Consider the following 57,671-nt stretch of genomic DNA (forward strand, 5'->3'; position numbering starts at 1 on the left):
AAGTACCAGCCGAACCCTCGTTGCAGCAAGAAAAGCCGATCGCGCCCATCGCTTCTGACTCAGCAACAGTAACTCCTCCCGCTGTCGCTGCGGAAGTTAACAGCGTGCGACCAAAAGTTGCTGTAAAAGTTGATAAAAAGCCTGTATCCCAAGGCAGGGAAGGGAGCTTTTTACAGAACGTCGGTGTACTTTGGCAAAGTATTTTGCGGCTAGTGCGATCGCTACTGCCACCATCTACGAACCAGAAGCTGTCCGATCCAATTTTAAACGCCGCCATAGCAGCAACTCTGATCGTTGTAGTCGGTTTAACTTTCAACAGTTTCTCAGCAAAACCGCCGGAGAAAGTAGCAAAAGTGCCTCTCCCAGCAGCGCAGCAGTCGCCGCCAACCTTTGATGATTTTCTGGCGTCGGGAACGCCGAAATCACCAGAGGCGATCGTACCGTCTGAGCCAATCTCTGCTAAATTCAAAAGCAAGTTGCCCGATTTAGTGGCGCCGGAAAAACCGCAACCAGTAGAAATTATCCCACCGCCACCCCTGACGCCCGAACAGTCACTGATTGCTGCGATTCAAAATCAAGTTACTGACATTAAGAATCGGCTGGGCGGCGGTTTAGTTGAGTCTGTTCAAGCTAATTTTTCCAGCAGCATTTTGACAGTAAAAGTCGCTGAAGATTGGTACAAACTCAGCGAAGTTGAGCAAAATCAACTAGCAACGAAGATGTGGAAGGAGGCTAACTCACTCGATTTCAGCAAGTTAGAAATTGCGAATATGGAAGGCAAGTTAATAGCTAGAAGTCCGGTTGTTGGTTCTGAAATGGTTATTTTAGACAGAGGGATTAATTAAATTTTAAATAGTCTGTATCTGTACAGCATCTTACCAGCCTTAAAGTCCAGGACGCATAACAACATAATTATGTAGCGTATTCCCTGCGTACCTTACGGCTGTTGATTTTTTTTGATAAATCTCGAACTTTTAAAAGTACCCACAGAATCCTACCATTAAATCATATCATGTCAGCGGTCACGACCACAATTAAATAGTTTTTTAGTCAGGACTTCAGTCCTCATAAAACTACTAGGAATGAAGTTCTCACTAGAAACCTTAGAACGCTTATTTACCCGGCATTAAATTAATAACTTTGAGGAAAATTGAAAAATGACAATTTTAACTCAAGCCGAACAACGAGAAATTGAATATCCCAGCAGCGACGGAGAGCCGATGGCTGAAAGCGACATCACGCGCGATTACATGACTTACAGCGTAGAAGCTGTCAAGCTTTACTTTCAAGAACGTTCTGATGTTTACGTGTCAGCTAATTCTTTCATTTATTATGAACAAGGGAATAACCAAGCCGTTGTTGCTCCCGATATTTATGTGGTGTTTGGAGTGGCCAACCGTAAAAGGGATAATCATAAAGTTTGGGAAGAAGGCGAAATTACTCCCGATTTTGTGTTAGAAATTACTTCGGAAACAACTCAGACAAAAGACCAAGAAACCAAACCAGAAATTTATCGGACTTTGGGAGTTAGGGAATATTTTCAGTATGATCCGTCGGGAGATTATCTGAATCCAATTTTACAGGGAGTACGTTTAATAAACAATCAGTATGAGCCGATTGCAGCCAATAATATCGCTTTCGATACGCTGTGGTTGTTCAGTGAAGTGCTGGGATTGGAATTGCATCTAATTTCAGGAGAATTGAGGTTTAGAGTTCCTGAAACGGGTTAGTTTTTGAAGACTCATAAGGAAGAAAACCTGGGACGACTCGCCGCGGAGTCAACATTGCGCCAGCTCGTAACTCAACTCTTAAATTCTGGAATGAGTCGGGAACAGGTAGCGCAAATGATGAATTTATCAACCGTGGAAGTGAGACGATTGGTAGGGGAAAACTTTTGATCGATCGCACTTTTCCCAGATATGCAGGATAGTGCGATCGAAGTATTGGACAAAATGTCAACAGTCAACAGTCAACAGTCAACAGTGAAGTCATGACTAGAGAGGCTTATTAGTAGGTTTAAAACCCTGCTTTTGAAAATAGGTTCGGAATACCTCTTGAGCAATTGGTGCCGCCGATACAGAACCAAATCCGCCGCCTTCAACTATAACTGCGATCGCAACTTCAGGTTTGTCAGCGGGAGCAAAACCCACATACATAGAATTGTCAGGATGACCGGGCATTTCCACAGTCCCAGTCTTACCAGCACTTAAAGGAATAGTACCGTCATTCATGGCGCGGGCGGTACCTTTTTTCACCACATCTATCAATCCTTGTTTAATGACGTTTAAAGTTGCAGGCTTAATACCTGTGGGAATTTTTTGAGTTATAGGAGTATTGGTTTGAGAAGCCAACAAATGGGGCTGCACTCGCCAACCGTTATTGGCAATAGTTGACACCATCACAGCCAATTCTAGGGGAGTACAAAGTACCAAACCCTGACCGATCGCCATTGTTACCGTATCGCCAACATACCAATCTTCCCCATACATTTTCTGTTTCTCTGCTGGTATCGGAACTTGACCGTGATTGGCGCCGTCTATCCCCAAAAGATCTAAATTAATAGTACCGCCAATGCCCATTTTTTTAGCCCATTTCGCCATTTCTTCCGGCCCTGCAGTCATACCTACTTGATAGAAAAACGTATTGCTGCTGTAGGCTAAAGCATCGCGGAAACCGATAACGCCGTAACCGGCGCCGTGTTCGTTAAAGGAAATTCCGCCGATGTTAATTGAAGCAGAACTTACCAAAGTCGAGTCAGGAGAAAACTTGCCAGACTCCATCCCAGCTACAGAAGTTACAATCTTAAAAGTGCTGCCGACTGGATAGCCTTGAACGGCCCGATTTAAAAATGGTTTGTCTGGCCCTTGCAGCCGATCCCATTCTTTTTGAGTTACCTTGCGGGTGAAAATATTGGGGTCAAATGTCGGCCAACTAGCCATTGTTAAAAGAGCGCCGGTTTTCACGTCGATCGCCACAACTGCACCCAGGCGATCGCCCAAAGCTTTTTCCGCAGTTTTCTGCATATCTAAATCTAAAGTTAGCTGTACCGGTTTGCCGGGGATAGGATCTTTTACACCTAAATCTTGGATTTCCTCGCCCTTAGCATTTACCTCGATTAAACGGTTTCCCCAAACACCCTCTAAAGTTGAATTGGCTAATTTTTCAACTCCCATTTGACCGACGATCATTCCCATCGGATATGCAGGATTAGCTTTTAATTGATCTAAACTAGCTTCGCCGACGTATCCCAAAAGGTGAGCTGCTAATTGCTGGTTCGGATTGTCTCGGCTCGATTCTACGCGAATTTCAACTCCCCGCAAAGTATTAGCTTGTTCTCCCAAAGCGACGAAAGTACCGACATCAATATCCTTACTAATTCGCACTGGCAGGGCTGATCTGTAGCCAACTCCATCGATTTTTTTGATAATTTCGGCCGCGGGAAGTTTGACGATCGGGCCCAGTGTAGCGGCGATCTCTTGCCACTCCTTGGCCGATCGCTCTTTTGGCCACACATAGACCGATCGAGATACGCGGTTGGCCGCAAATATTTTGCCGTTGCGGTCTAAAATTTGACCGCGATTCGCTGCGACTGACACAGGGCGAATGCGGTTATTTTCCGCCCGCTGTCGGTTGTAGGCTCCCTGTACCAGTTGCAATTCGGCTAGACGAAATATTGGTAGCGTCACCAAGGTAGTGACGAACAGCATAAAAATCATAACTTGGAGCGATCGGCTGCGTTGCCGTGAAGCATTGTCCAAGCCATTTTTGTCGAATCGGATTTTAGAGTTAAAAGAAAAATCGCCAGCCATATTAATTAATCTGCTCTTTTTATTCAACTAACAGGTTGATACGGTTCCCATCCGGATGATTTGGCAGATGATTACAGGGATTATAACTTCTAACTCTTTAGTAACAGGCATGAATTCTGTCGATTGGCAGACGAATCAGCGGGATTGTTTGATTAAGGTATATAAGCTGTATGTTAAATATCAGGTTTTTCTGACAATTCAACTGTTAAAGAGGTAGGGGCGCTGTGGAACCGATCGATTTTTTGATTGCTTGGCTGGTGACGGGTAGCAGCTTGCTACTCATTTCTCAACTGCCGATCGGCGTAGAAATTGACAGCACCCCGAAAGCAGTAATTTCTGCTGCGGCTTTGGGAATGTTGAATGTTTTAATTTTGCCAATTCTGAAAGCAGTTTTTTTCGTGCCGAACCTACTGACGCTGGGGTTGCTTTCGGGCCTGTTTGCTTTTGTAATGAACGTGATTATTTTTTCCTCGGGTGCGAAGTTAGTTGAAGGATTTAGTTTGCGGATGGGCCTCTGGAGCGCGGTACAGGGGGCGATCGCCTTGGCTGTAGTTAGCAGCTTTATCAACGGCGCACTGATTTAGCAACTTCCCCTGATAAAGGGCGATTGAAATCGCCCGATATTCCCCACTCTTACCTTGCGCGTTTCGTTTCTCTACAAGCGATTTCTCTCGCCGAATATTTCTTCTCCCTTCTTCCTTCTATCGGTTACATCCGTTACATCCGTCAAACAATCCGTTGCCGAACTTCCTTCTATCGGTTACATCCGTTACATCCGTCAAACAATCCGTTGCCGAACTTCCTTCAATCCGTTACATCCGTTACATCCGTTAAACAATCCGTTGCCGAACTTCCTTCAATCCGTTACATCCGTTACATCCGTTACATCCGTTGCCGAACTTACTTCCCCATCAGCGACTTATAGGCTGTCACCTTAAGATCAATCCCAGTAATATCTGTCCCCACAACAACAGCCGCCGCTCCTAAATCCAAGGCTTTTTTAGCCATTTCCGGCCCCGATATCCCGCCTTCGCAGATAACGGGAACCTTAAGCTTTTCTACCATTTCCGCAAGTAAATCAAATCCCGGCGGCGATAAATTTTCCGTCTGGGCAGTATAGCCAAAAAGAGTAGTTGCTACAGTATCTGCACCAGCTTCGGTTGCCGCGATCGCAGCTTCTATTGTATCTACATCCGCCATCACTAATTTGCCCAATTCGCTGTGAATTTGGGCGATTAAGGTCTTTAAGTCTTCGCCCCCAGCAGGACGGTTTCTCAGAGTAGCATCAACAGCGATAATATCGGCTCCTGAAGCGGCGATCGCCCGCGCGTCTTCAAACCGAGGAGTAATGTAAATCTCGCATCCCGGCAATTGCTGCTTCCAAATCCCAATTATCGGAGCGGATATCTGTTTTCGCACCGCTGCAATGTGAGCCGGAGTGTCAATCCGCACGCCCGCCGCTCCTCGATTGATGGCGGTTCGAGCCATTGCCGCAATTACGATCGGATCGTGCAGCGGCGAATCAGCAGGTGCTTGACAAGAAACAATTAATCCTGTAGGAATTTGACAATTAATCATGGGGAATTGCGGATTGGGAATTGGGCATTGGGCATCGGGCATGGGGCATCGGGCATGGGGCATGGAGCATGGGGCTTTTTTGTAATTTATTCCCTGTGCCCTATTGAACTCAAATAAGCGTTAAGTTTTGGTAGTAATTTATCGACAATTGGTTTAAATTTGCTTACTTCTTCGCTTGTGATAAGTTGTCTAGCGTAGGCTAATCTTAACCAGTTTACTGTTTCGTACAAAGAGCCTCTCGCAATTTTTACAAAACGCCGATTATCTTGGTCATTATAACGACCTCTTCCTTCAGCAATATTAGCACAGACACTATCAGCAGACCGAACGATCTGTTTACCCATCGTATCTTTTGTGAAATAATCCCCTTTTTTAACAATTTCCCAAATCTGATTCGCCAAACTTTCCGCCAACTTATAAACCTCTAATTCCTCAAAATCAGGTCTTCCCATAATTACCTAAAAAACTCAATTATATTAAATGCCCCATGCCCCATGCCCCATGCCCCATGCCCCATGCCCCATGCCCCATGCCCAATTCCCAATTACCCATGCCCCATGCCCAATTACCCATGCCCCATGCCCCATGCCCAATTCCCCATTCCCCATGCCCAATTCCCAATTACCCATTACCAATCCCAGCCATTAAAGAAATAATTTTGTCAAGCAATTGCTCAGGATGAATCGGTTTAGCCAAACAATCGTTAGCTCCCGCCGTCACGAAAGATATCTGATCAGCGGGAATTTCATTAGCGCTTAAAGCTAGAATCTTGATATTTTCAGTAGCGGGTTTTTCGCGCAGTTGGTGAATTATTTCGCAGCCATTCATACCGGGCAAACGCATATCGACGATCACAGCATTCGGCTGCAAAAGTTCAATTTGTTCCACCGCCGCCGAACCTTCAATCATCCACACCACTTGCATTCCTGCGACTGTCAGGATATCGCAAATCAGCATGGCAGTTTCTTCATCTTCTTCGACGAGCACGAGGCTGCCCCGCAAGGAGGAGGAATGCAGCGGTAAAGATGAATTCGATTTTTCATATTTAAATTTTGTGGATTCATCTTTGCTTTGAGTTTGGATGGGTATAAAAACGGTAAAAGTAGAGCCGACATCAACTGTAGAGTTAACTTCGATCGCGCCGCCGTGAAGCTCTACTAACTGTTTAGTTAAAGCCAATCCCAGACCGGTGCCACCGTATTCGCGGCGGTAGGGGGAATCCAACTGCTGAAATTTTTGAAACAAAAGCGATCGCTGATTTTCGGGAATTCCAATGCCGGTATCTTTGATTTGAAAAACAGCGGTACTGCCAGCAGGTGCAGTACCGGGCTGCCGCACTGCAGGCGTTTGATTTTTATCTTCTGTCACCCAAACTCGCAGGATGACTCGCCCGCCTTTGGGAGTAAACTTAATCGCATTTCCTAAAAGATTGAAAAGAATTTGTCTCAAGCGACGCGGGTCAGCGATGAAGCGATCGCACTCTTGTTTTATCCGCTGTTCTTGCAGCAGTTCCACGCCTTTAGCCGCCGCTTTTTCTTTGAGAGCGTGCAGGCTCTGAGAAGCTAATTTAGAAATTGAAAATTCACTAATTTTTAATATTGCTTTTCCCGCTTCTACTTGCGATAAATCTAAAATATCGTTAATTAATTCTAATAAGTGGTCGCCACTGTCTCGGATAGTTTGCAGGTACTGCCGCTGCTTTTGCACTGGCACTTCTTTACTGCCAACTTTGCCGTAAGACCACCGCAGCAGCGTGTCGGAAATGCCGATGACGCAGGTGAGAGGAGTCCGCAATTCGTGGCTCATAGCTGCCAAAAATTCGCTCTTGGCGAGGCTGGCAGACTGGGCGGCAACCAGTGCATCGCGCAGTTCTCGCGTGCGCTCTATTACGCGCTGTTCTGAGGTACGCTTTTGCTGCTGGACTTGTGCATAAAGTTCGGCTTGGTAAATGGCGATCGCCAAATGTTCTGCTATTTGCCGCAAAAATGTTTTTTTGCTTTCTTCCCACTCCCGAAAAGTACAATGGTGGGCAATTAGCAGCCCCCACAAGTCGTCTTGAACTACGATCGGCACTAGCAACTTCGCCCGCACCTTCGCCCGCCGCATCAACTCTAAAAAACAAGGGTGCGAAGAGTAAGTTGTTTCCACATCCGCGACGCACAAAGCCAAGCCTTTGCGATATTTCTCTCGGTCAATGACTCCATTGGTAAAACACTGCGCGCTTTCACTAAAATTGAGTACAGACGAGATAGTATCGTTGGCTAAAGCTTCGTAGGTGACGCGACCTAAATACAAGTAAGACCCGGAATTTTCTGGGATTTCGCCAGACCCAGAAACCGCTGCCGGTATTTCTTTAGCTAACTCGCCATTGTGGGGCGCTGGCACTTTTTCAAATTGATAAATTAACAGGCGATCGACCTCCAAAAACTCTCGCACTTGCTCAACTGCTTTTGACAAAATTACAGGCAATTCCAAACTCTGGCGGATTTGAGTTGTGACCTGATTCAAAAGTCGCTCTTGTTCAAGCTGCTGCTGCAAAGCATCTTCTACTGGCTGACAAAATGAAATGCAGGGACTGGCAATTTGTAATTGATTGACGGCTTCGGCAATCTGGCTCTGTAGCGTTTCTGGATCTATAACTTTGGGCGCTGATTTTTCCTCTATTTCTGTTTGGCTGTGTATGGGCAGGCGATTATTTTGGCTGGCATTAGTAGCGAGAATATCCAGCAAATTTAGGGTGAATTCGCTTTGAATAACTGCCGAGTTGGGCTGTATATTTGTAATTGCTTGTTTGAGGGCGCGAATGTCAATTTGCCACGAGGGTGCGGGCATTATTTCTGCGAGTTTGTCTGCGAGAGGAGACAGGAAATTGGCGATCGCCCCGGGGTCGAAAGTCAACTGCACATTCAATTGCGAATGGAGATTTTTTTCGCTGTGTTTGTGTCCGTTGGTTGCGAACTCATCTAATAGATTGCCCCGCAGCAGCGCGCTAAAATGCTCTGATACCACTGCTGCAAACCTTTCCGACGAATTTTCCACATTTTGAGAATCCGCGATCGCATCGTCGGTGAGCCAAATCGCCCCTGGGATTTCAGCCATTTGCTGTAACAACTGGTAAGCAGCCTCAAAGGTTGCTAGCGGCAAAGTCCGATTTAAGGTTTTTGGTTTCAATCTAGATATTTTCCCGGTTGTTTTAAAGAACAAAATATGAGTGCCCCTGTGGTGAGGACGGAACCTGGGGCAAAGCAGAGGCCGCTCATCCAACAGACTTGAGATGACAGTAGTCAGAAAGTAGGTAATAGAAGGCCTCGGGGTCAATCGATTTGAGATTTGAGATTTGAGATTTGAGATTGAAGCATTGAGCCGACAGATAAATTCGGGGGGAAAGTTTCATCGGATACAGGTTTTTTATTTCTGGGTCCTGAGTCTGCGAAGGAATGAATCCGGAGGCTTGTATCCTGGATGCTTTCGGTCAGAGAGCTAATTTCTTGTTATAGTTGTCATTTTTCTTCTGGGCGAGTGATCCCCGCTGCAGCGCTTTACGAGGGCGAAAGCGGTCAGAGGAAAGGGGGGGAAGGGATACGGCGGTATCATCGATCGCTTCTGGTTGTGTTTGTGAACCGGGTTGTTGAGGGAAACTAAGCAATTCTACTCCCATTGCTGGGGTGAAGTTAGCACGCGCCTTTGTTTTCTGAGCTGATTCGGCTAATGGCACGTCCTTAACCCAAATAAAAATGTTTAACCCTTAACGACAGAACAGGGGACTAGCTACGCATCCGCTTGGTGTAATTACTCAAAAAACCTAGACATCAAAGGTATCAGGCTGCTCAACTAAAAATGAAGTTTTAGGCCGGAAGCCCAGTCACTCCCGTGCTGGGTCGTTGACTACTTTCAACAATCTTATTCCAGTATAATATTAATATATAATTTGTTAACTTGTACTTAACACTATCCGGGTAAATGAGCAATCCAACTCAACTCACCCCCGATTTCACGATCGGACATCTGCCGTGTCACGACTTCCAAGTGAGCGCTGCAACTCTAGGACAGGTAGTGGCTGAAAGATTTGAGCAAGAACCCGACCTGCCGGGAGTCATTATTACTCATGAATCACAGGTATTGGGCATGATTTCTCGCGTCAAATTTCGAGAGCAAATGAGTTTTCCCGATCGCGTAGAACTTTACGGGTCACACCCGATTCGAGCCTTGTTAGATTTTATTAGAATTCCGCCTTTGCTGCTTTCGGAAAACTGGAAAATTGACGATGCCGTGCAAGCCTCTTTCAACAGGCACAAAGACTTGATTTATGAACCGATTATTGTGGTAATGGAAGACCAGAGCCACCGCCTTTTGGACGTTAAAGTTCTGGTAATTGCCCAGTCAAAGCTTTTAGGGCAAGCTAACAAACTTATTCAAAAATACCGAGTAGAAAGACACAAGTATTTGGCTCTACTTCAACAAGAACAGGCTAAGGTTCACGAATGTAATGAGCTTTTAAAAATCTACCAACGTCAAACAGAAAAGTTGCAGACAAATCCCAGTTCCCAGCAAGTGGCACTGGTCAAACAAGCTGAAGAAATTGCTCAAATGAATCAGCGATTTGTGAGAATTGCGAAACTGATTTCTTCGGAAGGTCGCCAAGCATTTCAAGCTACTTTTCAAGGTGCTAATTCTATTTGCAACAATACAGATAAAATTTTGGGCGTGGGCAAAGCAATAGCTAATGATTTAGAAACGGTTAATCGCACTTCCCGAACCATCCGGGAGGCGATCGAACAAGTCAGGCATTTAGCAGTACAGGTGGCTGTAGTTACCAATCAAATGGGAAGTCAGCCCAGCGGTCTGAGCAAAGTGAGTCTAGAAATTGGCAGACTGGCAAGTAAAACGTTTGAATTAGGGACTCAAATGGAGCAAATTGCCAGCCGATTTAAACTTCGAGTTCACGAACTCACGGAGGCAGCAAGAGCGGGTGCTAATGTGGCTAAATCCGTGACGATCAAGATCGATCGCGCAGAAATGGCGCTGTTAGAGTTGGAAGAATTAATAGCGGAAAAAAATTTCAATTCACACACCGCTATCCAAGAACCTTTGGGAGTCATAAAAAGTGTTACCGCTGATTCTTTAGTTCGAGAGATAGAACACGCAGAAGTAGCAGTTTCTGAGTTGGAAGAATTAGTTAAACATCAAGATTCCTCGCAATATCTGATTCAAAAGATTCAGCAGGCGCTGAAGTCCAAAAAGCCATAAAATCCCACCCTGAATCTAATGAAGCATTTGGAGAGGAAAACAAATAGAATCAAAATAATAATGTACAATTATTCTATTTCAAGAATACTATTTGTTATACTGAAGGTGGAAGAAATTTCCCTTCAGTTGTAAAAAGGCTATTTAATTAGCCCCAAAAACCGCTAAAAAATTCCAAGAATAGTTGGAAGGACAGGTGACGTTTATGAAAATCCTGCTGGTAGAAGATGACACAGTTACAGTCAGTTTGCTGACTCAAGCGCTGGAGTCTCACAATTACAATGTGAATGCGGCAGCAGACGGTGAAACAGCGTTGCATTTGGTACAGGCATACGATTACGACCTGATTGTTTTGGATGTGCTGATTCCTAAACTCGACGGCATTAGTTTGTGTCGGAAATTGCGATCATCCGGCTGCCAAATGCCGATTTTACTGCTGACAGCCCTAGATAGCAGCAACGATCGAGTCCAAGGTTTAGAGGCGGGTGCAGACGATTATGTGGTCAAACCCTTTAATCTCGAAGAATTAATCGCTCGAATTCGGGCTTTGCTGCGCCGGGGTAAGGCAACTTTGTCAAGTACAAATTTGACCTGGGAAAAACTGCAAGTCAACCCAGACACTACGGAAGTAACTTATGCCGAAAAAGTGCTGCACTTGACTCCCAAAGAGTACAATTTGCTAGAACTTTTCCTGAGAAATCCTCGGCGCATTTTCAGTCGCAGCGCCATCCTCGATCGCATTTGGTCGGCAGGCGAATTTCCTCAAGAAGAAGCCGTTACCGCTCACATCAAGGGGCTGCGGCAGAAGCTGAAAGCAGCCGGGATGACTGTAGATTTAGTGGAAACGGTTTACGGATTGGGCTATCGGCTCAAAAGTCTGCCGGAGGAGATTGAGAGGCAACAAGTTGGGCAGGAAACGGCAGAAACTGCTAAAACTCAAGAGACTTTATCTACTGAATCCAGCGGGTCGAACCCGGAATTAAACAAAGACGAGCGCCGCCTCAAAGTATTGAATGCGATTGCCCAAATGCGGGGAAATTTAAAAGCTAATTTTATAGAAAAGGTGGCGATATTTGATCGCGCGATCGCTCAACTCAAAAGCGGAAGCTTGGAGGGCGAACTGCGCCAGGAAGCCCAGGCTCAAGCTCACAAATTAGTTGGTTCTTTGGGAACGTTAGGGCTGCCGAAAGGTTCAGAAGTGGCGCGCCAGATAGAACATTTGTTCAAGGCTGAAAACATCTGGAAACCGGATGCTACTCAGCAGATAGAAGGATTTTTGCAGAAGCTCACACAAATATTCGATCACCCGTCACCCGAACCAGAAGGCGATGTGGTCCCTGCGGTTTCCCAAAAGCGCCGAATGCTGATTGTTGATGATGATACTTTTGGGAGCGATCAACTGAAAACAGTAGCATCCGGTTCCGACTTCCAGATAGAAGTAGCCAACTCTCCGCAAGCGGCAAGAAATGCGATTTCTCAACAGCCTCCCGACGCGATTTTGCTGGATTTGACATTCTCCAGATCTCAGGAAAACGGACTTTCTCTCTTAGCCGAACTCCGCAGTGAAAAGCCAGAAATTCCGGTAATGGTTTTTAGCGGGCACAATCAATTGAGCGATCGAATAGAAGTTGCTCGTTTGGGAGCTTCGGGCTTTTTACACAAATCTATGCCCCCAGCAGATATACTCAAAGCAGTCGCCCAACTACTCGACCAGACTGGCCCTGCTGAAGCAAAAGTTATGGTGGTCGACGATGACGTGCAACTATTGGCTGCACTGCAAGTGATTCTAAAACCTTGGGGATTTCAAGTAACAACATTGAACGATCCCGAAAAGTTCTGGGAGGTACTCGAAACGACTTGTCCCGATTTGCTAATTTTAGATGTGGAGATGCCCGGTTACAGCGGTATCGAGCTGTGTTTGGCAGTTCGCAACGATTTGCGCTGGAGCAAGCTCCCCGTGCTATTTTTGACAGCTCATTCCGAATCGGAAATAGTGCGCCAAATGTTTGTCGCAGGTGCTGACGACTACGTGAACAAGCCGATCGTGAAACCGGAATTAATTGCTCGCCTCCTGAATCGTTTGGAGCGGACTCAACTCAGAAACAGACTAGCTCAGGCACAGCGCTAATCCCATTTTAGATTAAAAAATTAAAGAATTAAAGAATTGAAGAATTGGGGATGAATGATGAAGCTCGTGGTTGGGATCACGGGCATACAGTTATATTCTTTTTTTAAACTGGTATAACCATGAAGAAATATGCAGTGCGTGTCGGAAACGACTTAGGAAGCCTTAGCCAAGACTTGGGATTGTTTGGTTGTGCGATTCGGACGCGGTGGCGTTAATAGATGTTTTCCAGCTCATCAACAACACAGACTAATTTAGAGAAGTATTAATCAGGTGAAAGCCATGATATTGCCCTCAGACACAGACAATCTCAATGACAGCGACTGCGAACTAATTTACGCTCCGGGTTCGATTCAACCTCACGGCATCCTTTTGGTGCTGGAATCTCCGGCATTGAAAATTTTGCAAGTTAGCAACAATACCTTTGAGGCGATGGGCCTTTATCCCGAACAACTTTTGGAGAAATTTTTAGAGGAATTTGTCGAGACTGAGGAAATTAAAGCTATTGAAAAAGCTTTATTTGAAAACGACCAACAACGTAACGCTATCAGATTATCATTCAAAAGTCAAGATCGCAAATCTTTTTTTGAGGGGACGCTACATCAATCTAGTTCAGCATTAATTCTTGAGATCGAGTCGGCTGTTTCCCCAAAACCTAGCGATTCTTTCGATTTTTATCATTTAGTCCAAGAGCCGATCGACAAAATCCACAAAACACCAAACCTGCAAGTGCTGTGTCAGACAGCAGTTGAAGAGGTGCGGAGGATGATTGGTTTCGATCGAGCCCTGGTCTATCAATTTGATACCACCGGTGCGGGGGAAGTTGTCGCCGAAGACAAAGTAGAAAGTTTGGCTCCTTTATTGGGACTGCACTATCCGGCTACCGATATTCCTCCCCAGGCAAGAAAGCTGTTCAACATGAATTTAATTCGGTTTATTCCCGATATTAACTGTCAGCCTGTAGAACTAATTCCTCACTGCAATCCGCTGACCGGTCGCCCCCTGGATCTGGGCTTCTCTTTGTTGAGAACAGTTTCCCCTTGCCATGTTCAATACCTCAAAAATATGAACATTGGTGCTAGCATGACCTTGACATTAATCAAAGATCAAAAACTCTGGGGATTGATCGCCTGTCACCACCCAACACGAAAGTATGTCAGCTACGAAACAAGAAAGGCTTGCGAACTGCTAGCCAAGTTTGTGAATCTAGAACTTAGCTACAAACAAGATAGCGAAAATTGGGAATATGCAATTTATTTAAAAGAAAATTGCCATAAGTTTATTACCAAAATTCCTCAATCACACTGGTTTGTAGAAGGTTTACTTAAATCCGGAGATGAATTGCTGACCTTAGTGGGCGCAACTGGTGGAGTTGTGTGTGCAAATGAAAATTTAACAACCATCGGCAACACCCCGGAATTGCTAGAAATAGAAAACTTAATTGCTTGGATAAAAACTCAAATAAATAATGATATTTTTCATACAGATTCTCTCTCAAAACTGTATCCGCCCTCGCAGAAGTTTAAAGAAGTTGCTAGCGGTTTGCTCGTCCTTGCCATGTCCGAGATGCAAAATTATTACATTTTGTGGTTCCGTCCCGAAACAATTCAAACTGTCAACTGGGCCGGCAAACCAGACGGGGAAATCGAAGTTAAACCGGATGGCAGTCGGCCGCTGTCTCCTCGCAATTCCTTTGACTTGTGGCAAGAAACTGTTAGGTTAAAATCTTTGCCTTGGCAGCGGTGCGAAATCGAAATAGCCCAAGAACTACGGGTTGCTATTACTAGCATGGAGTTGCGGAAAACGAATCAGCAGCTTAGCTTAGCTTTGTCGGCTACCAAAATCGGATTTTGGGACTGGGACTTGCAGAAAAATCGCATTGTTTGGTCGAGGGAACACGAAGAGTTGTTTGGGTTGGCCCCGGGAACTTTTGCGGGAACTTATCAAAGTTTTGCAGCTTGCATTCACCCAGAAGATTTAAAAAATACGGATAATACTATAAATCAGACCCTAACCCAGCGAGCAGATTACTTTCTGGAATACCGCGTGGTTTGGCCCGACGGCAGCATTCACTGGATCGAGGGAAAAGGTAAGTTTTTTTACAACGAAGCCGGCGATGCAGTGCGGATGGTGGGGACAGTTACAGAAATTACCGATCGCAAAGCTAGAGAATTGCAGTTGCGCCTGTTGGAATCAGCAGTCACCACCACTAACGATGCCGTGTTAATTACCGAAGCTGAACCGATTGAGGAACCGGGCCCGCGAATTCTTTATGTCAACCCAGCTTTCACGCGGATGACCGGCTATACGCTAGAAGAAGTTGTGGGCAAAACGCCGCGCATCTTGCAAGGAGAAAAAACAAACCGCGCAAGTCTCCATCAAGTTCGGACAGCTTTAGAAACCTGGCAGCCGGTGCGGGTTGATTCGATCAATTACCGCAAAGACGGGACGGAATTTTGGGTAGAAATGAGCATTGTGCCCATAGCGGACGAAAATGGTGAATTTACCCACTGGGTATCAGTGCACCGGGATATTAGCGATCGCAAACTTGCTGAAGCCGCCCTCCAACAGCTCAACGAACAGTTAGAAATGCGAGTTTTGCAGCGAACCAGAGAACTAGAAAGCTCTCAAGCAGAACTTCAGGAAAGCGAAGCTTTATTTCGCTCTCTGAGCGAGAGTTCCCCCGTGGGCATTTTCAAAATCGATACTGAGGGGAAATGTACCTATACAAATCCCCGCTGTCAAGCAATTGGCGGCTTCGCACCGGCAGCAGCTTTAGGCAATGGCTGGATGCGGTTTGTTCACCGCGAAGACCTCAAACTAATTCTGTCTAAGTGGTCCCAATCGCAATCGCTAGATGGGGAATTTTCCTGCGAATTCCGCCACATCCAGCGAGACGGAACCATCCGGTTTTGTCGGCTTAAAACAGCTCCGATTTTTTCCGACAGATCTCAACTAATTGGTCACGTCGGCACAGTTACAGATATCACAGAAAGTCGGGCAATTGAAAAAATGAAAAATGAGTTTATTTCGATTGTCAGCCACGAACTGCGAACTCCGCTTGCGTCCATTCGCGGTTCTTTAGGTTTGCTGGCGGCTGGGGTACTGAAAAGTAAACCGGAAACTGCCAAACAGATGTTAGAAATCGCTTCGAGCGATACCGAACGGTTAGTCCGTTTGGTAAACGATATTCTCGACTTAGAACGGCTCGATTCGAGCCAAGTTATCCTCGTCAAGCAGTGGTGCGATGCCCAGGTTTTGATGCGGAAGTCTGCTGAAGCTGTACTTTCTTTGGCTGCTGAAAATAACATTGATTTGTCGATTCTGTCGGGGTCAGCAAAAATTTTTGCTGACCCCGACAGAATCGTTCAACTGCTGGTAAATTTGTTGAGCAATGCGATTAAATTTTCCGATCCAGGGAGTACAGTAACTGTCAGGGTTAAAGATTTGGGCAATCGGGTTTTATTTGAAGTCAAAGATCGAGGGCGGGGGATTCCTGCAGATAAACTAGAAACTATCTTTGGACGGTTTCAACAGGTCGATGCTTCTGACTCCCGCCAAAAAGGAGGTACGGGTTTGGGTTTGGCTATCTGTCGCAGCATAGTACAGCAGCACGGCGGCAGAATTTGGGTCGAAAGTGTTGTCTCACAAGGCTGCAGTTTCTATTTCACAGTGCCTGCACCGTTGGAAGGCGAAGGGGGAAAAAGTTTGGAGGTTTGAGATTGCTTTGATAAGATCTCGCGACAGCTCAAGTTCCTGGCAACCCACGCGGGGAGGGTGAGTTGGCGAGGGTGATATTTCGATTTTTCTGTTCTCGATTTAAGTAGGGGATCTGCAAAATATAGCAACCGTTCCCGACTATTAGGACGTTTTTAATTGCTGAAACTCTTTATTTTATTGCTTCTTCCTGTTGCTACATCTGTGAATAAAGCGGGTTGATGAGCCAGGGTGCAAAAGTCATTTTTCAGTTTACCATGATTAGTTTACCATGATTAATTTAAAATTTGAGTTTTAATTATGTTAGCAAAACGCATTCTGGTAATCGATGATGAAAAAAACCTTTGCAGCGTGATTCAGACCTGTCTGGAACATTTAGGCGGCTGGACGGTACTAAGCGCGCCCGACGGCGGCCAAGGATTGCTTTTAGCTGAAACTCAACTCCCTGACGCTATTCTGCTAGATGTGATGATGCCGGATATGGACGGACCTACTCTGTTTGGTTTGCTGCAAAACAATGCGGCTACTCGCGGGATTCCGGTGATTTTCCTGACGGCTAAGGTGCAGGCGATGGATTTGAGAGAATTTGCTGATTTGGGGGTAGCGGGGGTGATTGCAAAGCCTTTCGATCCTTTGAATTTGGCACAGCAAGTGGCGGAAATTCTGGGTTGGGAACCGTTGCTTTAAACTGGGGTAAAATTCGATCGCAGATAGCAGATCAAACTCGGCAGTTGAAACCGCTACTAGACCAACAAAGTCAGCCCAGCCCGACGGAAGAATCAAGGGGGCATTAAAACCGGATGACGATCAAAAATCCGCTTTCTCATTCCCTTGATTCTTGCAAAAATCATGAAATTATGTTATTGAACCGGGTTTATGCGTCCAGGAAAGTTCTAGTTTTTCCTGTTATTTTCATAATTTCCTCATTTTTTTAATTTAGCTTTGAGATCGATCGGTGATTGGTTAATTTAAACTCTGATTCCCTAGAAGTTCTAGAGATGATCTCAGGGAGTCGGGGTTTTTTGTTACCCGCAAAGCCGATCGGCTAATACCATATTTACAGGCCGAATAACCCCGCCAGAAGTTACGCACACTTGTGTCAAAAACGGTTTTTTTTAACCCGGAATCACAGATGCAGCGAAGTTTTTTGCTAAAAAACCCGGTTTCAGCCTGCTAATCCAAGATTTACGCAGAGTTCCCTCAGAAACCTGGTTTTTTAACCCCGGATGACAGATGCAGCCAAGTTTTTGGGTAAAAAACCAGGTTTTTGCCTAAGTGTTGTAATCCCTGCTTCGGCAAAAGTATATTTATCAAAAAAAATGATGGTCTTCATAATTTCCTCATATTTTTTAGATAAAGTTTACTCGAAGCTCTGGATTTGAAGGTCGATCGCACTCTCAGCACCATTCCGCTGCCAAAGAGTGAATCTGTTGTCAGGAGAGTTCGGGAAAGTGACGGTACTTTCAATTAACTGCTGCTACAGTACAACCAACCTCAATAAGTCAGGATCTAGGCCCTGCATACCAAACAAACCGGGTTTTTAAATCTGGAAAAACGGAGTTTCTGCGCCATACCTCTAAGTGTTGGCAGGATAACTCAAAGCTACAAAAATTAATAACTGAAGATGTGATTTGCGATCTCGAATAACACCCCAAAAATAAGTCGGTCGTTTGATCGAGAGCCAAACTCGCAATTGCCACTAACAGGCAAAGCCAAGTCTCAGTAAGTTTTTGAAAGAGTGTGGAGATTTTTTCAATGTCTGATCAGCTATCTTATAAAGGTAACAACCAGATTCTGTGCTATTACGCAAATGTTACCAACCTAGTTCAAGTGGTTCGGATTGGGAACATTCCTAATTGGTACTTTGAAAGAGTGATGTTTCCGGGACAGCGACTGATGTTTGAAGCTGCTGCTGAAGCAGTCTTAGAAATTCACACTGGTACGGTGGCAAGTGCTATTTTATCGGACAAGATTCCCTGCTACGTGCTGCGGGTTATAGAAGAGGTAAGTTCCGAGTTCGAGCTGATGATTACCGAAGAACGATTGGCGGTATTAGCCGGTTAAAATTCATGAGAAATCAGACGAGATCGAGAACGGCCACGAAAATATTAGTTAACGAGTGTTTGGGGACGGGGAAAATGCAGAAAAATCTTGTCAATATTACCTTAGCTGTAGTCACAGAGGAAGTAGAAATTATCTTGGAGTCTTATCCGAAGCACCCATACCAACAAGCTTTTTCGCCTTCGGGATTGCGACAAGATTTAATTGCTTATGTGCTCAGCCGAGTTCCTAATAGATATACTGCGATCGACTCCGGCGAGTCTGTGTCAAACCAAACAGTTCAGGTTCGCTGTTCTTCGGAGCAGTTGCTGCACATAGAAAATTTGATTCATACTGGCATTCGCGAGGTGCTCCACAGCTATCAGAAGATAGATTACTGCCTTCCTGAAGAAGTTAAATTCGATTCGAGAGTTGCTAGTTGGTTTTGATAGTTTCTTGGTAATCGCAGCAGCAGTTGCACGGGCCATTGGGATTGACAGCACAGCGCAAAATTTCCGATCGAGCATTAAAGCGACAGCTAGCATCTCCGATAACCCAGATACCGCTTACAAAAGTTCTTTCCGTCGGCGGTGTGGCCGACTGCACGTACAGGGCAATTTTTTGCAGTCGGTAGCGGCCGGATTTGAGTTGATAGCGGTGGTGGCGTTCCAAGACAGCGTAGGTTTGTCCCTCTAAATCTAGATAGTTCCCCGGTTGTGGCGTCCAATCCAGCCGAATGCTACCTAAATATTGGCGGGGGTGAGAGAGAATCACCTCTACGGGTAAAGTATTTTGTTCCATTTGGCGGTGCGTTCGCGAACTGAACTAAAGGGGCAAATAGTTGACTCAACTGAGATGTTGCACCCTTCTCAATAAGCCTTTTATGGGCGGGATATCCTGCCCACTCCACCAGAACTTCACTCTTTGTGGAACAGGCACGAAAGGCCTTTTAATTGAGAATTGTGCAAGATGTGAGCTAAACCTACATCTTCCTCATCTAGAAAAATAACTTCTCCTAGAGAAAGTAATTTCGGTTGAGGCGCTACACTTAACTATAGAACCTTTGGCGATCGGGGGATAGCCGACTCCCTCCACTACGTTGGGCCCAAAAGGCTAGGAAATAAACTTCAACTCGCTTGAGGTAGCTAAAGTTAAGTTCGATTAGCTTTGATAAAGCAGTACACGCTGATGGTATCGCAACTCGCAGGTTCGATCGATAGGCGGTTGAGATTCCTGAACAGATTTTAACGGTTTGCAGGACTTGGGGTGCTTGGGGTGCGTTTGTACTGAGGACTTCACAGCTAACTACAAACCAAACCGAATTTTTGGTAATCACAATTCCCAAAAATATGCCATTCCTTCCATGATTCCCCAAGCGCAAGCAGAACCAGCTAAATAATGATTTTCAGTGCCAAATTCGCGATGCCATTTTAAGAGTTCTGACATAGCATTAGCGACGATTACTCCCCGGACATCCTGTTCAAACATATTAATATCATTGCCAGAATCACCGCAAACTAATGTTGCCTCAGATGGAATTTGGAGGCGCTTTTGTAAATAAGTAAGGGCATTGCCTTTATTGCTAGTTTGCGGTAAAAGATCCACATCACTATTGCTGCTAAAAATGATTTGAGCTGGCAGCCCCGATTCAGTTAACTTTTGCTGCAAAGCCTGGACAGTCGAGCTATTTTCTGCTGCTGGTTCCAAACAATAACTGATTTTCCAAGGATTTTGTTCTTTTGGGGATTGGGGTTTAAGCTGGGAAAACTGCTGAGCTAAAGAGGCGATCGCTATTTTATCCCAGTCTTGAGAAAGATATTCCGCCCAATCTAAATCGAGGATTCCGTCTTGGTAAATTTCGCTGCCTACACCTGCGATCAAATAGTCGGGTGATAGCAGTTGCTTTTGGGCAATTAATTCGCAAGTTGAAGCATAAGAACGCCCGGTAGCATAAACCAAACAAATTTGCGATCGCAGTGATTGCAAGCGTTGGTTTAAAACTTGAGTTGCTTCGTCATCTCCAACTAGCGTGTTGTCTAAATCTGTAACTAATAAAAACTTCATTTGGGGAATTAGTCAGGAATCAGTAGTCTTCAGTCATTAGTGATTGGGAATCGATCGCTTCCTATAATAATTTTAACTATTTATAAGAATTTGTTAAAAAAAATACATTTATAAGCAAGCTTATCGGTTAAGCTTGGCCAGATTTAATTTTCAACAAGTGGTGTGAGTTTTATGGTGAATAATTCAACCTCCGTTAAAGCTTTTTGGCTGTCTTTCTTGATTTCTGGTGCGGCGGTGCCTTTGGTGCAGATCGCAGCAACAGCTCAAATTCAGGATACCTCAACTCCAGAAGTTGCGCTAGAAGCGAGTGCCGTCCCTACGGCTACCCCAGACGCAGCGCTGGCAGCAGGTAAGATTGAGATACCGCAGTTAGCGGCGATTACCACAGAGACTAACTCCGCAGTCGATCGCGCTTTACCTCAAACAGATATAGCATGGGTGAATCGCGCTTTACCCGAAACAGATGCAGCATGGGTGAATCGTGCTTTACCCAAACAAGATATAGCAACAGTCGATCGTGCTTTACCTCAAACAGATGCAGCAACAGTCGATCGTGCTTTACCTCAAACAGATATAGCATGGGTGAATCGTGCTTTACCCAAACAAGATATAGCAACAGTCGATCGTGCAACAACAACCCCAGAAATAACGGAGGCAATTCGCGAATTGCCCCCACAGGAGTTAGAAATTGCAAACTCTCCTCAATCTCAAAAAGTTGCTGAAGCCAGCAAAGTTGCCGACATCAGCAGCGAGACGGGAAACGCTGATGACCTCAGCATACAAGAAGACGCAGCACAAGTCACATCTGTTTCCCAACTCTCCGACGTGCGGCCGACAGATTGGGCTTTTCAAGCCTTGCAATCCCTAGTAGAAAGATACGGCTGCATTGCGGGATATCCAGACGGCACATTCCGAGGCAATCGAGCAATGACTCGCTACGAATTTGCCGCCGGATTAAACGCTTGCTTGGATCAGATTACCAAACAACTTGGCGGTTCTACTGGTAATTTAGTCAGCCGAGAAGATTTACTTGCTTTGCAAAGATTGCAAGAAGAATTTGCAGCAGAATTAGCTACATTGCGCGGTAGAGTAGATGCTTTAGAAGCCCGCACTGCCGAATTAGAAGCCAACCAATTTTCAACTACTACTAAACTCAACGGATTTGCTTGGTTTAACCTGACTGGAGCTTTTGCGGGCGATCGAGTCCGAGTTGAAGCAACAAATGGAAATGCTGCTCCGCTCGATCGAGTAGCCGGACGCGATCCAGTCACCAATAGACCAATTGTGCAGAGAGTGGACGATGATCCAGAAATCACTTTCAGCCAATTAGTTTGGTTGACTCTCACTACTTCCTTTACAGGGAAAGACGAATTGATTACACAGCTAGCTGTAGGTAACGGCAATTCCCCAGCCAACCAATATACTTCTACGGGCCTGTTCAATACCTTTGGCACTCCTTTTCTCGACCAGACTGCTGGGGTGAATCCCAATGAAGTTACCCTGCGAGAACTTTCCTATCGGTTCCCGCTTAGCAACCGCTTCCAAGTAGTAGTCGGGCCGAGGATTAATTTCTACCGCTACTTTGACAACAATCGGTTTAACTTTTTCGTAGACGGTGCGAGCAGCTTTAATTCTAACAACAGCCCTTTGTTAAGCGCTACCAGACGCGGTGCCGGTGCTGTGGTTTTGTGGGATATCGCCCGCGCATTGAAACTGCGTTTTGGCTATTTGGGCGAGAGTACAGAATTTTTGCCAACTTCCGTGTTTAATTCCGCTTCCAATCCGTCTCAAGGCTTGTTTGGTGGGACAAATACGACTACAGCAGAATTAACATTCAGTCCGAGCGATCGGACTAATTTGCGCTTTTTGTACAGCCGTTCAAACATCCAGCAAATCGGCGGCTTAATTGGATCTCCTAACAGCAAGCCGTTAAACGGTGTGGCAGATGACGGTTTTGGTGGCCGCCTGGGTAATTCGACTGCGAATACTTATAGTTTCAATTTCGATTGGTTAGTCACTCGCCGCTTTGGTCTTTTCGGCCGCTACGGCTACGCCGAAACCAACATATTTCCCAAGACTAACCGACCGGACGGCACGATCAAAAATCAATCTTATCAGTTAGGACTTGCATTTCCCGATTTGTTCAAAGAAGGAGCTTTGCTTACGGTGTCATATTTAGTACCTTTTGACTTTACTGGCGGTCGGAGATTTCTGATTTCTGGCGGGGGTAACGGTGGCACGCAGTACGAAATTGAGGCAACTTATTATTTTCCTATCACCGACCATGTTTCGATCGTGCCGGCATTTTATGCGATCGGCAATGCCAATAATTTCGATAACAACCCGACAATTTTTGTGGGCAATTTGCGGACTCAGTTTAGCTTTTAAGTAAATTAGGACTTATTTGAACCTAATTATAGTATTTTCAGTTGAGTCAGGTACACATTAATAATGGGTGATGGGGCGCTCAGTGTAGATTACCAGACTCAGTTGAAAACTGCTATATGTAAGGTACGCCTGAAACACCTTACCGCATTAGGGTAGGGTGCCATATCAATTTCGGTTGCATCGGAATAGTCAAATCCAGTCAACAGTCAACAATCACCGATGGATGGTGCAAGCGAAATTAAGAGAATTCATCTGCGTTAATTTGTGTTTATCTACCTGTATCTGCGGTTTTGAAAATATAATTTATTAACTGCAGATGACAAGGGATTGACGCTGGTTAACGCAGAGGTCGAGAATAGAGGTAGGAATAATTGCGATGCTAACAGATTTGATATCCAAGCACTTGTTGCCTCTCATGTTCGTCTAATACCAAATTCGGCTTAAATACCCCGTTTATTTCTTAGTCAGTCTGGACTCGGACTTCGATTGGGTATGAACGGTTTCAACCAGTCTTATCAAGGGTTTTTTAAAGCGGATTGGGATAAAAATACCCATCCTATCAAGCATGATATCCTAATTAGCGTCGTCCTGATGTCAACGAATTGGAATTTCGATGATAAATTCAGTACCTTTACCGGGTTCTGATAGGCACTGCAATTGGCCGTTGTGTTTTTCAACGACAATTTGGTGCGAAATTGATAAACCCAAACCTGTGCCTTTACCTACGGGTTTTGTGGTGAAAAACGGGTCAAACAAACGCACAATATGATCTTCGGGAATGCCCTGACCGTTGTCTTTAATCCGAATTAAAATGCTCTGATTATCAATCGTTTCAGTTTGAATCGTGATAGTAGGAAAGGTATCATCTGCGGTGTCTTTTGCTTGGTTGCTGCTTTCTTCCAAGGCGTCGATCGCATTTGCCAATACATTCATAAATACCTGATTCAACAGTCCGGGATGACAGTTTATTTGCGGCAGTTCTCCGTATTTTTTAATCACTTTAATGCCCTGCCATTTTGCCTTGGCTTTCAGCCGGGTGTTCAACATTAACAAGGTACTTTCTAAACCTTCGTGAATGTCGGCAGTCTTGATTTTCGCTTCGTCCGCCCGCGAGAAATTGCGGAGAGTTTGAATAATTTCTACAATTCGTTCGCATCCGGTCTGCATTGAATTGAGCAATTTTGGCAGGTCTTCTGCTAGAAATTCTAAGTCTATATCATCGGCTTGTTGCTGAAGTTTTGCTGGGGGATTTGGGTACTCTTCTTGATAGACTTGGACGATTTCTAATAAGTCTAGAACGTAGCCTCGGACGTGGCAGAGGTTGCCGGCGACAAAGCCAACTGGGTTGTTAATTTCGTGGGCAATTCCTGCTAGCACCTGTCCGAGGGAAGACATTTTTTCGGTTTGTACTAACTGCATTTGAGTTTGCTGCAATTCGCGCAAAGCTGTTTGCAATTCTTGGGATTTTTGCCGATCGCGATCGGCGGCGGCGGCCCGTTCTTCCTCAACTCCGATCGCCCCAGCAATAATTCCGATCAGCTTGCAGTCGGCTTCTGTGGGCGCGATCATCGACTCAGTGTAGAGAAGGCACAGCGCACCCACGTAATTGCCGCCCAGCCGCACTGCTTGTCCCAGATAGCTTCGCAGTTGGTAGCGGATGACAGCGGGATCGGTTTGGGCGTAGATCGTGCTCTGCAAGTCAGGAATCGCAACAGCCCGATCGCTTCCTTTGCTGCATACGTCGGTGCAGATGTGGCCCTCGGCGCGATCGACTAGCGGGTAGTCCGGCGGCGCTTGCCAAGTCCCGATCGCCCGCAGCAGACCGCCACCGACGCGGCTGTAGATGGCGCAGCTTCCGCCCAAAAGCTCGCCGGCTAAGGATGTCAGCCGCTGGATGTTATTAGCGGCGTCGGTGGTGAATCCCAAAAAGCACTCGTTGATTTTGCTGAGGCGATACTCTGCTTGCCTGCGCGCCGTCATGTCGCGGGAGTTGATCACAATTCCTTTCACAGCGGGGTCTGCTAGCAAGTTGATGCCGACACCTTCGAGAAAACACCAAGAACCGTCAGCGCGGCGGAACCGACCTTCTAGGGCGATCGGATCGCCTGGATTTGCGATCAGTTTTTCGGCGTCGGAAATCACCGAGGCAAGGTCGTCAGGGTGGATCAAATCGAGAGCAATTTGACCGGCGAGTTCATCGGGTTCGTAGCCTAAAACTCTTTCTACAGAAGGGCTTTCGTAAACAATGCGACCGCTGGCGTCGAGAATAGTAATGATGTCGGAACTGTTGAGAATTAGCGATCGCCACTTAGCCTCATTTTGGAACAAAGCTGACTCGGCTTCTTTGCGATCGGTAATATCCTCTACCATTTGCAAAATAAACTGTGGCGTTCCCTGACTGCTGTCGATAACAGAGGCGCTGAGGCGTCCCCACCTGATGCTGCCGTCTTGGCGGAGGTAGCGCTTCTCGATTTGGTAAGCTTCGCGCAAGCCCGCAGCCAACTGTTGGCGCAACTCGCGCGAAGTTTGTGCGTCTTCCGGATGCGCGCAGTCGTCGAGGCCGACACCCCGCAGTTGAGCTTCCGAGCTCCCCAGCATAGCTTGAAATGCCGGATTAGTGGCGATCGCAACACCTTCGAGGGTAGCGACTACCATGCCGATCGCAGCGCGTTCAAAAATTGCCCGAAACCGCTGTTCGCTGTCGCGCAAAGCTGCATCCGCTGCCACTTCCTGCGTGATGTCCCGCCCCGCCACTGCCAAACCTTTGCGCGAACCGTCGGGGTTGAACAGTGGCACTTTTCGCACTTCAAACAAATTGCTGCCACCTGTAGGCAAGGAGACTATTTGGCGGCTGGAGGTGAGAGTGCCTGCTTGCCAGGTGGTTTCGTCGGTTTCCTGCCAAGTTAGCAGGATTTCTCTGACTCTGGGATCGGCGGCGGCAGCTAGTTCGGCAGTAGTTTTGCCCTGGTAGTCTGCGGTTTCCCACCCCAAAAGTTGCAGGGCGCAGTCGTTGGCAATCAGCCAGCGCCCCTCGCTGTCTGTGAGGTTGATCGCGTCGGGGACGGCGTTGATCGCGGTTTTCAGCCAGTATTCTTGATTTCGCAGGGCTGCTTCGGCTTTTTTGCGGGCGACGATTTCGGCCACGGTTCCCTCGTAGTAAAGGAGTTCGCCGTTTTCGTCGCGGACTTCGCGCACGTTTTCCGAGATCCAGGTAGTGCTGCCGTCTTTGCGGCGGACGCAGGACTCAAACTCCTTCAGGGAGCCGTTTTTGCTGATTTCTGCCATGAAGGAAGCGCGGCGGGTGCGATCGGCGTAAAGGTTTTTTGCCGAACATTTTGCGATCAGTTCTGACGGGGAATCGTAGCCGTACATTCGGGCGAGTGCCTGGTTAGCGCTGAGGTAGCGCCCGTCTGGGGCGGTTTGAAATATGCCTTCGGTGGCGTTTTCAAAGATGCTGCGGTATTTTGCCTCGGCTTGTTTGAGGGCTTCTTCTGCTTGTTTACGATCGGTGATATCAGATTGGACGCCGATGAAGTGGGTAACGAGTCCGCTGCTGTCGCGCACCGGCGAGATGCTGAGTTCGTTCCAGAAGGCGGTGCCGTCTTTGCGGTAGTTTTTCAGAACTACTTTGCAGTCATGCTGTTCTTTGAGGGCCACGCGGATTTGATCGACGGCAGCGCCATCGGTATCCGGGCCTTGCAGGAAGCGGCAGTTCTGCCCGATTATTTCGCTGCGATTGTAGCCTGTAATCCGCTCGAAAGCCCCGTTGCAGTAAACTATAGGCCTGTCCGGCTGGGTAGCGTCCGCGATCGCGATGCCGTTGCTGGTAGCTGCCAGGGCGCGATCGTACAGCCTCCAGACTTCTTCTATTAAATTTGGTGTGCCGCCAGTACGAGTCGGCGATAGCGTTTCAGAAGGAATGCTTATATCGATCTGCATGAGTTTCTATAAATTGAGTTTATTGTAGATACCGACTGCCAGCACACCCTATAGTTTAACAGAATTGTCTGTTTTCCGAAGGCAGAAGTTAAAAGGCTATCATGCAGAATTGGGGCGGTAAATTCTACCTAAATAAAATCTGGCTTCCCTCGGTTTTTTTTCCTTCTGCCTTCTGCCTTCTGCCTTCTACCTTCAAAGGAATCCTTGTTGTTAATTTATAATAGTTGTTCCAGCGATAACTCTATCTCTGGTATGGTTTACTTGGCAGAGTTTAGGCGGCTTACAATTTCGTTCATTTATTTTTTTAATTAAATAAAAACTACATTATCCGGCTCTAGTAAAAAAAATAATTAAATCCTTTATAGTTAAATGAGTCAAACTCTTCTCTAAAACAAACCGAGGAAAAATTAATTTTGAACGAACACAGCAAGTTCTGAAATATCGTCGATCGCGAAAGTCGGCTCTAGGGCGAGACACTCAGCGCGATCGCCATATCCGTAAGCCGCCCAACCAACATCTATCCCAGCATTTTTAGCAAACAGCAAATCAATCGCTGTATCGCCAACCATTAAAATTTGACTGTTATCCAACTCCGGGAACAGCGGTTTAATAATCGAGTGAAAAGCAGTCGGATTTGGTTTCGGAATTATTTGTCCGTTATCACCTAATATCAAATCAAAAAAACTGTGAATTCTCAAATTTTTTAGTAACACATTAACAAAAGTAACCTGTTTGTTGCTGAAAACTCCCAGGCTCAATCCAGACTGACGCGCCAACTGCAACACTTGCTTTGTCCCGGTAAATAACTCTACCTGCTTTTCACCTTCAGTCCGATAATAAGAGCGGTAAGTTTCAACCCATTCGGGAATTGCGCTTTCCTCGATCGCCGGATGGAGAATTTTAAAACTATTTGGTAAATTGATGCCGATCGTACCTATAATAGTATCAGCAGCAGGCGGGACAATATTGAATTTTTCAAAAGTTTGGGTAAAGCAAAATACAATAGCTTTGTGAGTAATTGCCAAAGTGCCGTCGAAGTCAAAAATAATTAACTTGTACTGACTCATATTATTTAATATATTCTATCTAGCAATCGGAGGTTTGCCACGATATAATAGCATAATTAATTTCTCATTTACCAATTGTAAGTATAATTTTTCAACATTCAAGAGGTCAACATGAGTGTTACCGAAAAATCAGAAATTCTAGCCACAGATTTCCCTGACCACAATCAATTACCAGACTCCGACCGTACTTTTGTAAAAAATTTTCAAGAACATCCTCAAAGCATCCTGTTAACAACATCAATTAGACCGATTTTAGACCAAGTTCATTCCGACGGACAATACTGCATCGGTCAAGATTCCGGTATTTATTGGCGAGTGGCCCGGCCCCCGGAACCGCCAGAAAGAGGAGCCGAAGCACCTGATTGGTTTTACGTGCCAGACGTGCCGCCAACTCTTGACGGAAATCTGCGCCATTCCTATGTCATGGGGCGGGAATTAATGCCGCCTCTGATTGTACTTGAATTTGTTTCTGGCGATGGCAGTGAAGAAAGAGATAGGACTCCTCGCCAGGGAAAATTATGGATTTACGAGCGGATAATTTGACCTGCTTTTTACGGCATTTATGAAGTCACAAAAGCACAAGTTGAAGTGTATCATTTGGTAGAGGATCGCTTCGAGTTAGTCCCACAAAATCAGCGCGGACATTACGCGATCGCACAAATAGGAGTGGAATTAGGCATTTGGCAAGGGGTTTATCAGGGCGTAGAGCTGCCTTGGCTGCGCTGGTGCGATGCCTCCGGGAATTTGCTGCCGGCGGCCGAGGAACGGGCAGAACAAGCCGAATTAGTGGCAGAACGAGAACGACAAAGGCGCATAGAAGCTGAGTTGCGAATTCAAGCTTTGGAAGCGCGTTTGCGAGAGTTAGAAGGCGAGTAATTCGATTTTAGATTTTAGATTTTAGATTTTAGATTGGGGATGACTGATGATTATCGGGGTTAGGATGTTCATAAGTCATTCGCAATTATTCAATTCTTCAATCAACAATCTAAATTTGCATCAGTCGCCGATTCCGGTAGAGACACGCCAATTCAGTGTCCCTAGGAACATCATGTGCTGTAAAAACCCGATCGCCTAGCAGCCTCCTCAGAAACGATATAAACATTCATCGGTTATTATCAAAAATTTGCGTATATTAGCTTAAAGTATTGGATCTCTTTTTGTGTAAGTCCTATGGCACTAATTGTTCAGAAATATGGCGGAACCTCGGTTGGTACAGTCGATCGCATTTTGGAAGTAGCCCGACGAGTTGTAAAAACAGCACAGCTCGGCAACTCTCTCGTTGTCGTACTTTCGGCGATGGGCAAAACCACCGACGGTTTAGTTAAACTCGCCAAGGAAATTTCCGCAAATCCCAACAAGCGGGAAATGGATATGTTGCTCTCCACTGGGGAACAAGTCTCGATCGCACTTTTGAGCATGGCATTGCAGGAAATGGGACAGCCCGCCATTTCCCTCACCGGCGCCCAAGTCGGCATTGTCACCGAAGCAGCCCACACCCGCGCCCGAATTTTGCGAATCGACCCGAATCGGCTTGAGAGCCAGTTAAAAAGCGGTAAAGTTGTTGTGGTTGCTGGTTTCCAAGGTATCGCCGATGCCGGAGAATTGGAAATTACCACCTTGGGCCGTGGCGGTTCCGACACGACAGCAGTAGCCTTGGCCGCAGCGCTGCGGGCCGACAGATGCGAAATTTATACCGACGTGCCCGGAATTCTGACTACAGATCCGCGCTTGGTTGCCGACGCCCAATTAATGGACGAAATCACTTGCGACGAAATGCTGGAATTGGCAAGTTTGGGCGCAAAAGTGCTGCACCCGCGCGCGGTAGAAATTGCCAAGAATTACGGCGTGCCGCTGGTAGTGCTTTCTAGCTGGAGTGACGCCCCCGGTACGCGGGTAGTGTCCCCACCCCCGAAACTTCGACCTTTGGAGGGTTTGGAGCTCGCAACAGCGGTTGATGCGGTGGAATTTGACTTAGATCAGGCAGGGGTGTCGCTGCTGCGTTTGCCCGATCGCCCCGGCGTAGCAGCGCGGTTGTTTGGTGCGATCGCCCAACAAAACCTCGATGTAGACTTAATTATCCAGTCAATTCATGAAGGAAATACTAACGATATTGCTTTCACAGTGACGAGAAATTCGCTGAATCAAGCTGTCGCGGTTGCTGATGCGATCGTACCCGCCCTCGGCAAGAATTCTCGCCCAGAATTGGGAGAACCGGAAGTGAAAGCAGAAGAGCGACCAATAGCTAAAGTTAGCATTGCGGGTGCGGGAATGATCGGTCGTCCGAGGGTAGCGGCGCAGATGTTTAAGACTTTAGCGGATGCGGGGATTAACATTCAAATGATTTCTACATCCGAGGTGAAAGTTAGTTGTGCGATCGATGCCGAAGATTGCGATCGGGCCGTTGCCGAACTCTGCAAAACATTTGATGTTGCCAACTCCCCTATTGGGCTGCGTTCATCATCCCACAAACCGCCTGCAGTCCGCGCCGTTGCGTTGGATCTCAATCAAGCGCGTCTAGCAATTCGCCAATTGCCCGATCGACCCGGAGTAGCAGCAAAACTGTTCGGACTTTTAGCCGAGGAAAATATCAGCGTAGATACAATCATTCAGTCGCAGCGCTGCCACAATATTGACGGCATATTAACTCGCGACATTGCATTTACCGTAGCACAAATTGACGCCGAAGCTGCTAAAAAAGCCCTCGAAAAAGCCGCCCCCGAATTTGGATGGGGCGAAGTAGCAGTCGATACACAAATAGCCAAAGTTAGCGTCGTCGGTTCCGGGATGGTAGCGCATCCGGGAGTAGCGGCAAAAATGTTTGAAGCGCTTTCCCGCCAGCAAATCAACATTCAAATGATTGCCACTTCCGAGATTAAAATTAGCTGCGTTGTGGATGAGGAACAAGCCGTAACTGCTTTGAAGGCAATTCACGCAGCCTTTGAACTTGCCGGCACTGAAAGAATCCAGGTTCCAGCTTAATCAAGTAGGGAAATGGCACTGCCGTGTCGTTACAAAAATCGAGGAGACGGCAATGCCGTTTCCCTACCTCAATTAATTGTAGGGAAACGGCATTGCCGTCTCCTGACTTTGGGTAACTTTAGTCCTTATCTTCAGCTTCTTGTGAAATTAAAGTCATTGCTTGATTAATAAGTGCCTCTTGATTCACTAACTGCGACAATTCTCTTGGCTCATAACGCCCTTCTTCCACTTCTAGGGAAGCTTTGTTAAGAGCTTGTCTATACGCCATTTCTAAAACAATGAGTAACTCTTCTAGAGGTAAGTAAAATCCCGCGCCTCTCGGTCGCTTATTTTCTTCCTGAATTTCTAGAACCGAGTTCCGAATCGAGATATCCCAAGAGCGAGTTGTGCGATTTTCAGCTTGCTGTTTAATCAGATGCAATAGTAAAATCACTGCATAGCTGCGAATAGTTTTAATGATGTCTTTTTTGCTCATTTCTTCTAGTTCTTCAACTATAGCTAATGACCCAGGTATATCCCCTTTTAGCAGTAAGCTTTTTAAGGTGAGTAATTCTTCCATGACGACTATATCTATCTTGGGTGACTTATATTATAGCTCAAAGTTAGCGCTTGGTTAATGCTAAAATTGTTAAATAAGAAAATTAATCTCAAGTAATAGTGTTAACTAGAGTCCCAACTGCTTCCCGAATTCGGGACTCGGGACATCTTTGTAGTTCCTTCTTTTCATCACACAATAAATTTTGACTTAATATTTCTTGCGCGATCGCCTCTACAACCGGCACACAAACCGAATTGCCAATTTGCTTGTAACTTTCCCCCGCACTCGGATAACTCTTAAAATCTTCAGGAAAACCCATAAGACGGTAACATTCCTTCAGCGTCAACTTTCTCACCATATCTTGCTCAGGAATGTAGATAAAAAACCTGCCAGATGTTTCTTGCGAAGGAATTGTCGGATGCACTCCATCTACCGAATAAATTCGATTAGGCTGTCTGTGAACTCTCGATAAATGTTCTGTATTTGGCCTGACGCCAGTTTTCCAAGTACCTTTATTTCTGTAACCTACAAACAAAAGTCCCGAATCTTGCTTTCTTGGAGACTCAATTAAAGTATACTCGGATTTATCCAATATTTCAAAATCCCCTGTCTCGTCTAGAAATTCCCAGAGTTTTGGAGTCAACTGGGTTTTAAGCCGAGAAAAATTGAATGGTTTACCTTGAGTTGCAATAATAAATATTCTTTCACGATGTTGAGGAATTCCAAAGTCTTTAGCATTCAGCATTTTGTAATTCACGCTGTATCCCAAATCTTCAAGACTGGCAATAATTATTTTTAAGGTATTTCCCTTGTCGTGATGGATTAAGTGCTTGACATTTTCGAGAACGATAACTTTAGGCTGCTTGATTTTGATAATTTTACAAATCTCGAAAAATAGCGTGCCTCTAGTATCTTCAAAACCGAGCTTTTTGCCGCAGATGCTAAAAGGTTGGCATGGAAACCCAGCGACTAAAATATCAAATTCTGCTAAATCGGCGAGATTGATGTTACTGATATCGGGAAAAGGAACATCAGCAAAATTCTCCGTGTAAACTTGTCGGCATTTGCTGTTAATTTCGCAAGAAAAAACGCATTTAAAGCCAATTTTTTCAAAACCTTGTCGGAAACCTCCTATTCCTGCAAATAAATCTATAAAGTTCATTTATAATTTAATCCCAAAAAATACTCACCCCAATGATAACAGATTTTGTTCCTCTCTCTTCTTTGACTCTGTGTTCTCTGCGTTCTCTGCGGTTCATTCTATCAATTTCAACAAGTCTTGCTACAGTCCTCAATCTTATACCAATCATTAAAAGTCGCAGAAGCCCGAACCGGACTTAGCCTGGGCTGTGTCCCCACAGATATCGCGTAGAATGTCGATCGCCCGAAAATTCCCCCCGCATTCAACCAACCAACCTGCCAAACTTGTCCCGCAGCCGACTAAACTAGAAATAGCAGAACAAATCACAGCTATTGTCTACTTTCTTTCACCAACCATGAGTCAAACCTTGGAAAACCTCACCGCAATCGATGACAAGCTATCCAAACGCCACATCGACCTCGATCCGGGCGGCTACTTCATCATTTATCTCGATCGCGAAACCAGCTTAATTTGTGCCAAACATTTCACCAACATCATCGACGATCGAGGCCTCGCCGTCGATCCCGAAACTGGTAAACCAATCCCCGCCCGCGGCAAAGTAGAACGCACTGAGGTCACACTTTTTACCGGCAGAACCGCCAAAGAACTTTGTGTCAAAATCCTAGAAGAAACCCGCCCCAGCCCGGTGACAATGTTAGATCACGCGGCTTATCTGGGACGGGAATTTGTACGGGCAGAAATTGCATTGTTGAGCGATGGAGAATACGTTCAAGATTAGTGCAGCCCTGCCATATTTTCTTGCCAAAACGGCAACTGATCGGATTTAGCAGCACCGATCACGAAAAACCTTGATACCAGAAATAAGTCACCATCGGAATCACTGTCGCCAATACCAACAGCACAACCACAACAACTGTGGCATTGCCTTGGTCTGTTTCTTCAGCTTTTTTAAACGTGCCTTCAACTTGAATGTTGTCAACAACTTCAGGAGCACCCGGATCGGGTTCGCCCGACAAAACAGTTGCAATGCGCGTACTTGCAGCCGCAAATGCCTCGTTGTATTTATTGGCTTCCCGCAGCGGCACTTGCACGGTTTCCCCAGCCACACTCTGGGCAATTTCATCGGTTAGCAGGGATTTCACCCCTTCCCCCGTGCGAATTGCCGCGCTGTTGGTAACAGTGTCGAGAACGAGTAAAATTTGATTAGTCTGGTCTTCTTTTGTGGGAAACCACTGTTCAAACAGTTGGTCGGTGAAAGTGGCAGCCGTTTCACCGTAGTCTAAGCGGTGGATGGTGACAAATCGGACTTGTTTCCCTGTTTTGTTTTCCAGGTTGTCGAGCACGCTGCTGATATTGCTTTCGCTGCTGCGGCTGAGCACGTCGCCTTTGTCGAACACCCAAGTTCGATCGCCCGCTGACAACACCGGTATTTCGTAAACGCCAGTCGCCAATGCCGGCAATACCGCCATCTGGGATGCGATTAGGGCGATCGCGATCGCCGCCGCCAAAGGTTGGAGATATTTTCTCCAGTTAAATAATTGCTTCAGGAGTCTGGTCATGAGGTTAACCGTAAAACTGACTTTTTTCCAAAAATACTATAGAAACCCCCGTAAAATTCATTTTACACAGGTCAATATTTACAATTAGCTAGCCAGTGGAACTCCCCGCCCGATTATTTTAGGATTCTAACTATGGAACCAGCAGACACTTATAAAGGTTGGATTATTCAATCCCAGAAAGTCTTCTACGTCGAGGTTTGGGATAGCCGCGGCAACCGCCACGTCGCCGTCCAAAATGCCAAGACTGAGGAGGAAGCTTTGGAATTGGCCAAAAAGTGGATAGACAAATATGAGTCAAAACCCGGAAGAATGCCGATCGACGTACCCCATCCTTTCGGAGATATGATCGATATGCCATTTTAATTCAGTTGAATGTTGACTGTTGACTGTTGGCTGTTGACTGTTAAGATTACAGCTTGTAGGTTGCTCTGGTAGAGAAAAAACCTCTTCAAATCGAGAAATTATGGGAAGGGACGCACCCAAAGACTATGCCAGTTGCGTCCAAGACTGCATTTTTCCTGAGATACAATTAGGAAATTCCTCGCAATTTCCGCGTATTTTCTACCAAACTCCGAGCAAATTCGTCGAACCTTTCAGACAGTTTTTCATCTAACAATTTACCATCAGGACTAAAAGCTTTCCAAGCTTGTCCGAGCGCAATTTGTTCGGGAATTACCCAAGCGTGCACCCACCTCAAAATGGTTCGCAAATCGTTGAGTGCGTTGCTGTTAACTTGCCCTCCCAAAACGCTAATCCCACCCGCAACTTTCCCGTCCAAATGCTCAAAACTCATCAAATCCAGGGCATTCTTGAGAGCACCGCTGACGCTACCGTGATACTCCGGCGTTGCCAAAATCAAGGCGTCGGCTTGCTTAACCGCATTCTGCAGCTTTTCCACATCCGGGTAATCGATATAATCATTCTCACCATTGCAGAATGGCAGATTGAGCGATCGCAAATCGAATATTTCAACTTCCGCGCCCAGGGCCTCGGCCCGTTCTGCTGCCACCTTCAACGCTAACTGGCTGTAGGAGCCAGCCCGCAAACTTCCACCAATGCCGACAATTTTTACCATAAAGCTTAAAAACAATAACTGCTTTACTAAAACGTACTCATTACGAGTATGATTAACATAGCAAGTTCGATCGGCAACTGTCAATCGATTTTAGATTTGAGATTTGAGATTTACCGACGGAGCCCACAAACCCGGTTTTTTGAGCAAAATCCTGGGTTATAGCCCGCAGAAGAGGTAAAAAACCCGGTTTCTTGAGCAGCCGTGGGTAAGTTCAGTGGAGGGGGCCCAGCAACCAGGTTATTTGAGCAAAATCCTGGGTTATAGCCCGCAGAAGAGGTAAAAAACCCGGTTTCTTGAGCAGCCGTGGATTCAAAACCCCCCCTCTTGAGGGGTTTCTTAAGATGCCCGCGAGAGATAAACCCATCCAACACCCGCCATCTTGTTAAAATAAATGAACGTAGCAAACCAAAAGCGGTCAATCTTGGCACTCTTCAACCTTGGGCAAAGCAATATGAAAAATTCTTGGAAACACGCATGGCTGGGGCATCTAGCTGTAAACAAAGACAAGTCGAGCCAGAATCCTAAAAAATCAATTCCAGGACGGAATCTTTGGCGCATCCTGGGCAGTTTGGTGATTTCTCAAGGAATATTGCTCTCGACCCCGGTGTTTGCCGACAGCGCGCCAAACACCATGAGTTACAGCCAACTGATCGACAACATAGAAAAAGGGCAAGTCAGTAGAGTCGAAGTAGACGAAACTCAAAAAATTGCCAAGGTTAGGCTAAAAAATCAAAAAAGCGATCAAACCCAATCAGTTAGTCTGTTCGACTACAACAACCGAGAACTGTACTCGCAAATCCGCGCCAAAAAGATTGACTTTGAAGTCAAACAAACAGCCGACAACGCCGCCGCAGTCAGTTTAGTAGTAAACTTGCTAGTGATTTTTGCAGTGTTGGCAGTGCTGATGGCAATCCTGCGCCGATCGACCCAATCTCAAGGAAATGCCATGAACTTCGGCAAATCCAGAGCTCGTTTCCAAATGGAAGCCAAAACCGGCGTGATGTTCGACGACGTAGCAGGCATCGAAGAAGCTAAAGAAGAACTGCAAGAAGTCGTAACCTTCCTCAAAAAACCCGAACGCTTCAACGCCATCGGCGCCAAAATTCCCAGAGGAGTTCTGTTAATCGGGCCTCCCGGAACCGGCAAAACAATGCTGGCAAAAGCCATCGCAGGCGAAGCAGCCGTCCCCTTCTTCAGCATCTCCGGTTCCGAATTTGTCGAAATGTTTGTCGGAGTTGGCGCATCCCGCGTCCGCGACTTGTTCAAGAAAGCTAAAGAAAATGCCCCCTGCATCGTCTTCATCGACGAAATAGACGCCGTAGGAAGGCAGCGCGGCGCTGGTATCGGCGGCGGCAACGACGAACGGGAACAAACTCTCAACCAGTTGCTGACAGAAATGGACGGCTTTGAAGGTAACAGCGGCGTGATTGTGATTGCAGCTACTAACCGGCCCGACGTGCTCGATACCGCCCTGCTGCGGCCCGGCAGGTTCGATCGACAAGTAACGGTAGATTTACCCAGTTACAAAGGGCGTTTGGGGATTTTGCAAGTTCACGCGCGCAACAAAAAACTCGACCCAGAAGTTGCCCTAGACACGATCGCCCGCCGCACTCCCGGCTTTTCCGGCGCTGACTTGGCGAACTTGCTCAACGAAGCAGCTATTCTCACTGCGAGGCGTCGCAAAGACACGATTAGTAACTTAGAAGTTCACGATGCGATCGACCGGATCACGATCGGGCTTACGCTCAATCCGCTGCTGGACAGCAAGAAAAAGTGGATGATAGCATACCACGAAATCGGACACGCCCTAGTCGCGACCATGCTCAAAAACGCCGATCCACTTGAAAAAGTAACGATTATTCCGCGTTCCGGCGGCATCGGAGGCTTTGTTACCTTGGTTCTCGACGAGGAAATGCTCGACAGCGAAGGTTTGATGAGTCGGGCTTGGCTGTTAAGCCAGATTACAGTAGCTTTGGGGGGACGGGCGGCAGAGGCTGAAATTTACGGCGATGCTGAAGTAACTATGGGTGCCAGCAGCGATATCAAACAAGTCAGCAATCTCGCTAGGAAGATGGTAACGCTTTATGGAATGTCGGATTTGGGGCCTGTGGCTTTTGAAAGTCCCAACAATGAGGTGTTTTTGGGGCAGAACTGGAATTCGCCATCGGAGTATTCCGAAGACATGGCAATCAAGATCGATCGCCAAGTCCGGGAAATTGCCTTTGACTGCTACGAAGAAGCTCGCCGAATAATCCGCGAAAACCGCGCTTTGGTAGACAAACTTGTCGAAGCGCTGTTGGAGGAAGAAACGATCGACGGCGACGAATTCCGCAAAATTGTCGCTCGCTACACCGAGTTGACCAAAAAAGAGTTGGCGCCAACGTAAAGAGTCATTAGTCATTAGTCATTAGTCATTAGTTATTCAAGTTTGTAGTGAGGACTTTATTCCTCATTCTCGAAAAAATAAGGACTTTAGTCCTTACTACAAACCAATAAAAATGACTCCTAACTAAAGACTAATGACTACTAACTAATGACCAATTAAGATTGTTGGGAGTACATTTCCCGCAATACCAAAGCCGGGTCTACCCAGCGGCCGCCGTACTTTAATCCCCAGTGCAAGTGAGGCCCACTCGTGCGGCCGGTCATCCCAACTCTGGCAATTCTCGCACCCGCAGGCACTGTTTGACCTTGCCAAATTTGCAAGGTACCTTCGCGATCGGTATAATAACGCCCTCCATTAGCCGTTAGCACTCGGCCTCTAAGGTGACAGTAGATGTGTTCCCAATTTCCCGATCGCACCACCATACCAGTGCCACACCGGCCATCTTCCCAAACTTCCACAATTTGCCCGCCCCACCAATTGCGGATATAGCTGCCTTCCGGGGCGGCCAAGTCCAAACCGTAATGAAAATCGCCGCCACGGGGGCCGAAGGCGGAGGTGTATGTTTCAAAGTTTTCGACTGGAAAAGAAGCTTCTTGCCACAAATTACCCGTCGCTACTCTGCTTGGTAAGCCTGACTGAGCTTTGACCACCTGCTGCTGCAAATAAGGGCTGATCAACACAATGCCGATCGAAAGTGCCAGCAGCAGCATCTGTCTGAGACGAAAAAAGCGTTTTGCCGTCAGCGGGCCTCTAGAGTCTTGCAGGATTTTTTTCACGGCTCAAAGTTAAATGTGTGTGGGAGTTTGCGTTGTCTGTTAGGCTTACATCTTGCACCAATGTCAATAAAGCTTTTAGGGGCGGGCTTTCCGGCCCGTTTCTGAGGTGCAAGATGTAAGTTATGCCAATTCGCTGCAAGATTGGCTTTGAGCCCTACCCGCGATCGCGAATCAGTTTAATAACAACGTGTATCTTACTCCATCCAAAACCGGTGTCAAGGCTTCCGGGTAAATAGCCAGGGGTAATAAAAAAAATTGGCCGAGGAATTCCTGCTGCAGTTGAATTCGATCGAGCTTTTGCTTGACACTATAGTTAGTTAGTTCCGGGATTTTGGATGTCATCCAAAATTTCAAATTCATAACACACATCAAGCAATGCTTACTGAAATTTTTCCTTTTAGTTTTGCGATAGATGCAACTGCGATCGCCGGTGCGTCTTTGTGGTCTTTGGCCCTGTACTGGGGGCTGTCGCCCCTTACAGAATGGGTGATCCTGCAACTCAACCGCTGGATGAATTTTGCCGAGAGATCCCTCTACACCTCGGAAGCCGAGTTTGAAAGAACCCGCCAAGCCAGAGAAGCCCAAAATGCCTTTTACGCTTCGCTGTTGAGCATCCTGCCCTTTTTGATTGTGGGCGGATTGTGCAATTGGGGCGTCGAATTGTCTCTGGGCACTGGTTGGGCGGTATCTATGGGTACGATCGCCTGTATTGGCGGCGGCGTGTACGAGCTCGGCCGCCGAGACGGCGAGGAGTCTTAGGGGATTTTGGATTTTGGATTTTGGATTTTGGATTGCTCAAGATATTCGGAGATTTACCAGCCTCTAGAATGGATGATAATCTCAAATCCAAAACTCCAAGTCTCAAATAACTTGGACATTATATGACAGATATTTTTTTTGATGAACCGCAGAGGGCGCAGAGGACACAGAGAAAGAAAAGAAAAGAGAAAGGAATAGAAGAGAATAGATGGTGTTCATATTTCTTCTAAGGCTTGTTATACAGGTTATCAAACAGAATTAGCCATGTATTTTAACCGTAATTTGACTCAGGATGTTTGCCTAAAAGCCGCAGTTGCCGTTCAGTAGCGGTAGCGATAATTTCGGGGTTAAACTGCCACGGCCAAGGCGAAAATTTCTGCGCGATGTTGCGGTGGGAATAATGCACTTGCAGTAAGTAGCGAGTTCCATCTGTGGTCGTATTTTTGCCGCCGGAATGCCAAATTTCACTGCGGAAAAATAACACATCTCCAGCTTTGCACAAAACTGGTTCTGGGGAGTGTCCGTTCCAAGTTTCTTCCCCGCGATCGGGTTTTCGACCAGATTTGTGACTACCAGGAATAATGTAGGTAGGACAGAGGTCTTCTGCGATGTCGCTGAGATAGAAATGGGCTGTACAAATCCATACTGGTAGTTGAAAAGTGCGATCCTCTCCGAGGGCTGCGCTAACGGCAAACACGCTTTCGGGCACGGGTACAAACACCTGATCGACGTGGACGCGCCAACCATCATAACCGGGCCCGCTTTTCCACGCAGTCATGCCGATAATATGGCAATCGCTGCCCATTAATGCTTCGGCTAATTCAATTATACCCGGTCGATCGGCATAGGAGAGCCACAGGCGATCGCGATTAAAAACGCACTTAAAATGCTGGTTCAATTCACTCCAACTGCTACCATCGAGTCCGAAGGGTTGCAGGCGATCGAGTGCTTCCTTGGCTTGCACCACTTCCGACGGACTGAGTACACTAGGAATCAGCGCAAAACCATCTTCATGCACTGCTTCTGCTAGACCTGCGGTATCGAAAAGATCACAAGTTTTTTGTCGATAGCTGAAAACTTCGCTTAACGTGCTTGCGTTCATAATTCAAAAAGTAAAATTATTAACTGTTATTAAATTAACACTTATTCTGCTCGATACTTGCATACTATGAAACCAGCCAGCCGATTTATTGGTACATCAGGACTTACACAAAATTTAATTATGTAGGGCACGCACTGCTCACATTACGTCGGATTTGGGGATAAATCAAATGAAATACAAACCAGAACCAACATCATTAAATCAAGCCCGCGCCGCCTTCCAAAAAATCTGGGGATACGACGACTTTCGACCACCCCAAGGAGAAATAGTCGGCAGTTTATTAGCCGGAAAAGATACAATTATAATTATGCCGACAGGTGGTGGCAAATCAATTTGCTTTCAACTGCCAGCTTTGTTACAAACAGGCTTAACGTTGGTAGTTTCGCCGTTAGTCGCACTGATGGAAAATCAAGTACAAGAATTGCGCGATCGCAATCTTCCCGCTTCCCTCCTCCACAGTCAACTGCCAACAGCGCAGCGCCGACAAACTATGCAGTCGCTGCAACAAAACAAATTAAGATTGCTGTACCTGTCTCCTGAAACGTTACTCAGCAAACCTGTTTGGGAAATTATCAGTCAGCCACACATCCAAATCAACGGTTTAATATTAGATGAAGCTCACTGTTTAGTACAGTGGGGTGATACTTTTCGACCAGCTTACCGCCGTTTGGGAACAGTGCGATCTGCTTTGTTAAAAGCTAAACCAGCAAATAGTAAAATTGCGATCGCAGCTTTCACCGCTACCGCCAACCCGGAAGCACAGCAGATAATCAAAAATGTCTTGCAACTGCAAAAACCCGAAGCATTTCTGCTAAGTCCCTACCGTTCTAATCTGCACCTGCAAGTGCAGACAGTCTGGACGCCGAGAGGACGCAAGCAGCAGTTATTAAATTTTATTAAGGCTCGACCAAAACAAGCAGGTTTAGTCTATGTCCGCACTAGAAAAGATAGCGAAAACTTGGCGGATTTGTTGGACGCAGCAGGTTATGAAACCGCAGCATATCATGCGGGTTTGAGTCCAGAATCACGACGAAAAATAGAAACAGCTTGGCTGAACAATGACCTTAAATTTGTGACTTGTACCTCAGCATTCGGGATGGGAATTAATAAACCCGATGTCCGGTGGGTTGTTCACTTTCAAGCACCTTTGCTATTATCGGAATACATTCAGGAAATTGGTAGAGGCGGACGCGACGGCAAATCGGCGATCGCCCTGACATTGATTAGCGAACCGACGGGTTTGCTTTATCCTGAAGATAAACAAAGAAAGGAATTTTTTCAAGATAAATTGCGATCGCAATACCGAGAAGCTCAGCAATTAGCCAAAAAACTCCCACTTAAAGGTGATGTAGATGCTGTGGGGCGGGAATTTCCCGAAAGTGCGATCGCCCTTTCAATCTTGCACAGCAGCGGACAATTAACATGGCAAGATCCTTTTAATTATGCGATTAATAAATCTCCACAGCAAAAAGGCGAAAAACAAAACTTTAGCGCAGCGGAAGAAATGGCTAAATATCTCAAACATCGCGAGTGTAGGTGGCAATTTTTGCTGCAAGCTTTTGGTTTTACCAAGGAAGCTACATCAATGCGCTGCGGCCACTGCGACAATTGTCGATAGAATTGACGATTATACTCAAACGACTTTAGCACTCCGACCCAACAAACCGGGTTTTTTACCGAATCTGGGCCCAGAAACCAAGTATTGCTGTGAAAAAAACGGTTTCGATGCACCCGTGCGCTGGCGAACTAACTCAAAGATGTTATGATTAATATAGTTAATGCTCTCAAAAATCCGGTTTATTCCTATATTTACCGTGACTCGTTGTAAAACTCGTAGAAACCGGGTTTTTAACCCCCATTCGTAAGCCCAAAAATTGGCAAAAAATAGTAAAAAGTAAATGATAGAAACAGACACTGCGGCACAGATTTACACAGTAGAAAATACAGAGGAATTCGATCGCAGTAATGTCAATCAGCGATTAGATATTTGGCTATCAAACCAGATACCGGACTTATCCCGATCGCGAATCCAAAGCCTCATATCACAAGGTAATGTCAAAGTCAACGACGAAACCTGCACATCGAAAAAAATATCAGTAAAAACGGGCGATCGCATCCACCTCACATTACCCGAAACCCAGCCCACAAAGTTGCAGCCCGAAGCAATTCCCCTCGACATCCTCTACGAAGATGACAGCCTAATTATCATCAACAAACCAGCCGGATTAGTCGTCCACCCAGCCGCCGGACACCAAGACGGTACATTAGTCAACGCCCTCTTAGCCCACTGTCCCCTAGCAGAAATAGGTGGAGTTCAGCGGCCGGGAATTGTGCACAGATTAGACAAAGATACGACAGGTGCGATCGCGATCGCCAAAACCGACATTGCCCACCAACACCTGCAAGCCCAACTCAAAACCAAAACCGCCCGCCGCGAGTATTTAGGCATAGTTTACGGGGCTCCCAACACCGAAACAGGCACAATAGACCTACCCATCGGGCGGCATCCCACAGACCGCAAAAAAATGGCGGTAGTACCAGTAGAAAAAGGCGGTCGCCCCGCAGTTACTCACTGGACAATCAAAGAAAGAATCGGCAACTATTGCTTAATGCACTATCAATTAGAAACCGGCCGCACCCATCAAATTCGCGTCCATACAGCCGAAATAAAACATCCGATTGTCGGCGACCCGATGTACAGTTCCAACCGTTCTATCGGCGTCAATTTAACCGGACAAGCCCTCCACGCATGGCGGCTGACATTGCAGCATCCCGTAACCGGAGAATTAATAGAGGCGATCGCCCCTTTGCCAGATCAATTCAATACCTTGTTGAAAATATTGCGCCTGCGATCTCACATTTGATAAGTGGTATAGCAGTCGCCAAAGCTGTTATGACAAGTCGCCATCAGGCGTTGAGAATGTTATCTACCTTGATTGCTTTGTTCAATATTCCCTCCAGGATATTGTTTCTACCTTAACTTTTTTTAATAGCACAAGTATCACTTAGATGCTAGTGCAAGTCTGGGATGGTACTGTTCTGTGCAAATTTGTTGATGTCCAACATATCGATGTAGGCGTTTATCTGATTTCTCTTAATCTTATCTACTTTTATAGGTACGATCGAGTTCTTGCAACCCTGACACCAGATTGCCCAGTTCCATGACGTAAGCACCCCTAATCTTCTTTTTGTTGCTAAAACTCACCTTGGCATCGCTAAATACAACTACTGGAGTGACCTTGGTTAACTTCTTAGCTTTTTTGATAGCCGTAACTTCTTTGGCAATCTGTGCCAGAAAATCTTTCTCAAAATCTCTCAATTTCCCGTAAGATTGACGCTTGAGCACATCGCCCTCCAACAGAACTACGGTTGAGTGAGACTTCACATCAAGGATAAAATTGACTCCTTTAGGCGATCGCAGCCACACATCGATATCGCCTACTTGCGGCAATCTTAAATTGTACTCAGCTATCCATCCAGATTGGATTAGGGACTCCAAAACTTGCTGAATCTTTTCTTCACCACAGGCCCCTTGGTCAAATCTCTGAGACGACTTCCAAAACGTTTTCCCCTCCTCAATCAAAGGCAGGGCGATTAATGCCCCTATCAAAAGAGCTGCGACCAAAAATAAAGGAGCCAAAGGTGCTACCGCGTATACCAGCAGTGGCAACAACACCAACCCGGTTGCCGCACCGTACCTGTATAAGGCTTTGGTACGAAGCTGTTTAGCATGGCGACGCAATGATTTTCCAGCACCTTCGTTATATTGTGGCTGCATAAATGCACCTATGCACTTATAGTTGACAATGAGAAAAGGTCGAATTATTTTTCTTCCTTCTTCCTTCTTCCCTCTTCCTTCTTCCTTCTTCCTTCTTCCTTCTTCCTTCTTCTTCCTAATGACAAAAAATTATGAGTCCCGAGTTTTGGATTCCAAGTTTATCAAAAAACTCAAACCTCAAAACTCAAGACTCAAAACTCTCTCAGCTTAAAAGCCGATCGATTCAGTTGATCGCCCGACACAAATAATTGCATCAGGGCAGCATCAATTACCGGCGACGGGGAACCATCGTGTCGATATTGATATTAGCTAGAGGCACGCGCTGCGGCGGAGTAGCAGGCATGGGCATATTGCGCGCCATACCCAAATAGTTCGACGGATCGCCAGCCTTCGGTTGCTTCTCTTGAGGAACAAAACGGCGCACGCCAGTCTGCCAGATGATTTGCGGGAAGCCAAGCTGCGAACGGTGGTACTCACCGTAGCGGGGCGTCTTCAAGTTGAAAGGAGTTTCCCCTCCAACTCGCTGAGGCAAAATTCGGCGCTGCTGGTAAGGTATTGTATCGTAGCCGAACTTATCCAGGTACTCATCGCTATTGACCAACTCGTCAATAAAGCCTTGAGGCCCCTTATTGGCTACCACGATCGACCAAGCAATCTTTTCGCGCTCGCTGTACACATCCCGGCCCAAAATGCGCTGCACGCACATTTCTACAAATCGGTAATTGCTGTTAGTTTGATAATTCCGCTCCAAGAAAGGAGAAGAAGTCGCCAAACCGCGAATAAAGTCCCGCACAGTAATTTGGCCGAACTTGAGTTGCGACTCCAAAGACTTTTGGCGGTTGCTCTTGAGGATTTGGTGTTCGCTGTAAATCTGGCGATATCCAGCCCAAATCAAATTTTCCATGTCTCCAGACGAGAGCACATTTTCAGTTGTGAAAATTCTCGGCTGCTCGTCGCTCCCCACTTCAAAACCAGCAACGCGCTGGTTTTGGCTGTTGGGGGCGTAGCTTAATAAAGGAAGCGCCACGTTAAAATCTCCGTTATCTCAAATTTCAGAAATAGTTGACACCGTGAGCTGCCAGCAAAACGGATACAACTAACCAACATACAGATTAGGGGATTCCCGCAATCTAAATCTGATTTTCCTGAATTTTTGCAACAATCTGTAACATTTGTTGACTGTTGTCAGTTGTCAGTTGGCAGTTGACTGTTGTCAGTGGGCAGTGGGCAGTGGGCAGTGGGTAGTGGGCAGTCAACACTCAACAATCAACACTCAACAGTCAGCAGTCAGCAGTCAACAGTCAACATCCAACAGCCAAATTACCAACCTAGAGCCGAATAAAACTCGCTGGTGGCCACTTGATCTGCTGCTGCTTCTGATGTTGCATCCGAGTCTGGTTGCACCCGAATTTCGGTGCAAAAAGTCGATGTGCTGAAACCGCCAAAGCGCTTTACGGTACTCGTCCGCATCCGCACGTTCGGATTAGCAAACCAGAAACGCTCGATCGAACTCATCGTCTCGTATTCGGTAATCAGCAGCAGCCCATCCTCATCATCCATCTCAAAACGGCCAGCCACCGGCACAATTTCCGCATAGCCGCGTTCCCGCAACATCAAGCCCTGTCGGGGATTTTCAGGATCGGGGACGATCGCGAACACGGTAGACCCTTTATGATTCTCATCATCCTTATCCCATGCCATCGAGCCGTGCCAAGTCACAAAAGCCCCCCCAGCAGCCCGGCTCGGATCAACTTCGTGCATTTTGCAAATCTCTGCGACTCGCGTGTCATCCGCACCCAGGGCCGTTACCTGAATATTTGAATCCCCAATCTCCGCTTGGCGGAAAGCGAGGTGGTGAGTGCTGCGCTGAGAACGCCACTCCCCAGCACTGCTTTGAAAAAACTCCATTGCATCCATACGAACTAGCTCCTTTGGCTTAGGCTTCCCTGTCTTTACGCCTTTTTATGATAAGGCTCCCCCCACTTTGATGTACTTTTGCGACACAAATTAGTTTCAAAATGTGTACTTTGGACATATTGTCAAGGGAATGTTATGATAGTTTACAATGTAGGAGACACAACAAATCCTGCGAAACGTCATTTCGATCAATTTCGCATCAATCTCAGCAAACTGGAGGAGCGATTTATGGATATGCCTACAACCAGCCTTAGCATGGAACAGCAGTTCAAACTGCAAGTGCTACGCGAAGAAGTCAAAAGGTTAAGCCAAGACCAAGCTCAGGAATACTTGCTCGAAGTTATGCGGCAAAACATGGTTAAAGAAAACCTGTTAAAGCATTGGATGAAGAATATGTGAACTCTTCGAGCATTTCTTCACAAAAATCTGTGGCTTGTATCTGCAAAAAGTACGATCGAGCTTTTAATCATAAAACGCAGAATCCCGCTTTCTCCAAGAAAGCGGGATTCTAAATTCAGAAAAGTTTTATGCAGTTTTTTTTGTCGCTAGCATACTCAGCAAATTAAATGTTTTTAGTCTCAAGCGAGAGAGACGAGAGTTTGTGTAGCGACAGGCTTCAACCTGTCGGGGACTCAACCAAAACGGCCGCTGACATAATCCAAAGTAGACTCTTCCTTTGGACTTTGGAAAATTATCTCAGTCTTGTCACACTCCACAAGATAGCCAAACCGCTTCCCATCGTCAGAAAGTTTAGCATTAAAAAAAGCAGTCAGGTCAGAAACCCGAGAAGCCTGCTGCATATTGTGAGTAACGATCACAATTGTATACTTTTCCTTGAGTTCCCGCATCAACTCCTCAATCTTAATCGTAGAAATCGGGTCAAGAGAAGCGCAAGGTTCATCCATTAACACTACATCAGGATTAATCGCGATCGCCCTAGCAATACACAAACGCTGCTGCTGGCCACCCGAAAGAGAAAAACCGCTTTGCTTCAACTTATCCTTCACCTCATCCCACAAATAAGCTTGGCTGAGCGATTTTTCCACCAGCTCATCCATATCCCCCTTATAATTGTTTACCCTAGCACCGTAAGCAATATTGTCATAAATCGACTTCGGGAAAGGATTCGGCTTTTGAAACACCATCCCAATCTTGCGGCGCACCGCCACAGCATCAATATCAGAATCGTAAAGATTTTGACCGTGGTAATCAATTCTACCCTCTAAACGAAAACCACTCACTAAATCGTTGAGGCGGTTAAAACATCGGAGAATTGTACTTTTACCGCAGCCAGACGGCCCAATCAAGGCAGTAATGCGATTTTTAGGAATCTCCATTGAAACATTTTTAACCGCGTGAAAAGCGCCGTAAAAAATATTGATATTTTCTGTCCGTAAAACTGTTTCCGTTTGCTTGTCTAAATCCATCATCATACAGGTAAGTATCCAATCGAATTTTACAAAATAAGGAGAAGATGAGAGTGATCAAGTTGGAGATGGGGAAAATGTTCCTTCTTCCTTCTTTTTACCCGTTCGCCAAGTCTAAAAATCTTCTTCCTTCAATAAACTTTTTGGCGAGTAGCCCAACGAGAAAGAATACTCGTCAGCAAAACCATAATCACCAAAATCAAAGATGCCGCCCAGGCCAATTCTTTCTGTGCCTTAAAAGGAACCGTTGCAAAGTTGTACACCAAAACCGAAAGACTCGGAGTTGGCTTATCAAATCCTGCCGGCCAAAAAGGCGAATTTAGTGCCGTGAAAATCAAAGGAGCCGTTTCTCCAGCAGCGCGAGCAATTGCCAGAGTCACACCCGTTAAAATAGCCGGAATTGCCGCAGGCAAAACCACCTGCAACACCGTCTGATAATTAGAAGCACCCACACCAACCGACGCCCATCTAATATCTTGCGGGACGATTTGTAGAGCTTCGTCAGTAGTCCGCACAATCGTCGGCAACATCAGCACGGCCAGCGCCGCGCCCCCTGCAATTGCCGAAAAACCTCCCATATTTACCACGAACAAACCGTAGGCAAATACCCCTGCAATAATCGAAGGAACGCCGCTGAGGACATTAGTAGCAAAGCGCACCCAGCGAGCTACTTGGCCGCTGCTGAACTCCGACAAATAAACGGCGGCTAATACACCAAAAGGAACAGCAATTAAAGAAGCAATTCCCACCGTCATCAATGTACCGAGAATTGCATTAGCAATACCGCCTCCCGATAGTCCGGGCGGCGGTGGCAGCTTGGTAAACAAGTCTAAATTCAGGCGATTGAAACCTTGTACGGTGACATAGGAAAGAACTGCAAACAAAGGCAGCAGAGTGATAGCCAGACTAGCTCCAGCCAGTACAGTCATCCCCAGACTAAACAGCGATTGCGGGCTGTTTTTAACCTTCTTTAAACTGCCTGTTTTCGATACCAAAGGATTCTCATCGGAGACGCTATTTGACATAAACTAAATATGTAGGGAATGGCGGCAAACTTCTAGTTGTACTTCGCTCTTACTTGAGAAACAATCCACTCTGCCAAAATATTAACAATCAGTGTCATAATAAACAGAATTAGCCCAGTGTACATCAGAGCTGCTACTTGCAACCCGGAGGCTTCCGCAAACTGATTTGCCATCAGAGAAGCAATAGTATTTGCCGGAGCTAGCACAGAAAGACTTAACTGATTGGAATTGCCAATTAACAGAGTTGCAGCCATTGTTTCTCCCATGGCGCGACCGAGCCCAAGCATGATTCCGCCGACAATGCCGGAAAAAGCTGCGGGTACGAGCACTCTAAAAATTGTTGTCCAGCGAGTAGCTCCTAAACCTAGAGATGCTTGTCGCAAGTCGGGCGGGAGACTTGCCAAAGAGTCGCGGGAGATAGCAGTAATAATGGGCAAAGTCATGATTCCCAAAATTACTCCGGCTGGTAACATTCCCGGCCCCACTGGCGACGTGCTAAAAATCGGCAGCCATCCGAAAGTGCCGTTGAGAAACTTGCCGAGAGTGGTAATAATGGGAATCAATACAGCAATTCCCCACAAACCGTAGACTACGCTGGGAATGGCGGCTAAAAGTTCTACTAAAAAAACCAAAGCTGTACGCACTGGTAGCGGCAGAAAGTCCTCGCTCAAGAAAATGGCAGTCCCTACTCCTAATGGTACTGCAATTAGGAGCGCGATCGCCGAACTGACGATCGTCCCGTAAATCATCGGCAGCGCACCGTACTCTTCTTTAACCGGATTCCAATCACTACCAAACAGAAAGCCCAAACCGTACTGTTGAATCGCAGGTAAAGCCCGATAAGCAACGGTGAGCGCGATTACCAGCAAAATTACACCTACTCCTATGCCCAAAATCCCCGTGAGCCAGATAAAGCCTTGATCTAAGGATTTTTCTGCCCCAGAGCGCGATCTGCTATCTGATTGAGCGCTGTGATTATCTGAAATCATAGAAAAAAAAACCAAATATATAGTAGCCGAAAATAGCCTGTTTCGGAAAAAGCTAGAAAGAAGCAGAAAGAAAGACCATAAATAAAATCAAAGAGGGGCGGGTTTATTAATCCCCTAACTTTTCAACAAGTATTTCTGGTAAAACCCACCCCTACACAGATGCACCGATTGTTACATAGAAGAGGGGCGGATTTATTAATCCCCTGACTTTTTAACAAATATTTCTGGTAAAACCCGCCCCACAGAAATATCTCTCTTCGTTCTTCCTGATTTTTACCCGCACGCGCAATGCCGAAGGGCTTTTGTTCCCTCTGACAACGGACAACAGTCAAAAGTCAACAGTCAACAATTACTATTTGGCAACCTCAATCTTATAGTCTGGGCTGATGCCGTCTGCGGCCGCGGCTACTTTTTCTCTAACGTTTTGGGGTAGAGGCACGTAGCCCAATTCGGAACTAACTTTTTGACCTTCAGTTAAGCCGTATTCAACCATCGCCTCGATGACTTTAGCTTTGCTGGGGTCAGCAACTGTTTTGGGGACGAGCATCCAAGTGTAGGTGACAATTGGATAAGATTGAGCGCCTTCGGGGTCTTCGATAAATGCTCGCAGGTTTTCCGGCAGCGGCACAGTCGCTAAAGCTTGAGAAGCTGACTCGTCGGTAGGTACAACAAATGTGCCTGCTTTGTTTTCCAAAGATGCAAATTTGAGATTGTTGTTTTTGGCGTAGCCGTATTCTACGTAGCCGATGCTGCCGACGGTTTGCAGGAGTTGGGCTGTGACGCCTTCGTTGCCTTTTGCGCCTACGCCTACGGGCCACTGTACTGTTTTGCCGTCACCTACTGCACTTTTCCAGTCGGGGCTGATGGCACTCAGGTGTTTGGTGAAGACGGCGGTGGTACCGCTACCGTCGGAACGGTGGACGATGGTGATGGCTTGGTCTGGCAATTTAGCGGTCGGGTTGGCGGCTGCAATTTTGGGATCGTTCCAGTTGGTAATTTTACCGGCGAAGATATCTGCGTAAACATCCCGTGGCAGTTTCAGTGGTTCGGTTAAGTCTGGCAGGTTGTAGCCGATGACGATGCTGCCGGCTGTCATGGGCAGCAAGATCACGCCTTTGTCTGCTGGAACTTTGCCGATTTCCTCGTCTTTCATGCCGGTATCGCTGGCCCCAAAGTCTACTGTGCCTTTGGTAAATTGTTCGACTCCGGCGCCGCTGCCTACTGATTGATAGTTAATTTGTACTTTGGGGTTGATTTTGTTGAAGTCTTGAAACCAACGCTGGTAAAGGGGGGCGGGGAATGACGCGCCGGCTGCGGTGATGGCTACGTCTGAGGCTAAGGCTAGTTTGCTGGGAGTTGCTGTGCCGGTGGCTGCAACGGGGGATGCGTTAGGGGATGCTGCGGTGTCGCCGGGGGTGGTTGTGCTGCCTGTGGTTGTGCTGCTGCCACAAGCTGCGAGGCTGAGGGCGATCGCCATAGCGGAAATTGCAGTAGTCAAACGGTTTGGATTAATCAAGTTGAGACGAAAAAGCATAGGTATACAAAAGTTTCGATCGTTATAGGGGTGTCCCGCATCAGCATAGCGCGCAAAAGTAAAGGTTAGGTTAAGAATCTTTACACTTAATCGCAATTTAATATTAATATTATTAATGTTATTAATGAGCTTGACAAGTGTGACTTTATAAGATATATGGCAGAGAAATAGCTACGGAAACAAGTAGTCGATCGCCCGTTAGCGAAGCCCTCGAAGAGGATCGCGAAAAATTCCTCATTAAATTATCACAAGATCGAGGCTTGAGAGCCAGAAAACCATACAATGGTGGTTATTTTGACAGTAGTGCTAGTATTGAGAATTTAAAAGCTGCGGGCATTGAAGCTTGCCTCTGACAAATGCCTTCTGCCTTATACCTTCTGACGAATGCCGTTTGATGATAATGCCTGCTCCTATTGAATTAATCTGGGCTGTTATTGGTTTGCTCCTGACGATAGGAGGCACTTTTTTGCCTGCATCTGTCACAATTCCGATTGGGTTGTGGGACGATCGAGGACTTCAGGCCTACTCTTTAGGTGTTACCTATCAAATTGGAGCCGTCTTGCTAGTAGGCTGCATGGGGGGGAAAAATGCTGCGGCTCTCTCGCAAATTGCTTATTTGGCATTAGGATTAACTTTGTGGCCAGTTTTTTCTCAAGGCGGCGGCATCGGCTATCTCAAAGAAGCGAGTTTTGGGTATTTGCTGGGTTTTGTGCCTGGTGCTTGGGTGTGCGGCTGGGTGGCTTTTAAGGTGGCTTCGCGGCTGGAATCTATGGCTTTTAGCTGTCTGTGCGGTTTGTTCACAGTTCACGCGATCGGCTTAATTTATCTAATTTTTACTTATTGGCTACCTCCGGCTAAAAAAACACCTTTATTCGATGAGATTCTTAAATATTCGGTTTATCCCCTGCCAGGGCAATTGGCGGTAGTTTGTGCGATCGCAGTGCTGTCATTTACTTTACGCCGCTTGATGTTTTATTAATTGCGAAGGAAGAAGGAAGAAGGAAGAAGGAAGAAGGAAGAGGGAAGAGGGAAGAAGGAAGAGGGAAGAAGGAAGAAGGAAGAAGGAAGAGGGAAGAAGGAAGAGGGAAGAAGGAAGAAGGAAGAAGGAAGAAGGAAGAAGGAAGAAGGAAGAGAGTGATTTAGACACGGCTACACGGATTAAATACTGCCAACAGTCAACAGTCAACAGTCAACAGTCAACAGTCAACGGACTAACGCAACTCAACTTCTCGCTTGACTTCTGCCAAAACTCGATCGCCCCGCGTCAACCGATATTCTGCCCGCCAAACTCCGGGAGTCAGAGGAGAATTCGTACTGTTTCTTTTGCCGACATAACCCAACCAAGTGCGGCTAGGGGCTTTAATTTCATTGGTCTGATCGGCGATGGTTGTGCCGTTGGGTGCAAATAATTTGTATTGTTCGCGATCGCCCTTGAGCACTCCGTAACTTTGCACCCAAAACAACAAAGCTGGACTGTTTGCAGGGAGTTGAGTCTCGGAAAATTGTCCTTCCCAGACAGCGTTAATATCGGGCGGCTTATTGGCAAAACCGGCCCTAATTAAACCTGTGGAAATATAGTCTAGAGGTTTGTCCCAAATTGGATTGCGGGCGATGTTGCAGCCTACCTTGGCGTCGGGCCCGACAAACGGATCTACGGGCTTGCCTTGATAGCGAAAAGTTACGTGTACGTGGGGAAAAGATGCCATCCCAGAGTTTCCCACCATGCCCAAAACAGTGCCTTTTTGTACCTGTGTACCCGGTTTGACGGCAACGCTGCCTTTGCGGAGGTGGCAGTATTGGGCTTCCCAACCACCGCCGTGGTCGATTACCATGCCGTTGCCACATTCTGTGCCTGCGATGTTGGCTTTGTCTGTATCGTTCTGTAAACGCCGATCGACCACACCATCTCGTGATCGCAAAACTTTGCCTGCTGCGGAGGCAATAACTGGAACTCCTTTTGCCATTGCTTTGGCGTCGGGAATCGCAAAATCTGTGCCGTCGTGGCCGTCGTAGGTTTGGCGCCCGCAGCCAAAATCGACGGCGGTGGGGCCGGGTTCTCGATCGAAATACAGCAATACAAAACAGTCTTTGCCTAGGGTACAGTCGATCGGCTGGCCGAATTGCGGGTTGTTGGGCTTTTGGGCGACTGCGGTCGAAACGAGACGCTGGGCGATCGTGTGGGCTTCGGCGATCGGGGCATTGACTCCGGTTGTGCCAGCACAGCTAGACAGACTTGTCAACCCCAAGGTCAACAAAATTGCAGAAATGTATTTTGTGGAGAGTATAGTCATTCGCCCGTTGGATGTAAAAGCTGAGGTGGGTAGTGAAAAATCAATTAATGGTTCAGAATATAGTTGCTCAAGAATCTAGACGATTGGTAAGGCGTTTTCGTTTCCTATACTTGTGGTATTATTTTCAGTTGGAAATTTTAAAATTTTAATTACTTAAAAAATGCGTTCTAAAATTCGATCGCTCATTTCGATAATTCGGCTGGCCGGGCTTGCTGTTGCGGCTTTGGCAATGTGGGGATTTGCCACTATTGCCGAAGAGGTGTTGGAAAAGGAAAGTTACGCTTTCGATAGCTCTATTTTACTAGCTCTGAGGAAATTGCACACTCCGCTGCGCGATCAAATAATGCTGGGCTTTACCTTTTTGGGCGAGCCGAAGTTGCTGCTAGTGATTTGTCTGATTTTGGGTATTATTTTGCTAGGGCGCAATCACCGCTCGGAAGCTGCAACTATTGCGTTCGCCGGTGGGGGAGCGATCGGTTTAAATTTACTGTTAAAAAAACTTTTTGCCCGTGATCGACCTCAACTTTGGGAGCACGTTGTTAATGTAAGATTTTACAGTTTTCCTAGCGGACACGCAATGATTTCAATGGTTATTTACGGTTTGCTAGGATATTTTTTGGGTGCACGCTTTCCCAAGCAGCGCTGGTCGATTTACGGCTTGACAGTTGTATTAATTGCTGCTATTGGTTTGAGCAGGCTTTACCTAGGAGTTCACTGGCCTACCGATGTTATTGCTGGTTATACGGCTGGTTTGGTGTGGCTAATTACCTGTATTATCACTTTGGAAATATGGAAGGAATTGCGTTCTTTGACTACGGCTTCTAAAGAGGAGTTTTTGTCACAGAGCAATCATCGAGAATAATTGTGAATTTTCTACTCAATACTGACTATTTGCTTTTGGGTAAAACACATGGCAATTCCTTTTTCGTAGTAAGCCGCCTCGTTAATGAAAATGGGATAAATGGTTGATTTACCTTCATACAATACCGACTCACCATCAAAGGTCAAAAACATCGGATCGCCGGGATTCAGGGCTTGATAATCTCTGGATTGCAGATGAGGATGAATCATTGCCTGAATTTCTCTGTTCTCGTTTCTGGGATAGTCGATCGCCCCAATGGTGTGATAAATAGTCAGGGGATTTTTTGCAGCAGGCATTGTGCCTTGATTGTAGGCTTCTACGCCGTCTAAAATTCGGCACACAACTTGCTCAGTTTGCTGAAATAAAGACGCATCCAAGACGCCTTGCGGGACTGCACCAACTTCCAGCGTACCGCCTAATTCGGAAAGCGATCGCAGCAAAGGACTATCATGATTCTTGGTTGTAGAAGCGAGTACCTTGAGGTGGGGATACACAGAGGTTAAATAAGCTGCTAGTTGCAGGTTAAATGGATGATGGCTGGCGAGAATAAATGTTAGCCCCATGTTGGATGTGGTGCTGTGCAAATCGATAATTACGTTGGGCAGATGAGTGTTTTTTGAGCTAAAAATGCGGTAGATTTCTTTCGCCCGCTGCGCTTCATAGCTGGAGAGATGGGGATTTTCTAAATCTTGCTTTCTAAAGCAGCGGTTGAGGTCGATATCGATGTAGCGTGTCCCGATTTCGCAAGCTTTGGGATTGGCTAGCAGGGTGATAGTTTCAAAAGTCGATCGCCCAATTAACTCTGGCGCGCGATCGAATTTCTTCACGAGGTAAATTCCTGTGAGTTCGTTTCCGTGGGTTCCTCCCACTATGGCAACACGTTTAATTTGGTTCATAAACAAATAACTTCCTATCCCAACGGCAGCAATATATCTCCAAGTCTGTTGACTTGAGATTAATAAGGTCTTACTATCCAGATTAGCTAAGGTCTTAGTATATGTCCAATATTTAATTAAGTAGTAAGCTATATTTAAAAGATATAGTAGTGGCTAATTAATGGAACTTCGACATTTGCGGTATTTTATTGCAGTAGCAGAAGAGTTAAACTTCACTCGCGCTGCAGAACGTTTACACATGGCGCAACCTCCTCTCAGCCAGCAAATTCGGGCGCTGGAAGACGAGATTGAGGTGCAGTTGTTCGATCGTACCAAGCAACCTATTCAATTAACTTGGGCGGGACAGGTTTTTTTAGAAGAAACTCGTTTGATCCTCGCGCAGGTGGACAATGCTGTCAAAACCGCAAAACGCGCCAGTCGGGGAGAAATCGGGCGTTTGATTGTCGGTTTTAACAGTTCGATGGCAAACTGTTTGTTGCCTGATATTTTGCGAGTTTATTGCGATCGATTTCCGAAAGTGGAACTGATTTGGCGGGAGTTAGCAACATCGCTGCAATTGCAAGCACTGCGCGCTCGGCATTTGGATGTGGGGTTTTTCCATTTAATGTCATCAATGGTTCAAGAATCAGATTTATGTTCAGTGACGATTTGGCAAGAACCTTTGATTGCGGCACTACCAGAAAATCATCGGTTAGTTAATAAAATTCAAGTTTCTTTAAAAGAACTTGCACAGGAAGCTTTTATTCTTCCTTCTCGTCAATTTGCACCCGGTTTGTCAGAACAAATAGAACATTTGTGCCAACAATTCGGTTTTTCTCCTAATGTTATTCAAGAAGGAACAATGATGCTGACCATACTCGGCTTAGTCGCGGGGGACGTGGGAATTGCTTTGCTGCCGGCAAATGCTCAAAATATTCAACGGAAGGGCGTTATTTATAAAAGTATTGCAGAATCTACGCCAACTGTGCCGATGGCAGCGGTATGGAGGGCAAACGATAATTCGCCGATTTTGCGGGAGTTTTTGGAAGTGACAAGGGCGATGGCCAAATAGGTGGGATACAGCCGATCAATTACAAAGATAAATTACAAATTATCAAAATGTACCTCTCGACCCCTGAAAGCCCATATACTTTTATAAAGTCTCTGTAGAGCATTTATCTAGGTGTTGCCATGCGGAAAATTGTACTATTCATTGCATCTAGTCTGGACGGTTATATCGCTCGCTCGAATGGCGATATTGACTGGCTGTTTACAGACCAAAATTACGGTTATACTAAATTCTTAGATAGCATCGATACGGTTCTCATGGGTCGGAAAACTTACGAACAAGTTCTAACTTTTGGCGAGTATCCGTACCAGGAAAAAAAGAGTTATGTTTTTACGAAAAATCTCGATTTTAAAGCCACTTCCGATGTAGAATTTGTAACGGATTTTGAGAGTTTTGTCAATGATTTGCGCTTGCTTGAGGGCAAGAATATTTGGTTGGTGGGAGGTGCTCTGCTGATTCGCGATTTCCTGAATCAAAACTTTGTCAACGAGGTCATTCTCTCAGTGCACCCGATTATTTTGGGCGAGGGAATCCCTTTATTTGTTAATCCCATAAATACTACAGCTTTGCAGTTAACAGGATGTCAGACATACAGTTCTGGTATGGTTCAGCTATCTTATGATGTCGCGACTTGAGGGCGCGCCTAATTGCTTAGTCGCTGGCACAATACTGCCAGTTGGTTATCAAAAAAGGTAAGATAGGAATAAGTAAGTTAGTTATCGATATATTATGTCTGCCAGAGATGTTTTTCATGAAGTTGTCAAAACAGCTTTGCAAAAAGAAGGCTGGCATATTACCCACGATCCGTTTCCGATTAGTGTGGGCGGTGTAGATATGTCGATCGATCTGGGAGCAGAAAGGCTGATTGCGGCAGAAAGGGAAGGCGAAAAAATTGCCGTTGAGGTCAAAAGTTTTTTGGCAAAATCGTCGGCAATCTCGGAATTTCACAGAGCATTGGGGCAGTTCATTAATTATCGAGCCGCACTCAAAGAAAAAGCACCAGATCGCATTTTGTACTTGGCGGTGCCGTTAATAACTTATGAAGAATTCTTTCAACTAGATTTCCCCAAAGCAAGGATCGAAGAAAATCAGGTAAAAATGATTGTTTATGATACAGCAGTTGAGGTAATTGTAGAATGGAAAAATTAATCAAATATCGGCAAATTGTGCAGCAAATGTTACTGGAGTACGGCAAGCGCAAACCTGCTCACGGAGACATTGAAGTCGAGACAATTCTTGATACAGAACGAGATCATTACCAAATCTTCTATGTGGGCTGGGACAAGCAGACTAGGGTGCATCACTGTAGCATTCACATTGATATCAAGGGCGGGAAAATTTGGCTTCAATGGAATGCCACTGAAGATGATATTGCTGAAGATTTAGTAATAGCCGGAGTTCCCAAAGAGGATATTGTTTGGGGCTTTCAGCCGCCGTTTATGCGGAAGTATACGGGTTATGCAGTAGAATAGATAAGAGATATAAAAGCTGTATTGTACATAAATGGCTGCTAGAGATTTATTTCACGATGCTGTAAAGGAAGCGCTTCAGAAGGAGGAGTGGGAAATCACCGCAGATCCGCTGATCCTCAAAATTCAGGGTGTTAAGTTTGAGATTGATTTAGCCGCAGAGAAGATTTTGGCGGCGGAAAAATTAG

At 46.1% G+C, this 57,671-nt stretch carries 53 protein-coding genes and 1 pseudogene (2 of these 54 cut by a window edge); 27 read left to right on the forward strand and 27 right to left on the reverse strand.

Annotated elements, in window-relative coordinates; all coding sequences use genetic code 11:
• Positions 1-845 carry the 3' portion of a hypothetical protein gene (locus tag QUA36_RS09765; protein ID WP_333457095.1) on the forward strand. The gene continues 187 nt to the left of window position 1, outside the view, so the window shows 845 of its 1,032 coding nt (coding positions 188-1,032); the start codon falls outside the window, past its left edge; its stop codon occupies positions 843-845.
• Between the two features lie 312 nt (positions 846-1,157).
• A complete protein-coding gene (locus tag QUA36_RS09770) occupies positions 1,158-1,730 on the forward strand; it encodes a Uma2 family endonuclease (protein ID WP_333457097.1) in 573 nt (190 codons plus the stop codon).
• Positions 1,731-1,994: 264 nt separating this feature from the next.
• Here the strand turns inward: QUA36_RS09770 and mrdA are convergent, their stop codons facing one another.
• Positions 1,995-3,809 carry a penicillin-binding protein 2 gene (gene mrdA / locus QUA36_RS09775; protein ID WP_333457099.1) on the reverse strand — a complete coding sequence of 605 codons (1,815 nt, stop codon included), beginning with the start codon at positions 3,807-3,809 and terminating at the stop codon, positions 1,995-1,997.
• Positions 3,810-4,033: 224 nt separating this feature from the next.
• Here mrdA and QUA36_RS09780 point away from each other — a divergent pair, with 224 nt between their 5' ends.
• The gene (locus QUA36_RS09780) at positions 4,034-4,393 is read left to right on the forward strand and encodes a phage holin family protein (RefSeq protein ID WP_333457100.1); all 360 of its coding nucleotides are present in this window, start codon (positions 4,034-4,036) and stop codon (positions 4,391-4,393) included.
• A gap of 316 nt (positions 4,394-4,709) precedes the next feature.
• On the opposite strand, the gene QUA36_RS09785 is transcribed toward QUA36_RS09780, so the two are convergent.
• The 5 genes from QUA36_RS09785 to QUA36_RS09805 all read right to left on the reverse strand — a co-directional run bounded on the left by QUA36_RS09785 (position 4,710) and on the right by QUA36_RS09805 (position 9,102).
• Positions 4,710-5,429 (reverse strand): N-acetylmannosamine-6-phosphate 2-epimerase, encoded by a 720-nt coding sequence (locus QUA36_RS09785; protein WP_445301430.1) that lies wholly within the window; start codon positions 5,427-5,429, stop codon positions 4,710-4,712.
• A gap of 44 nt (positions 5,430-5,473) precedes the next feature.
• The gene (locus QUA36_RS09790; protein WP_333457102.1) at positions 5,474-5,839 is read right to left on the reverse strand and encodes a four helix bundle protein; all 366 of its coding nucleotides are present in this window, start codon (positions 5,837-5,839) and stop codon (positions 5,474-5,476) included.
• A gap of 24 nt (positions 5,840-5,863) precedes the next feature.
• Positions 5,864-6,016: a hypothetical protein gene (locus QUA36_RS09795; protein WP_333457104.1), complete on the reverse strand. Its 153-nt coding sequence runs from the start codon at positions 6,014-6,016 to the stop codon at positions 5,864-5,866.
• Entirely contained in the window at positions 6,009-8,558 is a 2,550-nt protein-coding gene (locus QUA36_RS09800) for an ATP-binding protein (protein WP_333457106.1), read from the reverse strand. Before QUA36_RS09800 ends, QUA36_RS09795 begins: the two co-directional genes overlap by 8 nt.
• 301 nt (positions 8,559-8,859) lie before the next feature.
• Positions 8,860-9,102, reverse strand: a complete 243-nt coding sequence (locus QUA36_RS09805; protein ID WP_333457108.1) for a hypothetical protein — start codon at positions 9,100-9,102, stop codon at positions 8,860-8,862.
• A gap of 245 nt (positions 9,103-9,347) precedes the next feature.
• Here QUA36_RS09805 and QUA36_RS09810 point away from each other — a divergent pair, with 245 nt between their 5' ends.
• The 6 genes from QUA36_RS09810 to QUA36_RS09835 all read left to right on the forward strand — a co-directional run bounded on the left by QUA36_RS09810 (position 9,348) and on the right by QUA36_RS09835 (position 18,962).
• A complete protein-coding gene (locus tag QUA36_RS09810; RefSeq protein ID WP_333457109.1) occupies positions 9,348-10,634 on the forward strand; it encodes a chemotaxis protein in 1,287 nt (428 codons plus the stop codon).
• Between the two features lie 202 nt (positions 10,635-10,836).
• On the forward strand, positions 10,837-12,759 hold the full coding sequence (locus QUA36_RS09815; protein ID WP_333457111.1) for a response regulator: 1,923 nt from the start codon (positions 10,837-10,839) through the stop codon (positions 12,757-12,759).
• Positions 12,760-13,038: 279 nt separating this feature from the next.
• The gene (locus tag QUA36_RS09820; protein ID WP_333457113.1) at positions 13,039-16,476 is read left to right on the forward strand and encodes a PAS domain S-box protein; all 3,438 of its coding nucleotides are present in this window, start codon (positions 13,039-13,041) and stop codon (positions 16,474-16,476) included.
• Positions 16,477-16,773: 297 nt separating this feature from the next.
• A complete protein-coding gene (locus QUA36_RS09825; protein WP_333457115.1) occupies positions 16,774-17,160 on the forward strand; it encodes a response regulator in 387 nt (128 codons plus the stop codon).
• A gap of 1,068 nt (positions 17,161-18,228) precedes the next feature.
• On the forward strand, positions 18,229-18,537 hold the full coding sequence (locus QUA36_RS09830; protein WP_333162694.1) for a DUF1830 domain-containing protein: 309 nt from the start codon (positions 18,229-18,231) through the stop codon (positions 18,535-18,537).
• 5 nt (positions 18,538-18,542) lie between these two features.
• Positions 18,543-18,962, forward strand: a complete 420-nt coding sequence (locus QUA36_RS09835) for a late competence development ComFB family protein (protein WP_333457117.1) — start codon at positions 18,543-18,545, stop codon at positions 18,960-18,962.
• Here the strand turns inward: QUA36_RS09835 and QUA36_RS09840 are convergent.
• The 3 genes from QUA36_RS09840 to QUA36_RS09850 form a co-directional block, all read right to left on the reverse strand.
• Positions 18,949-19,314: a DUF6464 family protein gene (locus tag QUA36_RS09840; RefSeq protein WP_333162698.1), complete on the reverse strand. Its 366-nt coding sequence runs from the start codon at positions 19,312-19,314 to the stop codon at positions 18,949-18,951. The two genes, QUA36_RS09835 and QUA36_RS09840, sit on opposite strands and share 14 nt — an antisense overlap.
• Before the next feature lie 247 nt (positions 19,315-19,561).
• Positions 19,562-19,849 (reverse strand): hypothetical protein, encoded by a 288-nt coding sequence (locus tag QUA36_RS09845; protein ID WP_333162700.1) that lies wholly within the window; start codon positions 19,847-19,849, stop codon positions 19,562-19,564.
• Entirely contained in the window at positions 19,846-20,577 is a 732-nt protein-coding gene (locus QUA36_RS09850) for a sucrose-phosphate phosphatase (RefSeq protein WP_333457119.1), read from the reverse strand. The genes QUA36_RS09845 and QUA36_RS09850 overlap by 4 nt, the downstream gene beginning before the upstream one ends.
• A 171-nt stretch (positions 20,578-20,748) precedes the next feature.
• On the opposite strand from QUA36_RS09850, the gene QUA36_RS09855 reads away from it, so the two are divergent.
• Positions 20,749-22,965 carry an iron uptake porin gene (locus QUA36_RS09855; protein ID WP_333457120.1) on the forward strand — a complete coding sequence of 739 codons (2,217 nt, stop codon included), beginning with the start codon at positions 20,749-20,751 and terminating at the stop codon, positions 22,963-22,965.
• Between the two features lie 594 nt (positions 22,966-23,559).
• Here the strand turns inward: QUA36_RS09855 and QUA36_RS09860 are convergent.
• Both QUA36_RS09860 and QUA36_RS09865 read right to left on the reverse strand, forming a co-directional pair.
• The gene (locus QUA36_RS09860; RefSeq protein WP_333457122.1) at positions 23,560-26,904 is read right to left on the reverse strand and encodes a PAS domain S-box protein; all 3,345 of its coding nucleotides are present in this window, start codon (positions 26,902-26,904) and stop codon (positions 23,560-23,562) included.
• A 407-nt stretch (positions 26,905-27,311) separates the two neighbouring features.
• Positions 27,312-27,971 (reverse strand): HAD family hydrolase, encoded by a 660-nt coding sequence (locus QUA36_RS09865; protein ID WP_333457125.1) that lies wholly within the window; start codon positions 27,969-27,971, stop codon positions 27,312-27,314.
• 111 nt (positions 27,972-28,082) lie between these two features.
• Here QUA36_RS09865 and QUA36_RS09870 point away from each other — a divergent pair.
• Together QUA36_RS09870 and QUA36_RS09875 are read left to right on the forward strand one after the other, a co-directional pair.
• Positions 28,083-28,847, forward strand: a pseudogene (locus QUA36_RS09870) (Uma2 family endonuclease).
• Positions 28,848-29,141: 294 nt separating this feature from the next.
• A complete protein-coding gene (locus QUA36_RS09875; protein ID WP_333457126.1) occupies positions 29,142-30,950 on the forward strand; it encodes an aspartate kinase in 1,809 nt (602 codons plus the stop codon).
• A gap of 118 nt (positions 30,951-31,068) precedes the next feature.
• Here the strand turns inward: QUA36_RS09875 and QUA36_RS09880 are convergent, their stop codons facing one another.
• Together QUA36_RS09880 and QUA36_RS09885 are read right to left on the reverse strand one after the other, a co-directional pair.
• On the reverse strand, positions 31,069-31,509 hold the full coding sequence (locus tag QUA36_RS09880; protein WP_333457127.1) for a DUF29 family protein: 441 nt from the start codon (positions 31,507-31,509) through the stop codon (positions 31,069-31,071).
• A gap of 88 nt (positions 31,510-31,597) precedes the next feature.
• Positions 31,598-32,650 carry a DNA (cytosine-5-)-methyltransferase gene (locus tag QUA36_RS09885; protein ID WP_333457129.1) on the reverse strand — a complete coding sequence of 351 codons (1,053 nt, stop codon included), beginning with the start codon at positions 32,648-32,650 and terminating at the stop codon, positions 31,598-31,600.
• A 334-nt stretch (positions 32,651-32,984) separates the two neighbouring features.
• Between QUA36_RS09885 and QUA36_RS09890 the strand changes: the two genes are divergently transcribed.
• Positions 32,985-33,368, forward strand: a complete 384-nt coding sequence (locus QUA36_RS09890) for a DUF4346 domain-containing protein (RefSeq protein WP_333346855.1) — start codon at positions 32,985-32,987, stop codon at positions 33,366-33,368.
• A 58-nt stretch (positions 33,369-33,426) separates the two neighbouring features.
• Here QUA36_RS09890 and psb32 read toward each other — a convergent pair whose 3' ends face one another.
• Entirely contained in the window at positions 33,427-34,149 is a 723-nt protein-coding gene (gene psb32, locus QUA36_RS09895) for a photosystem II repair protein Psb32 (RefSeq protein WP_333162719.1), read from the reverse strand.
• 132 nt (positions 34,150-34,281) lie between these two features.
• Here psb32 and QUA36_RS09900 point away from each other — a divergent pair, with 132 nt between their 5' ends.
• Positions 34,282-34,512, forward strand: coding sequence for a hypothetical protein (locus QUA36_RS09900; RefSeq protein ID WP_006635545.1), 231 nt, complete (start codon positions 34,282-34,284; stop codon positions 34,510-34,512).
• A gap of 166 nt (positions 34,513-34,678) precedes the next feature.
• Here QUA36_RS09900 and QUA36_RS09905 read toward each other — a convergent pair whose 3' ends face one another.
• A complete protein-coding gene (locus QUA36_RS09905) occupies positions 34,679-35,224 on the reverse strand; it encodes an NADPH-dependent FMN reductase (protein WP_333457156.1) in 546 nt (181 codons plus the stop codon).
• Between the two features lie 451 nt (positions 35,225-35,675).
• Between QUA36_RS09905 and ftsH the strand changes: the two genes are divergently transcribed.
• The gene (gene ftsH, locus QUA36_RS09910; protein ID WP_333162721.1) at positions 35,676-37,610 is read left to right on the forward strand and encodes an ATP-dependent zinc metalloprotease FtsH; all 1,935 of its coding nucleotides are present in this window, start codon (positions 35,676-35,678) and stop codon (positions 37,608-37,610) included.
• Positions 37,611-37,765: 155 nt separating this feature from the next.
• Here ftsH and QUA36_RS09915 read toward each other — a convergent pair whose 3' ends face one another.
• Complete coding sequence (locus QUA36_RS09915) at positions 37,766-38,320, reverse strand: M23 family metallopeptidase (protein WP_333162736.1); 555 nt, start codon at positions 38,318-38,320, stop codon at positions 37,766-37,768.
• Between the two features lie 237 nt (positions 38,321-38,557).
• Positions 38,558-38,728 (reverse strand): hypothetical protein, encoded by a 171-nt coding sequence (locus QUA36_RS09920; protein WP_333162723.1) that lies wholly within the window; start codon positions 38,726-38,728, stop codon positions 38,558-38,560.
• Between the two features lie 33 nt (positions 38,729-38,761).
• On the opposite strand from QUA36_RS09920, the gene QUA36_RS09925 reads away from it, so the two are divergent.
• Positions 38,762-39,145, forward strand: a complete 384-nt coding sequence (locus tag QUA36_RS09925) for a hypothetical protein (protein ID WP_333162726.1) — start codon at positions 38,762-38,764, stop codon at positions 39,143-39,145.
• A gap of 271 nt (positions 39,146-39,416) precedes the next feature.
• On the opposite strand, the gene QUA36_RS09930 is transcribed toward QUA36_RS09925, so the two are convergent.
• The gene (locus tag QUA36_RS09930) at positions 39,417-40,247 is read right to left on the reverse strand and encodes a phytanoyl-CoA dioxygenase family protein (protein ID WP_333457132.1); all 831 of its coding nucleotides are present in this window, start codon (positions 40,245-40,247) and stop codon (positions 39,417-39,419) included.
• Positions 40,248-40,416: 169 nt separating this feature from the next.
• Between QUA36_RS09930 and QUA36_RS09935 the strand changes: the two genes are divergently transcribed.
• Together QUA36_RS09935 and QUA36_RS09940 are read left to right on the forward strand one after the other, a co-directional pair.
• Positions 40,417-41,865 carry a RecQ family ATP-dependent DNA helicase gene (locus tag QUA36_RS09935; protein ID WP_333457134.1) on the forward strand — a complete coding sequence of 483 codons (1,449 nt, stop codon included), beginning with the start codon at positions 40,417-40,419 and terminating at the stop codon, positions 41,863-41,865.
• Between the two features lie 280 nt (positions 41,866-42,145).
• Entirely contained in the window at positions 42,146-43,111 is a 966-nt protein-coding gene (locus QUA36_RS09940; RefSeq protein ID WP_333083638.1) for an RluA family pseudouridine synthase, read from the forward strand.
• A 236-nt stretch (positions 43,112-43,347) separates the two neighbouring features.
• Here QUA36_RS09940 and QUA36_RS09945 read toward each other — a convergent pair whose 3' ends face one another.
• The 3 genes from QUA36_RS09945 to QUA36_RS09955 form a co-directional block, all read right to left on the reverse strand.
• Positions 43,348-44,025: an NERD domain-containing protein gene (locus tag QUA36_RS09945; protein ID WP_333457136.1), complete on the reverse strand. Its 678-nt coding sequence runs from the start codon at positions 44,023-44,025 to the stop codon at positions 43,348-43,350.
• A gap of 268 nt (positions 44,026-44,293) precedes the next feature.
• The gene (locus tag QUA36_RS09950) at positions 44,294-45,052 is read right to left on the reverse strand and encodes a phycobilisome rod-core linker polypeptide (RefSeq protein WP_333165690.1); all 759 of its coding nucleotides are present in this window, start codon (positions 45,050-45,052) and stop codon (positions 44,294-44,296) included.
• Between the two features lie 293 nt (positions 45,053-45,345).
• A complete protein-coding gene (locus tag QUA36_RS09955; protein ID WP_333165687.1) occupies positions 45,346-45,942 on the reverse strand; it encodes a phycobiliprotein lyase in 597 nt (198 codons plus the stop codon).
• 135 nt (positions 45,943-46,077) lie between these two features.
• Between QUA36_RS09955 and QUA36_RS31335 the strand changes: the two genes are divergently transcribed.
• Positions 46,078-46,341: an NblA/ycf18 family protein gene (locus QUA36_RS31335; RefSeq protein WP_445251225.1), complete on the forward strand. Its 264-nt coding sequence runs from the start codon at positions 46,078-46,080 to the stop codon at positions 46,339-46,341.
• A gap of 233 nt (positions 46,342-46,574) precedes the next feature.
• On the opposite strand, the gene pstB is transcribed toward QUA36_RS31335, so the two are convergent.
• The 4 genes from pstB to pstS form a co-directional block, all read right to left on the reverse strand.
• Complete coding sequence (gene pstB, locus QUA36_RS09965) at positions 46,575-47,375, reverse strand: phosphate ABC transporter ATP-binding protein PstB (protein ID WP_333165684.1); 801 nt, start codon at positions 47,373-47,375, stop codon at positions 46,575-46,577.
• A 125-nt stretch (positions 47,376-47,500) separates the two neighbouring features.
• Positions 47,501-48,394: a phosphate ABC transporter permease PstA gene (gene pstA / locus QUA36_RS09970; RefSeq protein ID WP_333160852.1), complete on the reverse strand. Its 894-nt coding sequence runs from the start codon at positions 48,392-48,394 to the stop codon at positions 47,501-47,503.
• Positions 48,395-48,426: 32 nt separating this feature from the next.
• On the reverse strand, positions 48,427-49,383 hold the full coding sequence (gene pstC, locus QUA36_RS09975; protein WP_333165681.1) for a phosphate ABC transporter permease subunit PstC: 957 nt from the start codon (positions 49,381-49,383) through the stop codon (positions 48,427-48,429).
• A 352-nt stretch (positions 49,384-49,735) separates the two neighbouring features.
• The gene (gene pstS / locus QUA36_RS09980; RefSeq protein ID WP_333165680.1) at positions 49,736-50,917 is read right to left on the reverse strand and encodes a phosphate ABC transporter substrate-binding protein PstS; all 1,182 of its coding nucleotides are present in this window, start codon (positions 50,915-50,917) and stop codon (positions 49,736-49,738) included.
• 400 nt (positions 50,918-51,317) lie between these two features.
• Here pstS and QUA36_RS09985 point away from each other — a divergent pair, with 400 nt between their 5' ends.
• Positions 51,318-51,896, forward strand: a complete 579-nt coding sequence (locus QUA36_RS09985; protein WP_006635529.1) for a biotin transporter BioY — start codon at positions 51,318-51,320, stop codon at positions 51,894-51,896.
• Positions 51,897-52,055 (forward strand): hypothetical protein, encoded by a 159-nt coding sequence (locus QUA36_RS09990; RefSeq protein WP_333457139.1) that lies wholly within the window; start codon positions 51,897-51,899, stop codon positions 52,053-52,055.
• A 73-nt stretch (positions 52,056-52,128) separates the two neighbouring features.
• Here QUA36_RS09990 and QUA36_RS09995 read toward each other — a convergent pair whose 3' ends face one another.
• A complete protein-coding gene (locus QUA36_RS09995) occupies positions 52,129-53,208 on the reverse strand; it encodes a M23 family metallopeptidase (RefSeq protein WP_333457140.1) in 1,080 nt (359 codons plus the stop codon).
• Positions 53,209-53,368: 160 nt separating this feature from the next.
• On the opposite strand from QUA36_RS09995, the gene QUA36_RS10000 reads away from it, so the two are divergent.
• Positions 53,369-54,070 carry a phosphatase PAP2 family protein gene (locus QUA36_RS10000; protein WP_333457142.1) on the forward strand — a complete coding sequence of 234 codons (702 nt, stop codon included), beginning with the start codon at positions 53,369-53,371 and terminating at the stop codon, positions 54,068-54,070.
• An 11-nt stretch (positions 54,071-54,081) separates the two neighbouring features.
• On the opposite strand, the gene QUA36_RS10005 is transcribed toward QUA36_RS10000, so the two are convergent.
• The gene (locus QUA36_RS10005; RefSeq protein WP_333457144.1) at positions 54,082-54,966 is read right to left on the reverse strand and encodes an aspartoacylase; all 885 of its coding nucleotides are present in this window, start codon (positions 54,964-54,966) and stop codon (positions 54,082-54,084) included.
• Between the two features lie 160 nt (positions 54,967-55,126).
• Here QUA36_RS10005 and QUA36_RS10010 point away from each other — a divergent pair, with 160 nt between their 5' ends.
• From QUA36_RS10010 to QUA36_RS10030, 5 genes are all read left to right on the forward strand, one after another.
• A complete protein-coding gene (locus QUA36_RS10010) occupies positions 55,127-56,017 on the forward strand; it encodes a LysR substrate-binding domain-containing protein (RefSeq protein WP_333457146.1) in 891 nt (296 codons plus the stop codon).
• Between the two features lie 119 nt (positions 56,018-56,136).
• Positions 56,137-56,649: a dihydrofolate reductase family protein gene (locus QUA36_RS10015; RefSeq protein ID WP_333457148.1), complete on the forward strand. Its 513-nt coding sequence runs from the start codon at positions 56,137-56,139 to the stop codon at positions 56,647-56,649.
• A 94-nt stretch (positions 56,650-56,743) separates the two neighbouring features.
• Positions 56,744-57,163, forward strand: a complete 420-nt coding sequence (locus QUA36_RS10020; RefSeq protein WP_333261780.1) for a XisH family protein — start codon at positions 56,744-56,746, stop codon at positions 57,161-57,163.
• Positions 57,151-57,486 (forward strand): XisI protein, encoded by a 336-nt coding sequence (locus tag QUA36_RS10025; protein ID WP_333033025.1) that lies wholly within the window; start codon positions 57,151-57,153, stop codon positions 57,484-57,486. Before QUA36_RS10020 ends, QUA36_RS10025 begins: the two co-directional genes overlap by 13 nt.
• Before the next feature lie 31 nt (positions 57,487-57,517).
• On the forward strand, positions 57,518-57,671 hold the 5' portion of the coding sequence (locus QUA36_RS10030) for an element excision factor XisH family protein (protein WP_333457150.1). Its footprint extends 200 nt past the window's final position; only the first 154 of its 354 coding nucleotides appear in the window; the start codon lies at positions 57,518-57,520; the stop codon falls past the right edge of the window.

It is taken from the genome of Microcoleus sp. Pol10D4 (genome assembly GCF_036701555.1).
In the GTDB taxonomy this organism is placed as follows: Bacteria; Cyanobacteriota; Cyanobacteriia; order Cyanobacteriales; family Microcoleaceae; genus Microcoleus.

What these genes read in the sequence shown, in the direction of transcription:
- QUA36_RS09790 (WP_333457102.1), bottom strand. Translation starts at nt 5,839, where the DNA reads ATGGGAAGACCTGATTTTGAGGAATTAGAGGTTTATAAGTTGGCGGAA.
- QUA36_RS09880 (WP_333457127.1), bottom strand. Translation starts at nt 31,509, where the DNA reads ATGGAAGAATTACTCACCTTAAAAAGCTTACTGCTAAAAGGGGATATA.
- QUA36_RS09835 (WP_333457117.1), top strand. Translation starts at nt 18,543, where the DNA reads ATGAGAAATCAGACGAGATCGAGAACGGCCACGAAAATATTAGTTAAC.
- QUA36_RS10005 (WP_333457144.1), bottom strand. Translation starts at nt 54,966, where the DNA reads ATGAACCAAATTAAACGTGTTGCCATAGTGGGAGGAACCCACGGAAAC.
- pstB (WP_333165684.1), bottom strand. Translation starts at nt 47,375, where the DNA reads ATGATGATGGATTTAGACAAGCAAACGGAAACAGTTTTACGGACAGAA.
- QUA36_RS09985 (WP_006635529.1), top strand. Translation starts at nt 51,318, where the DNA reads ATGCCTGCTCCTATTGAATTAATCTGGGCTGTTATTGGTTTGCTCCTG.
- pstA (WP_333160852.1), bottom strand. Translation starts at nt 48,394, where the DNA reads ATGTCAAATAGCGTCTCCGATGAGAATCCTTTGGTATCGAAAACAGGC.
- QUA36_RS09940 (WP_333083638.1), top strand. Translation starts at nt 42,146, where the DNA reads ATGATAGAAACAGACACTGCGGCACAGATTTACACAGTAGAAAATACA.
- QUA36_RS09875 (WP_333457126.1), top strand. Translation starts at nt 29,142, where the DNA reads ATGGCACTAATTGTTCAGAAATATGGCGGAACCTCGGTTGGTACAGTC.
- QUA36_RS10015 (WP_333457148.1), top strand. Translation starts at nt 56,137, where the DNA reads ATGCGGAAAATTGTACTATTCATTGCATCTAGTCTGGACGGTTATATC.
- QUA36_RS09855 (WP_333457120.1), top strand. Translation starts at nt 20,749, where the DNA reads ATGGTGAATAATTCAACCTCCGTTAAAGCTTTTTGGCTGTCTTTCTTG.
- QUA36_RS09945 (WP_333457136.1), bottom strand. Translation starts at nt 44,025, where the DNA reads ATGCAGCCACAATATAACGAAGGTGCTGGAAAATCATTGCGTCGCCAT.
- QUA36_RS10020 (WP_333261780.1), top strand. Translation starts at nt 56,744, where the DNA reads ATGTCTGCCAGAGATGTTTTTCATGAAGTTGTCAAAACAGCTTTGCAA.
- QUA36_RS09840 (WP_333162698.1), bottom strand. Translation starts at nt 19,314, where the DNA reads ATGGAACAAAATACTTTACCCGTAGAGGTGATTCTCTCTCACCCCCGC.
- QUA36_RS09795 (WP_333457104.1), bottom strand. Translation starts at nt 6,016, where the DNA reads ATGGGTAATTGGGAATTGGGCATGGGGAATGGGGAATTGGGCATGGGG.
- QUA36_RS10025 (WP_333033025.1), top strand. Translation starts at nt 57,151, where the DNA reads ATGGAAAAATTAATCAAATATCGGCAAATTGTGCAGCAAATGTTACTG.
- ftsH (WP_333162721.1), top strand. Translation starts at nt 35,676, where the DNA reads ATGAAAAATTCTTGGAAACACGCATGGCTGGGGCATCTAGCTGTAAAC.
- pstS (WP_333165680.1), bottom strand. Translation starts at nt 50,917, where the DNA reads ATGCTTTTTCGTCTCAACTTGATTAATCCAAACCGTTTGACTACTGCA.
- QUA36_RS09900 (WP_006635545.1), top strand. Translation starts at nt 34,282, where the DNA reads ATGGAACCAGCAGACACTTATAAAGGTTGGATTATTCAATCCCAGAAA.
- QUA36_RS09770 (WP_333457097.1), top strand. Translation starts at nt 1,158, where the DNA reads ATGACAATTTTAACTCAAGCCGAACAACGAGAAATTGAATATCCCAGC.
- pstC (WP_333165681.1), bottom strand. Translation starts at nt 49,383, where the DNA reads ATGATTTCAGATAATCACAGCGCTCAATCAGATAGCAGATCGCGCTCT.
- QUA36_RS09810 (WP_333457109.1), top strand. Translation starts at nt 9,348, where the DNA reads ATGAGCAATCCAACTCAACTCACCCCCGATTTCACGATCGGACATCTG.
- QUA36_RS09825 (WP_333457115.1), top strand. Translation starts at nt 16,774, where the DNA reads ATGTTAGCAAAACGCATTCTGGTAATCGATGATGAAAAAAACCTTTGC.
- QUA36_RS31335 (WP_445251225.1), top strand. Translation starts at nt 46,078, where the DNA reads ATGATAGTTTACAATGTAGGAGACACAACAAATCCTGCGAAACGTCAT.
- QUA36_RS09920 (WP_333162723.1), bottom strand. Translation starts at nt 38,728, where the DNA reads ATGACATCCAAAATCCCGGAACTAACTAACTATAGTGTCAAGCAAAAG.
- QUA36_RS09930 (WP_333457132.1), bottom strand. Translation starts at nt 40,247, where the DNA reads ATGAACGCAAGCACGTTAAGCGAAGTTTTCAGCTATCGACAAAAAACT.
- QUA36_RS09850 (WP_333457119.1), bottom strand. Translation starts at nt 20,577, where the DNA reads ATGAAGTTTTTATTAGTTACAGATTTAGACAACACGCTAGTTGGAGAT.
- QUA36_RS09955 (WP_333165687.1), bottom strand. Translation starts at nt 45,942, where the DNA reads ATGGATGCAATGGAGTTTTTTCAAAGCAGTGCTGGGGAGTGGCGTTCT.
- QUA36_RS09865 (WP_333457125.1), bottom strand. Translation starts at nt 27,971, where the DNA reads ATGAGTCAGTACAAGTTAATTATTTTTGACTTCGACGGCACTTTGGCA.
- QUA36_RS10000 (WP_333457142.1), top strand. Translation starts at nt 53,369, where the DNA reads ATGCGTTCTAAAATTCGATCGCTCATTTCGATAATTCGGCTGGCCGGG.
- QUA36_RS09915 (WP_333162736.1), bottom strand. Translation starts at nt 38,320, where the DNA reads ATGCTGCTGCTGGCACTTTCGATCGGCATTGTGTTGATCAGCCCTTAT.
- QUA36_RS09815 (WP_333457111.1), top strand. Translation starts at nt 10,837, where the DNA reads ATGAAAATCCTGCTGGTAGAAGATGACACAGTTACAGTCAGTTTGCTG.
- mrdA (WP_333457099.1), bottom strand. Translation starts at nt 3,809, where the DNA reads ATGGCTGGCGATTTTTCTTTTAACTCTAAAATCCGATTCGACAAAAAT.
- QUA36_RS09785 (WP_445301430.1), bottom strand. Translation starts at nt 5,429, where the DNA reads ATGCCCGATGCCCAATGCCCAATTCCCAATCCGCAATTCCCCATGATT.
- QUA36_RS09890 (WP_333346855.1), top strand. Translation starts at nt 32,985, where the DNA reads ATGAGTCAAACCTTGGAAAACCTCACCGCAATCGATGACAAGCTATCC.
- QUA36_RS09995 (WP_333457140.1), bottom strand. Translation starts at nt 53,208, where the DNA reads ATGACTATACTCTCCACAAAATACATTTCTGCAATTTTGTTGACCTTG.
- QUA36_RS10010 (WP_333457146.1), top strand. Translation starts at nt 55,127, where the DNA reads ATGGAACTTCGACATTTGCGGTATTTTATTGCAGTAGCAGAAGAGTTA.
- QUA36_RS09820 (WP_333457113.1), top strand. Translation starts at nt 13,039, where the DNA reads ATGATATTGCCCTCAGACACAGACAATCTCAATGACAGCGACTGCGAA.
- QUA36_RS09905 (WP_333457156.1), bottom strand. Translation starts at nt 35,224, where the DNA reads ATGGTAAAAATTGTCGGCATTGGTGGAAGTTTGCGGGCTGGCTCCTAC.
- QUA36_RS09925 (WP_333162726.1), top strand. Translation starts at nt 38,762, where the DNA reads ATGCTTACTGAAATTTTTCCTTTTAGTTTTGCGATAGATGCAACTGCG.
- psb32 (WP_333162719.1), bottom strand. Translation starts at nt 34,149, where the DNA reads ATGACCAGACTCCTGAAGCAATTATTTAACTGGAGAAAATATCTCCAA.
- QUA36_RS09830 (WP_333162694.1), top strand. Translation starts at nt 18,229, where the DNA reads ATGTCTGATCAGCTATCTTATAAAGGTAACAACCAGATTCTGTGCTAT.
- QUA36_RS09935 (WP_333457134.1), top strand. Translation starts at nt 40,417, where the DNA reads ATGAAATACAAACCAGAACCAACATCATTAAATCAAGCCCGCGCCGCC.
- QUA36_RS09885 (WP_333457129.1), bottom strand. Translation starts at nt 32,650, where the DNA reads ATGAACTTTATAGATTTATTTGCAGGAATAGGAGGTTTCCGACAAGGT.
- QUA36_RS09860 (WP_333457122.1), bottom strand. Translation starts at nt 26,904, where the DNA reads ATGCAGATCGATATAAGCATTCCTTCTGAAACGCTATCGCCGACTCGT.